At 34.1% G+C, this 44,233-nt stretch carries 37 protein-coding genes and 1 tRNA gene (1 of these 38 cut by a window edge); 25 read left to right on the top strand and 13 right to left on the bottom strand.

Annotation, left to right across the window (positions count from 1 at the left end; genetic code table 11):
- Nucleotides 1–190: 190 nt before the first annotated feature.
- The 20 genes from PGOND44_RS07175 (at nt 191) to PGOND44_RS07085 (ending at nt 24,984) form a co-directional block, all read left to right on the top strand.
- Nucleotides 191–676: a hypothetical protein gene (locus PGOND44_RS07175; RefSeq protein WP_040555858.1), complete on the top strand. Its 486-nt coding sequence runs from the start codon at nt 191–193 to the stop codon at nt 674–676.
- A gap of 419 nt (nt 677–1,095) precedes the next feature.
- Nucleotides 1,096–1,752 (top strand): outer membrane beta-barrel protein, encoded by a 657-nt coding sequence (locus PGOND44_RS07170; protein WP_003439039.1) that lies wholly within the window; start codon nt 1,096–1,098, stop codon nt 1,750–1,752.
- A gap of 623 nt (nt 1,753–2,375) precedes the next feature.
- A complete protein-coding gene (locus tag PGOND44_RS07165; protein ID WP_003439036.1) occupies nt 2,376–3,275 on the top strand; it encodes an oxidoreductase in 900 nt (299 codons plus the stop codon).
- Between the two features lie 127 nt (nt 3,276–3,402).
- Nucleotides 3,403–3,825, top strand: a complete 423-nt coding sequence (locus PGOND44_RS07160) for a hypothetical protein (protein ID WP_003439035.1) — start codon at nt 3,403–3,405, stop codon at nt 3,823–3,825.
- A 594-nt stretch (nt 3,826–4,419) separates the two neighbouring features.
- Nucleotides 4,420–5,568 (top strand): sensor histidine kinase, encoded by a 1,149-nt coding sequence (locus tag PGOND44_RS07155; RefSeq protein ID WP_003439033.1) that lies wholly within the window; start codon nt 4,420–4,422, stop codon nt 5,566–5,568.
- A 632-nt stretch (nt 5,569–6,200) separates the two neighbouring features.
- A complete protein-coding gene (locus PGOND44_RS15265; protein ID WP_003439031.1) occupies nt 6,201–6,398 on the top strand; it encodes a DUF4177 domain-containing protein in 198 nt (65 codons plus the stop codon).
- An 80-nt stretch (nt 6,399–6,478) separates the two neighbouring features.
- Nucleotides 6,479–8,089: a patatin-like phospholipase family protein gene (locus tag PGOND44_RS07150; RefSeq protein WP_003439029.1), complete on the top strand. Its 1,611-nt coding sequence runs from the start codon at nt 6,479–6,481 to the stop codon at nt 8,087–8,089.
- Nucleotides 8,090–8,745: 656 nt separating this feature from the next.
- Nucleotides 8,746–9,264: a GNAT family N-acetyltransferase gene (locus PGOND44_RS07145; protein ID WP_003439026.1), complete on the top strand. Its 519-nt coding sequence runs from the start codon at nt 8,746–8,748 to the stop codon at nt 9,262–9,264.
- Between the two features lie 251 nt (nt 9,265–9,515).
- Nucleotides 9,516–11,444: an ATP-dependent DNA helicase gene (locus PGOND44_RS07140; protein WP_003439016.1), complete on the top strand. Its 1,929-nt coding sequence runs from the start codon at nt 9,516–9,518 to the stop codon at nt 11,442–11,444.
- A 308-nt stretch (nt 11,445–11,752) separates the two neighbouring features.
- Nucleotides 11,753–13,348 (top strand): type I restriction-modification system subunit M, encoded by a 1,596-nt coding sequence (locus PGOND44_RS07135; RefSeq protein WP_003439014.1) that lies wholly within the window; start codon nt 11,753–11,755, stop codon nt 13,346–13,348.
- Nucleotides 13,332–14,495: a restriction endonuclease subunit S gene (locus PGOND44_RS07130; RefSeq protein ID WP_003439011.1), complete on the top strand. Its 1,164-nt coding sequence runs from the start codon at nt 13,332–13,334 to the stop codon at nt 14,493–14,495. Before PGOND44_RS07135 ends, PGOND44_RS07130 begins: the two co-directional genes overlap by 17 nt.
- Before the next feature lie 5 nt (nt 14,496–14,500).
- Entirely contained in the window at nt 14,501–15,664 is a 1,164-nt protein-coding gene (locus PGOND44_RS07125; protein ID WP_003439008.1) for a toll/interleukin-1 receptor domain-containing protein, read from the top strand.
- Nucleotides 15,665–15,668: 4 nt separating this feature from the next.
- Nucleotides 15,669–16,328 (top strand): SLOG domain-containing protein, encoded by a 660-nt coding sequence (locus PGOND44_RS07120; RefSeq protein ID WP_040555856.1) that lies wholly within the window; start codon nt 15,669–15,671, stop codon nt 16,326–16,328.
- Nucleotides 16,329–16,331: 3 nt separating this feature from the next.
- Nucleotides 16,332–17,027: a TIR domain-containing protein gene (locus PGOND44_RS07115; protein ID WP_003439004.1), complete on the top strand. Its 696-nt coding sequence runs from the start codon at nt 16,332–16,334 to the stop codon at nt 17,025–17,027.
- A 2-nt stretch (nt 17,028–17,029) separates the two neighbouring features.
- Nucleotides 17,030–17,611 carry a toll/interleukin-1 receptor domain-containing protein gene (locus tag PGOND44_RS07110; RefSeq protein WP_003439003.1) on the top strand — a complete coding sequence of 194 codons (582 nt, stop codon included), beginning with the start codon at nt 17,030–17,032 and terminating at the stop codon, nt 17,609–17,611.
- Nucleotides 17,612–17,621: 10 nt separating this feature from the next.
- Nucleotides 17,622–19,412, top strand: a complete 1,791-nt coding sequence (locus PGOND44_RS07105) for a GmrSD restriction endonuclease domain-containing protein (RefSeq protein ID WP_003439001.1) — start codon at nt 17,622–17,624, stop codon at nt 19,410–19,412.
- A gap of 68 nt (nt 19,413–19,480) precedes the next feature.
- Entirely contained in the window at nt 19,481–20,203 is a 723-nt protein-coding gene (locus PGOND44_RS07100; protein WP_040555855.1) for a DUF6088 family protein, read from the top strand.
- Entirely contained in the window at nt 20,200–21,186 is a 987-nt protein-coding gene (locus PGOND44_RS07095; protein ID WP_003438998.1) for a nucleotidyl transferase AbiEii/AbiGii toxin family protein, read from the top strand. The genes PGOND44_RS07100 and PGOND44_RS07095 overlap by 4 nt, the downstream gene beginning before the upstream one ends.
- The gene (locus PGOND44_RS07090; RefSeq protein WP_003438995.1) at nt 21,183–24,320 is read left to right on the top strand and encodes a type I restriction endonuclease subunit R; all 3,138 of its coding nucleotides are present in this window, start codon (nt 21,183–21,185) and stop codon (nt 24,318–24,320) included. Before PGOND44_RS07095 ends, PGOND44_RS07090 begins: the two co-directional genes overlap by 4 nt.
- A gap of 226 nt (nt 24,321–24,546) precedes the next feature.
- Nucleotides 24,547–24,984 (top strand): DUF3010 family protein, encoded by a 438-nt coding sequence (locus PGOND44_RS07085; protein WP_155943812.1) that lies wholly within the window; start codon nt 24,547–24,549, stop codon nt 24,982–24,984.
- Between the two features lie 797 nt (nt 24,985–25,781).
- Here the strand turns inward: PGOND44_RS07085 and PGOND44_RS07080 are convergent.
- The 4 genes from PGOND44_RS07080 to PGOND44_RS07065 form a co-directional block, all read right to left on the bottom strand.
- Nucleotides 25,782–25,855, bottom strand: a tRNA-Arg gene (locus PGOND44_RS07080).
- Nucleotides 25,856–25,969: 114 nt separating this feature from the next.
- Nucleotides 25,970–26,812: an OmpA/MotB family protein gene (locus tag PGOND44_RS07075; protein ID WP_003438987.1), complete on the bottom strand. Its 843-nt coding sequence runs from the start codon at nt 26,810–26,812 to the stop codon at nt 25,970–25,972.
- Nucleotides 26,813–26,878: 66 nt separating this feature from the next.
- On the bottom strand, nt 26,879–27,883 hold the full coding sequence (locus tag PGOND44_RS07070; RefSeq protein ID WP_003438985.1) for a glycosyltransferase family 2 protein: 1,005 nt from the start codon (nt 27,881–27,883) through the stop codon (nt 26,879–26,881).
- Nucleotides 27,884–27,891: 8 nt separating this feature from the next.
- Nucleotides 27,892–28,332 (bottom strand): type I restriction enzyme HsdR N-terminal domain-containing protein, encoded by a 441-nt coding sequence (locus tag PGOND44_RS07065; RefSeq protein WP_003438983.1) that lies wholly within the window; start codon nt 28,330–28,332, stop codon nt 27,892–27,894.
- 43 nt (nt 28,333–28,375) lie between these two features.
- Here PGOND44_RS07065 and holA point away from each other — a divergent pair, with 43 nt between their 5' ends.
- Nucleotides 28,376–29,383, top strand: coding sequence for a DNA polymerase III subunit delta (gene holA, locus PGOND44_RS07060; protein ID WP_003438980.1), 1,008 nt, complete (start codon nt 28,376–28,378; stop codon nt 29,381–29,383).
- Here the strand turns inward: holA and PGOND44_RS15545 are convergent.
- The 5 genes from PGOND44_RS15545 to PGOND44_RS07035 form a co-directional block, all read right to left on the bottom strand.
- Nucleotides 29,380–29,553 (bottom strand): Lacal_2735 family protein, encoded by a 174-nt coding sequence (locus PGOND44_RS15545; protein WP_003438978.1) that lies wholly within the window; start codon nt 29,551–29,553, stop codon nt 29,380–29,382. The two genes, holA and PGOND44_RS15545, sit on opposite strands and share 4 nt — an antisense overlap.
- 99 nt (nt 29,554–29,652) lie before the next feature.
- The gene (locus tag PGOND44_RS07050) at nt 29,653–30,477 is read right to left on the bottom strand and encodes an SDR family oxidoreductase (RefSeq protein ID WP_003438968.1); all 825 of its coding nucleotides are present in this window, start codon (nt 30,475–30,477) and stop codon (nt 29,653–29,655) included.
- An 18-nt stretch (nt 30,478–30,495) separates the two neighbouring features.
- Complete coding sequence (locus PGOND44_RS07045; RefSeq protein ID WP_003438966.1) at nt 30,496–31,467, bottom strand: beta-ketoacyl-ACP synthase III; 972 nt, start codon at nt 31,465–31,467, stop codon at nt 30,496–30,498.
- Between the two features lie 104 nt (nt 31,468–31,571).
- On the bottom strand, nt 31,572–32,459 hold the full coding sequence (cysM, locus tag PGOND44_RS07040) for a cysteine synthase CysM (protein WP_003438964.1): 888 nt from the start codon (nt 32,457–32,459) through the stop codon (nt 31,572–31,574).
- On the bottom strand, nt 32,456–33,256 hold the full coding sequence (locus PGOND44_RS07035; protein ID WP_003438962.1) for a serine O-acetyltransferase: 801 nt from the start codon (nt 33,254–33,256) through the stop codon (nt 32,456–32,458). Before PGOND44_RS07035 ends, cysM begins: the two co-directional genes overlap by 4 nt.
- 168 nt (nt 33,257–33,424) lie before the next feature.
- Between PGOND44_RS07035 and PGOND44_RS07030 the strand changes: the two genes are divergently transcribed.
- Nucleotides 33,425–34,474 (top strand): flavin monoamine oxidase family protein, encoded by a 1,050-nt coding sequence (locus PGOND44_RS07030; protein ID WP_003438960.1) that lies wholly within the window; start codon nt 33,425–33,427, stop codon nt 34,472–34,474.
- Here the strand turns inward: PGOND44_RS07030 and folK are convergent.
- The gene (gene folK, locus PGOND44_RS07025; RefSeq protein ID WP_003438957.1) at nt 34,463–35,608 is read right to left on the bottom strand and encodes a 2-amino-4-hydroxy-6-hydroxymethyldihydropteridine diphosphokinase; all 1,146 of its coding nucleotides are present in this window, start codon (nt 35,606–35,608) and stop codon (nt 34,463–34,465) included. The genes PGOND44_RS07030 and folK overlap by 12 nt on opposite strands.
- A 112-nt stretch (nt 35,609–35,720) precedes the next feature.
- Here folK and PGOND44_RS07020 point away from each other — a divergent pair, with 112 nt between their 5' ends.
- The 3 genes from PGOND44_RS07020 (at nt 35,721) to PGOND44_RS07010 (ending at nt 39,801) form a co-directional block, all read left to right on the top strand.
- Nucleotides 35,721–36,419, top strand: coding sequence for a queuosine precursor transporter (locus PGOND44_RS07020; RefSeq protein ID WP_003438956.1), 699 nt, complete (start codon nt 35,721–35,723; stop codon nt 36,417–36,419).
- Between the two features lie 82 nt (nt 36,420–36,501).
- Nucleotides 36,502–39,126, top strand: coding sequence for an AsmA-like C-terminal region-containing protein (locus tag PGOND44_RS07015; protein ID WP_003438953.1), 2,625 nt, complete (start codon nt 36,502–36,504; stop codon nt 39,124–39,126).
- Between the two features lie 105 nt (nt 39,127–39,231).
- Nucleotides 39,232–39,801 carry a hypothetical protein gene (locus PGOND44_RS07010; protein ID WP_003438951.1) on the top strand — a complete coding sequence of 190 codons (570 nt, stop codon included), beginning with the start codon at nt 39,232–39,234 and terminating at the stop codon, nt 39,799–39,801.
- A gap of 6 nt (nt 39,802–39,807) precedes the next feature.
- Here PGOND44_RS07010 and PGOND44_RS07005 read toward each other — a convergent pair whose 3' ends face one another.
- From PGOND44_RS07005 to PGOND44_RS06995, 3 genes are all read right to left on the bottom strand, one after another.
- Nucleotides 39,808–41,334 (bottom strand): GH3 family domain-containing protein, encoded by a 1,527-nt coding sequence (locus PGOND44_RS07005; protein ID WP_003438948.1) that lies wholly within the window; start codon nt 41,332–41,334, stop codon nt 39,808–39,810.
- A gap of 85 nt (nt 41,335–41,419) precedes the next feature.
- On the bottom strand, nt 41,420–43,546 hold the full coding sequence (gene scpA / locus PGOND44_RS07000; protein ID WP_003438940.1) for a methylmalonyl-CoA mutase: 2,127 nt from the start codon (nt 43,544–43,546) through the stop codon (nt 41,420–41,422).
- 1 nt (nt 43,547) lies between these two features.
- Nucleotides 43,548–44,233, bottom strand: the end of a protein-coding gene (locus PGOND44_RS06995; RefSeq protein WP_003438937.1) for a methylmalonyl-CoA mutase subunit beta. Its footprint extends 721 nt past the window's final position; the window shows 686 of its 1,407 coding nt (coding positions 722–1,407); its start codon lies off the right edge, out of view — the gene reads right to left on this strand; the stop codon is at nt 43,548–43,550.

The following is a 44,233-nucleotide window of genomic DNA, read 5'->3' as shown; positions in this document are numbered from 1 at the left end:
TAAGAATAATTAATTTTTACGAAGTAATATAAGAAATGGCTTGAAATTTCATATGTCATAGTCAAAGTAAAATATATTCTAATTCCTAAAATTAATACAACTAAGTTTCACTGTAAAATATTTAAAATTGGATAATGAAAAATTTGTCCAATTTTTTTATTATTTCTTTTAAAATTTAAAAAATTCAGCAATGATAAATAATTCTTTACAAGATAAAATTGAGAACGATATTTATAATTACATAATTTCATTTAATGAAAAGGTGATTATCAAATCCATTCAAGATATTAAATTATGTAAAAAAAAAATTAATCTGACTCGTTTATATCAAAATTTGCCTAACTTAAAATATGATATTCTACTCGAAAACTATCCTATAGCTAAAGAAAACATTATAAAACAAGAGAATGATATTAGAATATTATTTTCTTCTATTATTGAATATTTTGAAAACGTACACGTAACAGACATCCAAAAAGGTTTTGTAAAAGCTGGAAAGGATAAAGCTCAAATAATACAAATTAGAGATTTTGAGCATTGTCAGGATGTTTTTATTTCTACTGTGTCTTGCTTGATTGAATGCTATAATGAATATTTGACAAAAAGAATTCCTGAAAAGCGGAATGAATTGACTGGTACAAAGAGTTTAAAGAACCATATGATAAAATTATTTTAAAGTCAGTGATTAATTATAAGAAGTAAAGCAAGTCTCCAAAAAAGAACTGAGATAAAAACAACACTTTTCTCTATTAATTTTGAGATGCTAGTAATCAAGACTCAAAGAATCACATTTGTGATTCTTTGAGTTTTTTTTTGTCTTTTAGCATTTTTAATAGAGTGTACTTTAATAGTGTGAATTCAGATGTAAAGTAATTGTCTCCGAGATTTCAGCATTTATTAAAGTATGTTTTAATTTCGAGATTTTCAGGATAAAAGAATCACTAAATTTATACCATTAATAAAATGGGAATAACATAATTTGTGGTGTTATCCAAAGGTTACTTTTAATTTAAAAAACAAAAATTAAGCTCCAACATCTTTTGGTACAAATATTAAAGTACCTTTTCGAAATAATAATTTTTAAAACTAATCAACATGAAAACATCAATTACATTATTACTAATTCTATTTACAAGTATTATTTCTGGTCAAGATGACAAAGAGCAATTTTCAATCGAAAAGGGAACTTGGAGTATAGAGGCAGATTTTTCAATAAATTCAAGAAATAACGATTTTTTCAATCCAACCTTTTCTTCAGACAGTAAGTTTTTTAACTTCAGTGTTTCACCAAAAATTGGATATGCCATTAGTAAAAACTTGATTCTTGGTTTAGGATTAGGTTATGGTTACTCTAAGTCAGAAGATGAGAATGAGAATCAACAAATTCTAAGAACAACTACTTCAACCTCCAATTCTTTTGGGATTTCTCCATTTGTAAAGAAATTTTTTCCAATTAGTGAAAAAGTAGCGTTTCATTTACAAGGTGAGACTAGATTCGCCTTCGGTAAAAATACTTTTGAGAATAGCGATAATAGTGAAAGAGAATCTAGAAATGAATCATTTTTCGTTGGAATTAGACCAGGGATTAATCTTAGTTTGACCAAAAATATATTACTTCAAGCCAACTTTGGTAGCTTTGGTTATAATTATATTTCAGGAGAAGTTGATGATATACAAAGTCAAGAAACAAATTCCCTTTCATTTAATCTTGGTTCTTCAAGTTTTATATTTGGAATGATTATACTTCTATAATTAGCTACAAATGAAAGAGCTGAGGTAAAAAACAACTCTTTTCTCTATTAATTTTGAGGCTTATTATTTTAGACTCATAGATTCACATTTGTGAGTCTATGAGTCTTTGTTGTTGCGTTTTCCTTCTAACTATTTAGGTAAAACTGAAACTTTCAACGTCCTAATCAACGGTGAGATCAATGGGTTTAAAAAAGCTGTTGGTGAACCGTTGGCCTCCCGATCCCAAGTGACTATAATGCCGTAGGATGCCATTAATTAGCTATTGAGTTGCCCATAAGTAGCTATAAAACAGAATTTTAATATGTGTTTTGAGGTTATTCTTAAAGCATTTATAATAGAGCATACTTAATAGTATAATTTGAGATGTATATTAATTACCTCCGAGATTTCACCGTTTATTAAAGCCTATTTATAAGGTTAATATCTTTAGGATAAAAAAATCACTAAATTTATACTATCAATAAAATGGGGATAACACAACTTGTTGTATTACCTATAGCTTGTGCACAAATTAAAGACCTAAACTTTTGCAAAATGTATCCATTCTTCTAAGAAATAGTTAAACACAAAAACAAACTTTTAAGTAAATTCATGATATGACATAATTATAACAAGCGCAAAAAATGACAAATTCAAATTGGACCAACGAAGATATTCCGGATCAAAACAATAAAGTTATAGTAATTACTGGGGCTACAAGTGGTTTAGGTAAACAAGCCACTAAAGTGTTAGCTAGTAAAAACGCCAAAGTAATACTGGCTGTTAGAAACACTCAAAAAGCAGAAGGTGTAGTTATGGAAATTCGTGAATATTTTCCAAATGCACAATTAGAAATTAGACATCTTGATTTGGGCAGCTTAAAGTCTGTTCGAACCTTCGCTAAAGAATTTACTAATGATTACAATCAGTTAGATGTTTTAATCAACAATGCGGGGATTATGATGTGTCCTTATTCTAAAACAGAAGATGGTTTCGAAATTCAGATGGGAACAAATCACTTTGGTCATTTTGCACTTACAGGTCTATTAATACCGCTATTATTGGACACTAAAGATTCACGAGTAGTAGCAACTAGCAGCTTGGCACACAAATCTGGAGACATAAATTTTGATGACATCAATTGGGAATCTAGAAAGTACAGCACCACTAAAGCATACTCAGACAGTAAATTGGCTAATTTATATTTCACATATGAACTCGCAAGGAAGTATAGAGGCAATAGGAATGCACCCATGTTTACTGTTGCACATCCTGGAGGGACAAATACGGACTTGGGTAGGCATTTAAGCATAGCGAAACTCTTGTCTCCCATAATAGGTCAAAAAGTAGAAATGGGAACATTGCCTTCACTCCGAGCAGCCACAGATTTAAATGCTACAACTGGCGACTACTTCGGACCAAAAAACTTTTTTGAAGTTAGAGGATATCCTGTAATTGTGAAACCCAGCAAAATGGCTCAAAACGAAGCGAATGCAAAAAAACTTTGGGATATATCAGAACACATGACGGGGGTTAAATACTGAAATAAACAATAATATAATGAAAAACTAAACAGAGTAACCAAAATATTTATCTTATTATTAGCGCTAAAGGCTATGGTTGCATTAAGCTTTTGAAGATCATTTTATTCAATTTACCTGTTATGCTAAAATGATTCTACGGGTAGCTAACCAAAAATTCATTGAACAAACAGGTTACAGTCTTTCTAATATCAAAGGTGTCACCACAATTGACACAGAAGGCTATAATGTTCGTTCAAAAGTAATGGAGGGCAGTCAAATATATATTAATGCATTTGGAACTGTCGAACAAGAAAATATCGATGCATCACCATTATTCAATGTTTCAACAAGTACGGATAATCCCATGTTCTTTATTGCGAAACGTGGCTCAGCATCAAGAATTGAAATTGCAGATATGTTTATACAGGAATTGCACAACAATAATATTGAAACATATCAAATCAACGGTAGCGAATATGACCCCAATGGTATTAATAACGCCATCGGAAATTTAGGGGAAACGACTATAACATCACCTTTAATAGCATTTTTTGAAAGGTGCTTCGAATAAAGGTCTACTGGGCACAACAAAGAACTAAGATAAAAAACAACTCTTTTCTTCATTAATTTAGGGGCACTATTATTTTAGGCTCACGGATTCATAAAACCGATTCTTTGAGTTTTTTTAATTGATTTCACTTCTACCTATCTAGGTAAAACAGAAATTTTCAACCTTATAACAAAGGGTGAGACCAACGGGTTTTTGTAAACCCGTTGGTCTCACCCTTTGTTTTCCAATTTAAGGTGACTGTAAAACCAGTGGAGGCAGTTAATCGGCTATTGATTTGCCTATTAGCAGCTATAAAACAAAATTTATAATAGAGTGTACTTTAATAGTGTGATTTGAGAGGTAGATTAATTACCCCCAGATTTCAGCGTTTATAAAGCATGTTATTAGTGTTAAGCCTTTTAAGACGATAAAAAGTTTTTATACTGGTTATTTGATAAAATGGATTACACAAATTGTTTTGTTACCCGTATGTTCTTCAACATTTGAAAAAAACTTGATCATAAAATTAATAATTCAACTTTTTATATAAAAAACTGACTAACAGATTATTATATCGATTTAAAAGGTAAATTTGTTAAAAAATTTTTCAGAATTATGGAAAAGACAGCAAAAATCCTTCAAGAAAATAATGCAGAAATTATGAAAATTTGGCAGAACCAAGTTGTGCAAGAAGTACTTGCCAGCAAGGAATCTGACTCTATTGCTTTATATAACCAGCTACCTGATCTTATAAACGATATCGCCAGATTAATGATACGATACGATAAAATGGAGGGTTTTAATAAGGATGAAAAATATGTGGAAATCCTTAAAACCAGCGAAGAACACGGCAAGCAACGATCAACTAAAGTCTATTATACTGCTGAACAGATTGTACACGAATATATAATCTTTCACCGCACATTGAGTGAATTCCTCATATCCCACGATGGCTATAGTGAAAAGGTTTCGGATTTGCTCAAATATGTTATCGAAACCTCGATACTAAAATCTGTAGGTTCATTTTCACGTTCCATACAGGATATGCAGGAAAAATTAATTGGTACGCTCGCTCACGATATAAGAAACCCACTTGCCGCCGCCCAGTTGTCGCTAGAAATGATGAAGCAGGACAAAACAGGTGAATGGACTGATAAATCGAGAATAGCAGCCCAGCGGAGCGTGAAAAAAGCGATTAACCTTATCGAAGGGCTTATGAACGGAATTACAGTTAAATCTGGCGAAGGAATGTTGCTAACCTTTGAGAGTTCAGACCTTTTAAAAGAAATGAAATTTGTTCATGCCGAGAGTAAAGAGGTTTACACTCGCGAAATAAATTTGGAATATAATGCAAAAAATATCATAGGTATTTTTGACAAAACCGCAGTTAAAAGGTTGGTTGAAAATCTAATCGGTAATGCCGTCAAGTATGGTTCTATCAATAAACCAATTACGATTTCAATAGAAGATGAAAAAGATGCGGTTGCAATTAAAGTCCATAATTGGGGTAATCCTATTCCTCCCTCCAAACAAGAGCAGATATTCAAGTTTATGGGAAGTGCAAAAAGGAATAAAAAACCGGCTTCAGCTAGTTGGGGAATGGGCTTGACGTTAACACAAATTGTTGCTGAGGCTCACGGTGGGAATATTAATCTCGTAAGTGACGAAAAAACTGGTACTACTTTTACAGTAAATCTGATTAAACAATTTAATGAAGTAGGAAAGAGACGTGCGAAATTGACTTTTGTTTTGGAAAATATTTAACCGATAAAAGGCTCATTCGGGCACAAAAAACGGTGAAGAATAACTAAGCATATGGCTCGCCAACAGGCCAAAGTTATATACTTAATTGACTAATTCGGTATTTTTAAATAAGGGGGAATACGAGGAGTTGGCAAGAATCTTACAAGAGTAAAAGGGTGTTTTTAGAGTGTTTTGCATCCCTTTTTATTCAGTTGGTTATCTGAAGTAGATCTTTTTTAGGGTGATTGCCTTTTGTTAATGTTAGAATCTGTTGTTTTTTATCATTTTCCTTTAGTTGGGGTTTTATGCCAATTTAAACCTATAATCTCGTAATTAATCGTTTGACCGTAACGAATTCGGCACAGGCTTTTTTCGCTTGTTTTTTATCAAAAATAATTACCGTAACTAAGGCTATGCTATTTTTTTTTAACTTCAATCAATTAAAAAACCTCTGCTGAGCAAGATCGTAGTATAATTCAATTTACTCATACGGCATTATAAATTTAATTTGAAATAATGAAATTTACAGTTAAATTGAACTTCTCATCTTGATAGGATATTTGAGATAAAAAAGGAAATTCACGTTTTCAAAAACCCGTACAACGCATATACATGGGGCATCAGTAAGCATATAAAACGAAAAAAATACTTTTATGAAACAATTTGAATACAAAACAACAGAATTTGAGCCAAGGGGAAAATGGCTAAAAATTATTAGAATGGAGACCTCTGAGCTTGAGGATAAGTTGAATGAAATGGGAAAAGATGCATGGGAGCTAATAGATTCGATAGATTATGCTGTCGAAGGATTTACTCAAAAAGTCATTCTTTTTTTTAAGCGTGAAAAATAAAATATTGAAAAATTGTTCAAATTACCGCGCAATCTTGAGAAACTTGACAATGAGCAGTATAAATTAAAACCCGTATAATTATGAGAAATGAACCATTTGAATTAGGAATTTGTATGGCTGGAGCCGTTTCCGCTGGAGCTTATACCGCAGGTGTAATGGACTTTCTCATTGAAGCTCTAGATACTTGGGAACAGAAAAGAGGTGAAAAAGATGTGCCTACACATCAAGTTGTCGTTAAAGCCATTGGTGGTGCTTCAGCTGGTGGAATGACAGGAATTATTGCAGCGTCGGCACTAAATAATCCTATTGAACATGTGAAAGAAGCAGACCCAAAGAATGTTTTAAAAGAACAGACAAAAAATAAGTTTTATAATTCTTGGGTAGATTTACTTCAAGAAGATATGTTTTCATTATTACTTAAAACAGATGATATAGAAAAGGCTAAAGTGTATTCTCTTTTAAATTCAAAATTTATAGAACAAGTCGGAAAAAAATCTCTTAAGGTGAATTCCTCAGAATTTATAGAAAGAAAATATATAGAAAAGCATATCAAGGTTTTTACAACTCTGACCAATGTAGAGGGGTTTAAATATAATTCTGACTTTCAAGGAACGCTTACTGATAACAATTTTCATTTATCACATCATGCAGATTATGCTACTTTTATATTAAATAAAATAGAGACTCAATATGATAATGATGGCTGGATACCACTTGACTTTTTCGAAAATGTAAATACAAATATGGCATTAGACGCTGCGATGGCAACTGGAGCATTTCCTGTAGGCTTAAGATCTAGAAAAATTACAAGAAAGAAAAAATATGTTGAACAGCTGTCTTGGAACAAAGCTCTGCTAGAGAGGTTTGAACTTGATAAAGACCCTTATGAAGCTCTAATACTAGATGGTGGGATTATTAATAACGAACCCTTTGAACGTTTAAAAAATTTAATTAATGGGATTGATGCAGAGGAAGACAAATTTAAGGGAACAGTCTTGATGATAGACCCTTTTCCAAGTTATATGACTAGTTTTAATATCGAAGCCGATGATATAACATCTAGTCTAACAGGAATGTTGTCTGCAATGCTAGGTCATTTGAGGTCTAAGCCTGAAGTGATTAAAAAAATATTTAAAGATGGAGATGTGAGTCAATATCAAATTGCACCTGTTCGTTACGATAAAAACGATAAAAAGATTGAAGGCAAAAAAGCTATAGCATGTGGTTTTATGGGTGGATTTGGAGGTTTTATTCATAAAGAATTTAGAGTACACGATTTCTTTTTGGGCAGAGCTAATTGCGAGCGGTTCTTAAGAGAATATTTTACTGTTGATGTTAATACAACAAATTCAATATTTAAAAACGGCTATAAAGATATTGACCCACAAAAACACACTTCCTCTAATGGGAAAAGACAAATTATTCCAATTTTGACCACTAAAAGAGATAAAATGTACATGCCTATTTTTGAAAATAGAGATATTTGGCCCAAACGTAAAGAAAAGGATGTTGACAGATTTAATAGAGATTTAAGAAAAAGAGTAGGAAAAATAATAATGAATTTTTCAGATTACAATTGGAGTACACGCCTTTTTTTAGGAATTGGAAATAAACTTATTTTAAGAAGAAAACTAGCTAAAGCTGTCATGAACACCATCAAAGATGATATGAAAAGCTATGATTTACTTTAAAATTAGAGTAAGATAGAGCCTTTACAATTCATCTCTATACATGGTTATATTGCAAGTGAATAAATTATTTTCAGACTTATTGTAGAGCCAATTTTTTAATGAAATACGGGAGTGTAAATTAAACTCTGTCTGGTATTTTGAAAAATAAAATATTAACAAACTTCTACTTTTTATCATTCACTTTTATATCGTTGATCTGAAACTTAAATTTTTTAAATAAAAAATCAAAATACATTTTAAAGTCTTGCTAGCGTGTTCTCTGGCATTTATAATAGAGTGTACTCCTGAACTAAAAACCTTCAATTTTATAACCAACGGTGAGACCAGCGTTTACGAAAAACCGTTGGCTCACTGTTGGTTTTCCAATCCAAGTTGATTGTAAAGCCATTGGAGAACATTAATTAGCCTTTGATTTGCGGATTAATAGGTATAAAACAAAATTTATAATAGAGTGTAGTCTAATAGTGTGATTTGAGAGGTAGATTAATTACCTCCGAGATTTTAGCGTTTATTAAAGCATGTTCTTAGTGTTAAGACTTTTAAGACGATAAAAAGTTCTTATATTGGTTACTTGGTAAAATGGATAACACAACTAGTCTTGTTATCCCCATGTTCTGTGTAATGCAAAAAAAACGGCTGAATTGAAAATATAGTTAATGAAAAACAAATTTCCAACCATAAAAACTGACCGAATTCTATTGCGTGAAATAACGGATTTAGACGTTAAAAATATTTTTAAAGGACTTTCAAATCCAAACGTAATTAAGCATTATGGAATTAATTTTGACAGTTTGGAGGCTACAAAAGAACAAATGATTTGGTTTGCGGAAAAGAAACAAATGTGGTGGGCGATTTGCTCGCTTGATAATCAAACTTTTTACGGAGCAGGGGGACTAAATGATATTAACCACAAAGAAAACAAGGCAGAAATTGGACTGTGGCTGCTTCCAAATTTTTGGGGCAAGGGAATTATGAAAGAAGTTTTACCTTTAATCTCTTATTACGGATTTAACAACCTTAAACTAAATCGAATTGAAGGATTTGTTGAGACCGATAATTTGAACTGTAAAAATGCAATGTCTAAACTTGATTTCAAAAACGAAGGGACAATGAAAGACTGCGAAATAAAAAATGGAAAATCAATAAGCGTTGATGTTTATGCGAAAACGAATTAATTGCGGAAACCACTACACACAACAACTTATATAGCTCATAGCTCGATAGTTGATTAGTCGAAGTAAAGGTATATTTGCCAGTCAGCCAAATTTTTATCCCGACCATTCGGGAGGCTTATTGATAAAAAAGATAATAAGAAAAATTTAATCCCGAAGCTTCGGGACTGCTAGTGCTTAATCCGAAAGTAATTTTATAATTTGCACGTTACGAGCCATATATAGAGACGTTAGGCATAAGCTGAAAAAATGAAATGACAGAAACAGTAGATAATATAGAACTTGACAAGGAAAACGTTGAATTTTACAACGCTTCTGAATTTGTTCGACATACTGACAAATTAGTTTATCTAACAGGAAAAGCAGGAACGGGTAAAACAACTTTTTTAAAATACATTAAAGACACTACAAATAAGAACACTGTAATTCTTGCACCAACAGGAGTTGCAGCAATAAATGCAGGTGGAGTTACAATTAATTCCTTTTTTCAAATTCCTTTTGGACCTTTCGTTCCTGATGATTCAAGATTAAGAACAACAGCAACGGGAACAGAAAACAGTGAGACAATTTATACAACTTTTAGATACAGAGATGATAAGAAGGAAATAATTGAAAATTTGGAACTGCTTATCATTGACGAGATTTCAATGGTAAGAGCAGATATGTTGGATGTAATTGACAGAATTTTAAAAGTTTTTCGCAAGAAACCCTATTTGCCTTTTGGTGGTGTTCAGGTCATATTAATTGGAGATACTTTTCAATTACCACCAATTGCGGACAATGAACAATGGTCTATTCTATCCCAGTTCTACAAAACTCCTTTTTTCTTTAGTTCAAAAATCATAGAACAGAACACGCCTCTTTATATTGAGTTGAAGAAAATCTATAGGCAGAACGAACAGGAATTTATTGACTTATTGAATAGGGTTCGAATTAGTCAAGTAAATGCAAATGATTTTAGTGTTCTTAATGCAAAATACAATCCGACATTTTCAGGAAATGGAAGTGATTATATAATTCTTGCAACACACAATAATATAGTAAACGAAACAAATCTTACAAAACTAAATCAACTCACAACTGAATTATTTACTTATGAAGCAAATGTAACGGGCACTTTCCCAGAAAAACATAAGCCAACAGATCATTATTTAAAATTAAAAATTGGTGCTCAAATAATGTTTCTCAAAAATGATACTGGCGAGTACAAACGCTATTACAATGGCAAAATTGGGAAAATAAAAGAACTTGAAGAAGCTTCTATTACAGTAGTATTTGATGATGAATCCGAAGTTGAAGTTGAAAGAGCAGTTTGGAATAATATTCAGTATTCATACAATAAAGAACAAAAAAAGATTATTGAAGAAATTGCAGGAACATTTGAACAGTTCCCTATTCGTTTGGCTTGGGCAATTACAGTTCATAAAAGCCAAGGTTTAACATTTGAAAAAGTTATTGCCGATTTAGGAAGAGCATTTGCACCAGGACAAGTTTATGTTGCTTTAAGTCGTTGTACTTCCTTTAGTGGTTTAATGCTTAAAACACAACTTAACAGTTATGCTATAAAAACCGACCCTAGAGTTATTGAATTCGCTCAAAATGAAACACCTGGAACATTAATAACTGAACAACTTAATACAGGCAAAGCGGATTTCTATTACAAAAAATCAAGAGAAGATTTTGGAAAAGGTAAAATCAAATCTGCATTTGAGATTTTCAAAAGAGCCTTAAAGTTTCGTAATGATATTGACACGGATATTTTCAAGAAATTCATTGAAGTACAGGGAAAACGTCTTTTAAACTTTAAACAAAAGGATTCTTTACTTATGGAGCAACTTGAATTGACGAACAATGAACTTTCAGAAGCAAAAGAAAACATTGAATTGCAAACGAAAGAGCTAAACATCAAGTCAACTAAAATATCAGAACAGAACTCTTCTCTTGGACTGCTTTTAGAAAAAACTGCCGAGTTTGAAAACGAATCTGAACGACTAAAAAAGTCATTGAAAAAAGTTGAGAAAAAACTATCTGATTCGCTCATCAAAACAAACGGACTTGAAACCAAACTAAAGAAAAGCGAATCTGATTTAAATAAAAAAAACAAGGAAAACCAACTTAATAAAGAGGAAATTGAAAGATTCAAAAATCTAAAATGGTACGACAAACTAATTGGAAAAAAATAGAATGCCATTGCCAAACAAAAAACTGTGGTAAAAAACAACTCTTTTTTCCATTAATTTGAAACACTAGTATTCTAGGCCCAAAGATTCACATTTGTGATTCTTTGAGTTTTTTATTGTTTACCTATCCAGGCAAAACAGAAACTTTCAACTTCATAACCAAAGGTGAGACTAAAGGCCTTACAAAAAGCCGCTAGAGAACCTTTTGATTTTAAAAATTAGCAATGAGCACTATCCAGAACCTCTTATATTACTATAATATATTTATATTCATGCTTAAATTTTAATTCCCTAAAAAGTACCTTAAATAAATGGCCGAAAAAGCAACCACCAAAAAAGAAAAATCAATAGAAGAATCACTTTGGGATTCTGCCAACAAACTAAGAGGTTCTGTAGAGCCATCAGAATACAAGCACGTGGTCTTAGGTTTAATATTCCTAAAGTTTGCCAGTGATAAGTTTGAAGCTCGTAAAGAAGAACTCATCGCAGAAGGCAAAGAAAAGTATCTAGAAATGAAAGAGTTCTACAATATGAAGAACGTCTTTTTCTTACCACCCTTAGCACGTTGGTCTTATATCATACAAAATGCAAAGCAAGACGATATTGCCTTAAAGATAGATACGGCGCTACACACTATTGAAAAAAACAACCCATCGCTTAAAGGCGCATTGCCCGACAATTATTTTTCACGATTACAACTTGATATTAGCAAGCTTGCAGCACTTTTAGATACCATTAATAATATAGATACCCAAAAAGACAAAGCGACGGATATTGTAGGCCGTGTTTACGAATACTTCTTATCCAAGTTTGCCATTGCAGAAGGAAAAGGGAAAGGAGAGTTCTACACGCCAAAAAGTATCGTCAACCTTATTGCCGAAATGATAGAGCCTTATGAGGGCATCATCTATGATCCTGCCTGTGGTTCTGGCGGTATGTTTGTACAGTCTATTAAGTTTATAGAAAGCCATCATGGTGATAAACGCAATATCTCTATCTACGGACAAGAATATACTAATACCACTTATAAACTGGCTAAAATGAACCTTGCCATACGTGGTATCTCTGGTAATCTAGGTGAAAAAGCAGCCAATACCTTTGCAGACGACCAGCACAAAGATTTAAAGGCCGATTATATTATGGCCAACCCACCATTTAACCAAAAAGACTGGCGAGCCGATAATGAACTCATAGACGACCCACGTTGGATGGGTTATGAAGTGCCACCAACAAGCAATGCCAATTACGGTTGGATACTCACCATGGCATCTAAATTATCAGACAAAGGTGTCGCTGGTTTTTTACTAGCCAACGGAGCACTTTCTGGTGGAGGTGAGGAATATAAAATTCGTAAAAAATTGATTGATAATGGATTGGTAGAAGCTATTGTTATTTTGCCACAAAACATGTTTTACACAACAAATATAAGTGTGACCTTATGGATTTTAAATAAAAATAAAGCAGAAAATACAAGACGTATTGGTGATGTTTCTAGAAATTACCGTAATCGGAAAGACGAAATCTTGTTTATGGATTTAAGGCAGATTGGTGTACCCTTTGAAAAAAAGTATATTCAATTTAGCCAAGAGCAAGTAGATACTGTTTCTGAAACCTATCACAGCTGGCAACAAAATGAAAGCGCCATTGCGAACGAAGTGAAGAAATCTGTTTATAAAAACATCCCAGAATATTGCTACAGTGCCCATTTAGATGAAGTTAAGAAGAAAGACTATTCTTTGGTGCCAAGTAAGTATATCGAGTTTGTAAATAGAGATGAAAACATCAACTTCGATGAGAAAATGGAAAGTCTAAAAGAAGAATTTTCAGATTTACTGAAAGAAGAACAACAATCAAAACAAGAGCTATTAAAAGTATTTAAAAACTTAGGATTTGAAATCGAGTTATAAAAGAATAGGCGATTATATAGAACTTGTTGATGAGCGCAATAAAGAACTCAATGTTGATCTGCTTTTAGGGTTAAGTATTTCTAAGCAGTTTATTCCTTCTGTGGCAAATACCGTTGGTGCAGACATGAGTAATTATAAAATTATCAAAAAAGGTCAATTTGCGTGCAGTATTATGCAGGTAAGACGAGATGGCAAAATGCCAATAGCCTTGTTGCAAGATTTTGATGAAGCAATAATTTCACAAGCCTATCCAGTTTTTAGAGTGATTGATGAAAACAAACTACTTCCAGAATATTTAATGATGTGGTTTTCTAGAAGCGAATTTGATCGACAGGCAACTTTTCATGCTGTTGGTGGTGTACGAGGTAGTTTAGAATGGGACGATTTTTTAGATTTTGAACTACCAATCCCATCAATTGAAAAGCAACAGAAAATCGTCAACGAATACAATACCATTACCAAGCGTATAGCACTTAACGAACAGCTCAATCAAAAACTAGAAGAAACAGCACAAACTTTATACAAACATTGGTTTGTAGATTTTGAATTTCCTAATGAAGAAGGGAAACCTTATAAATCTTCTGGTGGGAAAATGGTGTATAATGAGGAATTGGATAAGGAGATTCCTGAGGGGTGGGAAGATGCCAAATTAAGTGAATTATTAGAGGTTAAATATGGTAAAGATTATAAACATTTAAAGAGTGGAGATATTCCGTTATATGGTTCTGGTGGAATTATGGGATATTATGATAAAGCTCTTTACGAAAAACCTTCAATTTTGATTCCAAGAAAAGGCTCTCTAGATAATATTCTTTTTGTTGACGAACCATTTTGGTCTGTCGATACTATGTTTTATACAATTATAAATAATGAAAGTTATACAAACTATCTTTTTCACTTTTTGAAAAAAATTGATTATTACTCGTTAAATGTGGGTTTAGCAGTTCCAAGTATGACAACTAAGGTGCTTAATGATATAACGATATTACTGCCTTCATCAAATACTTTGGGAAACTTTGAAGCCTTAACTTCAAAAATGTTGAGAATTGTTAAACAGAATGACAGGCAACAATTCTCTTTAATAGAGCTAGCAAGCACGATTCTTTCCAAAATGTCAAAAGAAGAAACTAAAACAGTAGTAGTTTAAAAATTATGAAATATAAATATCAATTAATCTTACTTGGTGAAAATGAGGATTTATTTAATCGTTTAAAAATTGAATTGATAAATAAATTTGATGAATTAAAATTAATCCAAGATTTACTTAAAATTATTACAAAAGATAATATAGAAGAATATACAGGTGCTGAACCAGCCTATGTTATTTATTCTGGGCATAAAGATAATTTAGATGCTAAGACCTCGCAAATATTAGAAAATCAAAAACTTGATTGCAATGTTATTTTGCCAATTTTTTTGCAATCTTTTTCAGATGAAATGCCAGAAACACTTTCAAATCAAAATGGATTAATATTTGAAGAAAATCTATCGAAAATATGTAATCTAATACTTGAGGGGTTTGAATTGCTCAGAAGTGAGAGAAAAGTATTTATTTCATATAAGAGGAACGAATCAAGCAACATTGCTATTCAATTATATGAAATTCTAGAGCAAAATAATTTTGATGTTTTTCTAGATACGCATTCAGTGGATAAGGGAGTTAAATTTCAAGAAGAATTATGGCATAGGATGACCGATTGTGATGTTATACTTATGTTGAACACTAATGGCTTTCTTAAAAGTGAATGGTGTAGTCAAGAATTAGATAAAGCTCATTTAAAAAGAATAGGTATAGTTCATTTACTATGGCCTGATTGTGACTTTGAAAGATTTGCACAATTGGCTCATTCGATGAAATTAAAAAATAACGATTTTGATAAACCTCTTTTTTCAGACATATCAAAAGGTAGACTAAGAAGTGAAGTAGTTAAAGAAGTGGTTTCTCTTGTTGAGAGTACTAGAGCTAGAAATCTTGCAGCTAGACAAGATTCATTAATAACTGAGTTTACTCAAGCAGCCCATAATAACAATCTAGATGTTAATCTTCAATATAGTAGATACATTACTCAAGAAACTTTTGTAGGAAAACGAATTGTATATATTCCAACAATTGGCATCCCTCAGTCTATAAACTGTCATAAGTCACAAAAACTAATAAAGAAAATTGAATCTAACGAAATTGATTCTATACATTTAATTTACGATGAGATGTCTATTAGAGATTACTGGTTGGAACATCTAGATTGGCTAAATGATTATTTAGAAGTTAGAACTATAAAAAAACAAAACTTTAACCACTGGTTTTCAATATTTTAATAAGATGAAAAACATTTTCTTGTCCGCAAGTATACCATTGCCAGAAAGACATCCAAAATATTATGATACAGCTGATATAATTGCTATTAGGGATGCTGTGATTGCTTTAGCTTCAGTTGTTTTACCACATCATAGAATAATTTGGGGAGGACATCCTTCAATTACACCATTAATTTATTATGTAATGGAACGTTTTATCATAAATGATTTGCAAAGAGAAGATAGGGAATCACAATTCTCAGAAGAGGAACGAGATATAATTGATTCAAAATTAAAGTTTAATATTCAAAATCACGTTACTTTATATCAATCCTTATTTTTTGAAGATAATTTTCCACCAGAGAATGAAAAGTTTAAAAACGTTGTACTTACAGAAAATGGTGGCGATATTCATTCGAGCATTCAATTAATGAGACAAAAAATGCTAAGAGAAAACACATTTTCAGCAGCTATTTTTATAGGAGGTATGGATGGTATTGAGGTTGAATATAACTTGTTTAAGGAATTGCATCCAGACGCATTGGTTTTACCAATTGCAAGTACAGGAGCAGCAACAAAAATAGTTTACGATAATCTTCTGCAAGAAGAGTTCAAAAATGAAAGATTTTTAAAGGACTATGGTTATATGTCTTTATTTCAAAAATTATTAATGGATAAAATATAAGTTATGGGAAGAAAAATATTTGTGTCTTATAAATATAAAGACACACAAGTGTCATCAATGAATAAAAAAGATTTACTTACTCTAGGTGGTAAATTGTTTTTTCAAGATAGACTTACAAGGGTAAGGGACTATGTAGATAAATTACAAGAAATTATAGGCAAGGATAATATTAATTTAGGAGAAAAGGAAGGAGAGAGTCTTGAGGAATTTAAGCAGGAAACAATTAGAACCTCATTAAAGGATAAAATATTTAATAGTAGTGTTACGATTGTTATGCTTTCTAAAGGAATGAAAGATAATTCTAAAACAGAAAGAGAACAATGGATACCTTGGGAAGTGTCATATTCATTAAGGGAAACAACTAGGTCAGACAGAACGAGCAGGATGAATGCTGTTTTGGGAGTTGTACTGCCAGATGAGACAGGTAGTTATGATTGGTATTATACACATAATACAGTTTGTAATAGTATTACTCATACTACAGGGCAATTATTTGGTGTCTTAAAAGAAAACATGTTTAATATAAAGGAACCAACAACTAGAGCATGTAATGGGTCTTTCATTAGTGAAGGTGAGTGCTCATTTATTAAAACTGAAACATGGGAAAATTTTAAAGGGAATCATAAATTTTATATCGATAAGGCGATTGAGATTCGAGAAAATAATGAAGCGTATACCATTGTAAAAACAATAAAATAATTATGAGTTTTATTTCAGAATCACAACTTTCAGAATATAGGTCTAGTACAAAACTTTTTTCAAGTCAAGATTTCGTTAATCTCAATGAAAGTAATCTAAAAGATAAAACCAGACCAATGGTTTTTTTGTCACATAAGCACGAAGAAGTTAAGGTTCTACATGATGTTATTGCGTTTTTAAAAAAAAAAGAAGGTGTTGATGCTTATGTGGATTGGATGGATAAAAGTTTGCCTTCTTATACAAATGCCAAAACAGCTCAAAAATTAAAAGAGAAGATAAAAACGTCTAACAAATTCATTTTAATTGCTACAGCAAAAGCTATTAATTCAAAATGGTGCAACTGGGAATTAGGATTGGGAGATGCAGAAAAGTATATAGAGGATATAGCATTATTACCAGTAATAAAATCTAATCAATCTTATGAAGGATCTGAATATTCAAAAATTTATCCTTATATCGACTATAAGAACGGTAAACAAAAATATACTAACAGTTTAACTATTAGTAAAGGTTATTATGTAAAAACACCTTTAAATAATGGTAATTTAAAATTAACGTCTTTAAAAAACTGGTTAAAAAAATAAGAAAAATATCATGGCAAAATATAGCGTACACCAACAACCAGTAGAAACTTTATTAAGTTGGATAAAGTCTGGCGATATTGCCATACCAGAAATACAAAGGCCTTTTGTATGGAAAGCTGCTAAAGTAAGAGATTTAATAGATTCCTTATATCAAGGCTATCCTGTTGGCTATATTATTACGTGGCGTAATCCAGATGTCAAACTTAAAAACGGTGAGCTATCGGCTGGTAAAAAAGTACTAATAGATGGCCAACAACGTATTACAGCATTAACGGCTGCTATAGTTGGTCAACGCGTACTCAATAAGAATTATAAAGAGATTAATATTCGCGTAGCTTTTAATCCGCTAACAGAACGTTTTGAAGTATTAAATAAAGCGCTTGAAAAAAGTAGTGAATGGATTAATAATATTAATCCTATTGTTAATGACGAGATTTCAATCACTAAAGCCATTAGAAACTACATGCAGTTAAACCCTGATGCAGATGAGGACTTGATTGAGGATAAAATAGAAAACCTTAAACGCATCAAAAACAAACAGGTTGGTATTATTGAATTAGATCATTCATTAGATATTGATACGGTTACCGAAATATTTATTCGTATTAATCAAAAAGGAGTGGTGTTAAGTAATGCCGATTTTGTGATGTCAAAAATTGCTGCAGACGAGCAGCATGGCGGCAACAGAATGCGAAAATTAGTAGATTACTTCTGTAGGCTTATTGTGGATAAAGGGTGTAATAAACATATTGTAGATAACGACAAGGAATTTGCTAATCATGAGTATTACAAGGCCTTAAAATGGATGGCAACAGGTAGTGATGATTTGTACGTTCCAAACTATATTGATGTTTTACGTGTGTCTTATACCTATAAATTTAGTAGAGGTAAGTTTAGTGATTTGGTAGCCTTATTGTCTGGTAGAAACTTTGAAACCAGAACCTATCAAGAAGATATTGCTGAAAGAAGTTATGCGCTACTATCTGAAGGTTTAATGGATTTTGTGAACCAAACAAACTATCAGCGTTTTATTATGTTGGTACAATCTACAGGGTTAATAAATAGCAAGCTCATTTCATCAAAGAATAGCCTTAATTTTTCATATGCCTTATATTTAAAATTACGAAAAGAAGGTATGGCAGAAAGCGAAGTTCAGCATTATGTAAAGCGTTGGTTAATTATGTCATTATTGATTGGGAGATATTCTGGTTCATCAGAATCAATGATAGATGAAGATATTAAACAAATCAATGAAAAGGGAATAGCCGCTTATTTAGCGCAAATGGAACAAAACAATCTTGGAGAAGGATTCTGGGATTTTAGTTTGGTTTCAGATTTAGAAAGTTCCAGCGTCAATAATAATGCCTATAATGTGTATTTAGCTGCGCAGTGTAATGCAAATTCGACAGCCTTTCTATCAAAAAGCATGAAGATTAGTAGCTTAATCGAGCAGCGAGGAGATATTCATCATATTTTTCCGAAGAAGTATTTAAGTGATAATGGATTCATCCAACGCCAATATAATCAAGTAGCAAATTTTGTGTACACAGAACAAGCCACAAATATTAAAGTAGGTAAGATGCCACCAAAAGAGTATTTAGCAAAAACAATGGAAGAAATACAGGCAGGCACTTTTAACATAAGTACAATAGATTCAAGACAGGCTTTAGAAAGCAATTTGCGGTTTAATGATATTCCAGCAGTTTTATATACAGCAACCCATAATGATTATGATGATTTTTTAAAAACCAGAAGAAGGCTAATGGCAGATAAGATTAAAGAGTATTATGAGCTATTGTAAGTTATGAAATGTCAAGTTTTTTGCTCAAAATACTTGACATTTATTATTAATTTATATCTTTGTTGTAAATGAATATAGCAGGTAACATAGCACGTCAAATAAAACGCTTTCCTTTGGGTAAAACGTTTGGTTATAAAGATTTAAATATAACCAAAGCCCAATATGTAACCGCAGCAAAAGCATTGGAGCGTTTACAGAGAAAAGGGACTATAAAAAAAGTAGCAAATGGCAAGTTTTATAAGCCAGAAGAGACGGTATTTGGAGAGCTTAAACCTAGTGAATACCAATTATTAAAACCCTACCTTTTTGAAGGGAAAAAGCGTATAGCCTATATTACAGGAGCATTCTTATACAATAAAATGGGTTTAACCAGGCAAGTAGCTTCTAAAATTAAAATAGCGAGTAGAGGAAGACGCATTTATGTGCAAACAGGAACTATTAGCGCAACGCCTGTAAAGAGCTACATAGAAGTTAACACTACAAATTATCAAAAATTAGAGTTTTTAGATGCGCTTAAGGATATTAATAAGGTTTCAGATTTAAACCCAAAATCAGGGGTTGTTATATTAAGTAGTATGCTCAAAAATATGACAGATAAAGAGTTGGAAGACACTATAAAATATGCATTAGCTTATCCGCCAAGGGCAAGAGCAGTATTAGGCGCATTACTCGAAAATATACAGATGTACGCCTTCATAGAGAAGCTTAAAGAAAGTTTAAACCCTTTTTCTGAGTATAAAACAGTTATTAGTAAGGAACTGCCAACAGCTAAAAAGTGGAATTTAGTATGAGACTGCACGAGGACATGAACCTTTTTGAAGATGCTGTTAAAATTACTGCACAACAGTTGGGTATAGCAGAAATACATATAGAAAAAGATTATTGGATAACGCTTGCATTACATACTATATTTAGTGATGTTATAGGTAAGGAAACGGTTTTTAAAGGCGGTACGGCATTATCAAAATGTTTTGGTTTTATAGAGCGCTTTTCAGAAGATATTGATTTGGTAGTTTTGAAGCATGAAAATGAGGCTGGAAATAAATTAAAAAATAAGCTCAAAAAAATTACGGAAATAGTTGCTCATAAAATTGAAGAAATAGAAGTTGAAGGCATTACCAACAAATTGGGAATGATTAGAAAAGTAGCTTTTAACTACCCAAAGTTATTTAAAGGAAACTTTGGTCAAGTAAGAGATGTAATTATTGTTGAAGCCACATGGTTAGGCCGTTTTGAACCCTACCATAAATGGACAATTAGTTCTTATATTTATCAGATGATGACCACTAATAATCAGCTCGAATTAGCAAAAAAGTATAACATGCAGCCTTTTGAAGTACATGTATTGGATGTAAAAAGAACCCTTTGTGAAAAAATAATGAGTTTGGTTAGGTTTTCTTATGGTAATGATGTTTTTAATGATTTAAGAAATAAAATTCGTCACACCTACGATATTCACCAACTTTTGAAGCAATCTCATATTGATGCGTTTTTGCATTCACCAGCGTTTGATAATATGCTGTTAACAGTTGGTAATGATGATGTGATAAGCTTCAAATCTGGTAATGAATGGTTGGAAAATCATCCAAAGGATGCTTTAGTGTTTAAACATGCAGAGACCATCTGGAATGAAGAATTAAAAAGAACTTACAATAGCGTTTTTAAAGACTTGGTTTACGGTGAATTACCTTTAGAAAGTGATGTTTTAAAAACCTTATTAACCGTAAGAGACCGATTAAAAGAAGTAGAATGGAATTTAAAAATTAATAAATGAAATTCACCGAAGCACAATTGGAACAAGCATTTATAGAACTTTTAGGACAAAAGGATATTCCTCATATTTTTGGCAGTGCCATTGAAAGAGCACCAGAAGACGTTTTAATAAAAGAAGACTTGCAATCGTTTTTGCTCAATCACTATCAAAAAGAACAGCTCACTATTAATGAGGTAAAACAAATTATAAGAGAATTACAAATCTTACCTGCTTCAGATTTATATGAAACTAACAAAGCGGTGATGACCAAACTGTCTAACGGTTTTAAATTTAAACGTGAAGATCGCAGCCAAAAAGACATTTGGATATACCTCATAGACTACAGCAAAAAAAATAACAACACCTATAAGATCGTCAATCAATTAGAAATTGAAGGGACCCATAAACGGATTCCAGATGGTATTTTATATATCAATGGATTACCAGTGGTGGTATTTGAATTTAAAACTTCTATTAAAGAAAATGTAACTATATGGAATGCATTTGAGCAATTAACAGTGCGATATAAAAGAGACATTCCAGAGTTATTTAAGTACAATGCATTTTGTGTTATTAGTGATGGTGTTAATACTAAAGCAGGTTCTTTTTTTGCTTCGTATGAGTTTTTTTATGCTTGGCGTAAAATAGAAAACTCAACAACTGAGGTGGATGGAATAGATTCAATGTTTACTTTAATCAATGGCATGTTTCATCAGGATCGTTTAAGAGACATTATTAAAAACTTTATTTACGTTCCAGATTCCTCTAAAAAGGATGAGAAGATTTTGGCACGCTATCCACAGTATTATGCAGCTAATAAACTTTATAAAAATATTATAGCCCATCAAAAGCCAGAGGGAGATGGTAAGGGTGGAACCTATTTTGGAGCTACAGGTTGTGGTAAGAGTTTTACCATGTTGTTTTTAACGCGTTTGTTGATGAAGTCGATTCATTTTTCAAGTCCAACCATTGTATTAATAACAGACAGAACAGATTTAGATGACCAGCTATCAGGTCAGTTTACCAATGCCAAAGGTTTTATAGGTGATAATTTTATAAAGAGTGTAGAAAGCCGTTCAGAGTTAAGAACTTTTCTACAAGACCGCCAAAGTGGTGGTGTATTTTTAACCACCATACATAAATTTACAGAGGATACCCAGTTGCTAACCGATAGGACTAATGTGGTTTGTATTTCTGATGAAGCGCATAGGAGTCAAGTTAATTTAGATCAAAAAATAAGAGTTACAGAAAAAGGTGTAGTAAAATCATATGGATTTGCAAAATACCTGCACGATTCGTTACCAAATGCAACCTACGTTGGATTTACTGGAACACCAATAGATGCTACTTTAGATGTGTTTGGTGATATTGTAGACGCCTATACCATGACGGAATCTGTAAGAGATGAAATAACTGTTCGTATTGTATACGAAGGTCGAGCTGCTAAAGTGCTTCTTAAAAATGAAAAACTGTATGAGATAGAAGAATATTATAATCAAGTAGCCGAAGAAGGTGCTAGTGACTATCAAATAGAAGAAAGTAAAAAGGCGACAACAAACATGAACAGTATTTTAGGCGATCCTGATCGTTTAAAAGCCACGGCAGAAGACTTTGTGAATCATTATGAAAGTAGAGTGAGTGAGGGAGCTACGGTGAAAGGAAAAGCCATGTTTGTGTGTAGTAGTCGACAAATTGCTTACGAGTTTTATCAAAATGTGATTGCTTTACGTCCAGAATGGGCAGAAATTAAAATAGCAGAGGAAGGAGCTGAATTAACAGATAAGGAGAAGCGTGAGATAAAACCAATAGAACGAATTAAGATGATCATGACCAGGGGCAAAGATGATCCTAAAGACATGTATGAGGCGCTAGGGACTAAAGACTACCGAAAGGAACTGGATAGGCAATTTAAAAGTGAAAAGTCTAACTTCAAAATCGCCATTCTTGTCGATATGTGGTTAACAGGATTTGATGTTCCATTTTTAGATACTATTTACATCGATAAGCCTATTCAACAACATAATCTTATACAAACTATATCACGTGTTAATAGAACATTTAAAGGCAAAAATAAGGGGCTAGTTGTCGATTATATTGGTATTAAAAAGCAAATGAATTTAGCTTTAGCTCAATATAATAAAGCAGATGGTCAAAACTTCGAGGATATAGAACAGTCCATTATCGTGGTGAAAGATAATCTCGATTTATTACATAAGACATTTCATACGTTTGATGCTAAAGGCTACTTCATTGGTAATGCTTTGGAGCAACTCAATACTTTAAATAAAGCAGCAGAGTTTGTCCAACTCACAGAAGATTTAGAGAAGCGTTTTATGTTTATTGTAAAGCGATTAAAGGCGGCTTATGATATTTGCTCGGGTAGTGGTGAAATTTCTGAAGACGAAAAAGATTACATCCATTTTTATTTAGCGGTAAGATCCATTGTTTTTAAACTTACTAAGGGCGATGCACCAGATACAGCACAGATGAATGCTAAAGTAAAAGAAATGATTAAGAACGCACTAACTAGTGATGGCGTTGAAGAAATTTTCAAACTTGGAGAAGAAGATGGTAAGGAATATGACATTTTTGATGATTCTTACTTAGCAAAACTCGAAAAAATTAAACTACCTAACACAAAAATTAAGCTCTTGCAACAACTTCTTGCTAAAGCTATTGGCGATTTAAAAAAAGTGAATAAAGTTAAGGGTACAGATTTTTCAAAAAAAATGCAGGCACTTGTCGAACGCTATAATGAACGTAATGAAGATGATGTGTTAAGGAGCGAAGTTTTAGAAGACTTTACCGATGAGATTATAGATTTATATCATGCTATAAAAAAAGAACGAGGCTCTTTTAAGGATCTAGGTATTGATTTTGAAGAAAAAGCATTTTATGATATTTTAAAAGAACTTTGCACTAAATATGACTTTACTTATCCAGAGGATAAACTCATTCTTCTAGCGCAAAAAGTAAAAGCTGTGGTTGATGATAAGGCCAAATTTACTGATTGGAGTAAACGCTCAGACATCAAAGCAGAACTGAAAGTTGACCTCATTATTCTATTAGCTGAAAATGGTTACCCACCTGTAGATAGAGATGAAGTTTATAAAGAGATTTTTGAACAGGCGGAGAATTTTAAGAAGTATAATTGAATGTTCAAAATAAATTGAGACGGAATTGAAAGAAAAACTTGTTAAAAAGTTTGAATCTACTTATAACTACTATCATGAAAATAATTGTATTTATACTGAAATTGCCTACATAGAATCTCCGAAAGATAGCCTTAAACGATTATGTGCTATTTTAAATGTAAATGCTAATTATCAACGGAAATAGATATTTTCGTTTCAACTAATACACAACCTGACACCACAAAACATGAAAGTATTATCAATAGAAATAATGAGTAATTCAGCAGGGATGTTGATTATAGATGGAGATCAAAGCACCTATTCTGTGATAAACCTTGGAAAACTATTATCAATTCCAAAAGCAGACAGCTCCATAAAAGACATCATTGAATTTCAAACTAATTTCTCTATACATCTCCAAAATCAAGATATTGATAGAGTTGTTTTATGCGAAGGGGGGAATGACTCAAAAAAAATGAGAGTCAGAATGGAATTTGCAGTGCTTAGTGAATGTGAAAAGCAATCTATTGACTATAAAACCTATCCTACAGGCTCTTGCACAAGATTAATTAACTCGACTTACAAAAAAGAGACTGGACGAGAATTTTCAGATGATTTAGTTAAAAATGCTTTACCTAAATACATGGGGAAAGCACTTGTTGCAGGCTGGAGATTTTTAGAATAAAGGAAAGCAGAATAATAGAAAATAAGAATTCTATCTTTTAAAATGGAGAGCCTTCTTGATAGGGGTTAATCTTATTCCTTTACCTCATTTGACTCCACACTCAACAGAAATGTTTTTGTTTAGGGGTATGGGTTCTCCCAAAAATAGTGTAACACTCTATTAGCTCAACCAATAAGGCTGTCTATATCATTTAATTCAAATCCAAGAGGAAAAGAATAAGGGATAGGTCATTTAAATAGGGGATTGTTTTTGTAGAAATAGTTATCGATGGAATAGAGATCAAATCTGCTCGTTCTTGGGGTTTATTTGAAAGTCAACTAAATCCAAGGGCTACACGTGGGGCTACACGTATGAGAATAAAAAAATCCCAAAACCTTCGATTAAGATAGGCTTAGGATTGTTAAAAGTGATCGCGACAGCCCCGAAGCCTCGGGGGAACGTGTGGACAAACGAAGGTAAAAAAATCCTAAACCTTCAATTAAGATAGGCTTAGGATTGTTAGAAGTGATCGCGACAGCCCCGAAGCCTCGGGGGAACCTGTGGACAAACGAAGGTAAAAAAATCCAAAAACCTTGTGTATAAAGGGATTGGGATTTAGGAAGTGATCGCGACAGCCCCGAAGCCTCGGGGGAACCTGTGGACAAACGAAGATAAAAAAATCCAAAAACCTTATGTATAAAGGGATTGGGATTTAGGAAGTGATCGCGACAGCCCCGAAGCCTCGAGGGAACATGTGGACAAACGAAGGTAAAAAAAATCCCAAAACCTTATGTATAAAGGGATTGGGATTTAGGAAGTGATCGCGACAGGATTCGAACCTGTGACCGTCTGCTTAGAAGGCAGATGCTCTATCCAACTGAGCTACGCGACCTTATTTTTGCGAGTGCAAATATAGAAATTATCTTCTTTTACGCAACTATACTTTCCTTTTTTTAAAATAAAAAAGCCCCACGTCTGTGAGGCTTTAAAATAGGTTAAAAGAAACTTATTTTGCAGTTTTCATTCCATCTTCAATCATTCCGAAGAATTGATCTAGTTTAGGAAGAATAACAATACGTGTTCTTCTGTTTTTAGCTTGTCCAGCTTCAGTATCATTATTAGCGACTGGAATATACTCTCCGCGACCAGCTGCCGTCATTCTCTTAGGATCTACGTTGTATTCGTCTTGTAAGATTCTTACAACTGCAGTAGCACGTTTTGTACTTAAGTCCCAGTTGTCCTCGATATTGGTTCTTGAGATAGGATCATCATCAGTATGACCTTCTACCATAAACTCAAAGTCTTTTTTATCGTTAACAACAGTGGCCACTTTACCCAAAACTCTCTTAGCTTCGTTGGTCACTTTAAATTGTCCACTTCCAAACAATAACTTGTCAGAAATTGAAACAAAAACAACACCTTTTTCTACATTGATTTGGATATCCTCATCATTGATGTTACCCAAAGCTCCTTTAAGACTAGTCACTAAGGCTAAGGTTACGCTATCTTTTTTATTGATAGCATCTCTCATTGTTTTAATTTGAAGATCTTTTTCCTTCATACTTTCTAAAGAACGTTCTAGATTTTCTGCTCCTTTTTTAGAAATAGTAGCAAAATCTCCAGTGGTGTTCAATAAAGCTGAATTTGTATTCTCCAGTGTTTTAATTTGACTTTGATATGAACTCATCATATTTTTTTTCTCGTCTTCACAAGCGGAAAGCTTCATTTCGGCAGTTTTCAACTCATCTTGAGTGGTCTCAAACATACCTTCCATTTCTGCAAATTTCTTGTTAGAAACACAAGATGTCATTAAGACTCCTGCAAATGCGATAGCAAATAATTTTTTCATGGGTTTAATTTTAATTAAGTTATTCAAATTTAATGTCTGTTAAGTAGTAAATAGTAGGCTTAACAATTATTTATTAATCATTTTTAACCTGCTAAACTGTTTGATGTTTAATACAAAACTATGCCAAACTATGCTCCTAACAAGAAAATTTTGTTTCTTTTTTGGGAGCTGTTGGCGCTTTTCTATCAAATCTCTAAATTTCGAATAGAAACTTAGATGTGCTCTAAAGATAGCAAAAAAATGTGAAAATTTTCCTTGTGTTAAAAAACGAAGTCCTGCGATCCCATCTAAGAGCATTCTAACAAATAAAATAGGGTAGGGGTTTCTATCTGAATTTTTTAAGATGGAACTTAAAGAGTTTCTGAAATTTAAAAAGGTTTTGTAAGAACTAGAGCTCGAAAGCGTGCCTCCACCTTGATGAAAAACTTCACTTTTATAGGTATACATAATGGAGAACCCCAAGTTTTTAAGTCTCCAGCACAAATCGATTTCTTCTTGGTGTGCAAAATAGCTTTCATCAAATCCATCCGCAAGTTCAAAACACTCTTTTCTTATCGCTAAACAAGCTCCACTAGCCCAGAATACCTCAATCTCAGTATCATACTGACCCGTGTCTTCTTCAATGGAATCAAAAATTCTTCCTCTGCAAAAGGGATAACCCAACGCATCAATAAACCCACCGGCAGCTCCTGCATAATCAAAATTCTTTGGATGTTGTATGGATTTTATTTTGGGCTGTATTGCAGCAATAGATGGATTGGAGGCAAACAATTCTAAAAACGGGCTCAGCCAACCTTTAGTCACCTTGACGTCGTTGTTTAATAAGACATAAATATCTTCTTCTACATAATTTAAAGCCTGGTTATATCCTCCTGCAAAGCCTAAATTGGTCGTGTTTTTTAAAACCACAACTTCGGGAAACTGCTGAGTTAAAAGCTCTAGTGATCCATCTGTAGACGCATTATCGGCCACGTAGACTTTGGCTTCTGCAGAATGGGTGAGCACCGAAGCTAAATACGTTTCGAGAAGTGCCTTTCCATTCCAATTCAAAACAACAACAGCAATATCCATATATGAAGTTATAACGAAGGAAGATCCTTCAAGAAAATATAAGTTTGACGTTCGTAGTCCATCTTGCAAAAATAATGATTCATACCATTGGTAATCATCAATAAGTCGGCTTTAAGGGCTAGATTATACCTTGCAATTTGATCAAAAGTGTCTTGATCAATTTTAATATGTGGGGCTTTGCATTCTACAATAAGCTTTATGTCTCCATCGGTTTTAAAGGCAACGATATCATAGCGTTTGGAGATCCCATTTAGGTTGATTTTTCGCTCTTCATTGAGGAGAGAGGTAGAGTAATTTTTTTCTGAAATCAAAAACTGAACGCAGTGTTGTCTTACCCATTCCTCTGGAGTTAAGATCAAATATCTTTTCCTCAATATCGAAAATATAGAAGGTTTATTTTCTTTACTTTTGATTTTGAATGAATAGTCTGGAAAGTTCAATCTTTGCATAGACCAAAGAAACAAAATTGAATTAAATTGAAGTCAACCAAGCATGAAGGATTTTAAATCTATTATTTCTGATATCGATCAACGTAAGTTTGCACCCATTTATTTCTTAGTGGGAGAAAAGGAAACTTTTTTTGTGGACCTTATTGCTGAGAAAATTGAAGCCACAGTCCTTACTGAGGACGAAAAGGCCTTTAACCAAAGCATTCTTTACGGAAAAGATGTGACCATCAACGATGTTGTAGGCCAAGCCAAACAATACCCTATGATGGCCGATCATCGAGTTATTATTGTTAGAGAGGCTCAATCTCTGTTGAAAAATATCGACACTTTGTCGTCTTATGTAGAGCATCCACAGCAAAACACAATTTTGGTCTTTTGTGTGAAGTATAAAAAAATGGATGGGAGACAAAAGATTACCAAATTGCTTAAAAAGTCTGCGGTCTATTTTGAGACTAAACCCATGTATGACGATAAGGTCCCTCAATGGATTTCCGAAACACTTTCCACTTCTGGATATACTATTGCTCCTAAAGCTTCTGAAATGCTGGTTGAGTTTTTAGGAAATAATTTGTCTCATATTTATAAAGAACTCGAAAAGCTCCAGGATATACTCCCAAAAGGCGCAAAAATAACACCAGAGCTAATCGAAGAAAATATAGGAATAAGTAAAGATTTCAATAATTTTGAATTGACCAAGGCTATAGGTATAAAAGATGAAGTGAAAGCACAACGTATAGTGGCTTACTTTTCTCAAAGTCCTAAAAACCACCCAATCATATTAACGACAGCTCAACTTAATTCCTTTTTTAGTAAATTATTGAGATACCATGCCCTTAAAGATAAATCGCAATATGCCGCGAGTTCTGCTCTAGGCGTCAATCCTTATTTTGTAAAAGATTATAGTTTTGCGGCCCAAAAGTATTCTATGAAAAAGGCGAGTCAGGCGATAGCCTTAATACGGGAAGTCGATATGAAAAGTAAAGGAGTTAATTCCAACCAGATCCCACCTGGGGACCTGTTGAAGGAATTACTCGTTAAGTTGATGCGCTAAGACTTTGCTTTTAACGCGTCTATTTTTTTACCCACATCATCTGCTTCTTTTAATTTAGCATCCGATTTTTGGCGATTGCTCTTAGATAAATCGAAAGCCTCTTTTTGAAGCTTTTTATACTGATCTTGAAGTTTTTCTAAATCGGTTTTCTTTTTAAATAATCCAAACATAAAATTCTTTTTTTGAAATATAACATCCTTTGTTTAATCGTGAAGAGATCTTGATTAAGACTTAACTAAAGATTATGGGCTGATAAGTATTAAGTTTATTTAACCCATAATATTATAGCCACCATCGACATGTCTTATTTCGCCAGTAGTTCGCCCTTTCGGTCTTAGTAAATTTAAAACTTCAAAAGCAAGATCTTCAGGCAAAGCATTTCCCAGTGGGCTTTTGCGATGAGCAAATTCTACATCTTTTTCATTTAGGGTAGCATTTCCTGCTTTGCTTCCCATATAGGGTGAAAACCTTATGCAATTGACACGAGTGCCATTTTTTCTACCCATTTCATCGGCTAGTTCCACAGTGATGCGTTCTAAAGCAGCTTTAGCGATACTGATATTTCGATAGGGGTGGAAAGTCACTTTGGAAGCTGCGATATAACTTAACGAACAGATTGAAGCGTCGGCATTCAGTAAATTATTTTTAAACAAATGACTGGTTAGGCTTATTAACGAGTAGGCCGAGACTTCCATAGCATCACAAAACTCTTGAAAAGTGACATCTAGCAAAGGCTTGACGACTTTGTTTCTGATGGTTTTATCCATAGCGATGGCATGAAGGAACCCGTCGAGTTTAATGTTTTTTGATTTTAGTTTATCGCAAAACTCTTGGATGCTCGCTTCTAAGGAAACGTCCAAAATTTCCGTCATGGTGTCTTTTCCCAATTCTTGGTGGACACTATCTTGAAAATCTTTAAAAGTATGATCAAGAAAAGATTTAGCCTTGTCGGATAGGTTGTTGTGAAATTGACTTACGCCTAGTCCAGTGCAAATAACTTGTCCACCGTTTTCTTTTATCTTTTTAGCCACGTACATGGCTAAGGAATGTTCGTCTGCGATTCCTGTGATGAGATAGGTTTTACCTGTAAGCATTTTATTTTTTTTTTTAAATTACCATTTGTATAATGCAGTTCCCCAAGTCCAACCAGCTCCAACGGCTGCAAAAAGAAGTAAATCATCTTTTTTGAAGCGATTAGCCTTGTGCACTTCATCTAGAACTAGGGGAATAGTTGCTCCAGAGGTATTAGCATACCTATCCATGTTGGTCATGACTTTCTCGAAAGGCATATCGATTTTTTTAGCAATCGTTTTTAAAATACCAATACTAGGTTGGTGGGGGATCATAAAACTAACGTCGTCAATAGAGGTATTGGTTTTTTGAAGAAGCTCTTGGATAGATTCTGGAACTACCTTAGTTGCCGTATCGAAAACCTCTTTACCGTTCATATGAAAATAATGCATACCCTTTTCTAGTGTTTCTTTAGAGGCAGGAGTTTCTGAGCCACCACCAAGAACCGTAAAGTGTTCTTTTCCACGACCATCAGAATGTAAGTTGAAGTCGATAAACCCTTTATCTTCATCGGTTTTGCTTAATACTAAAGCACCAGCGCCATCTCCAAAAAATACGGAATCTCGACGATCCCAATCGATGATATTAGAAAAGGTATCTGCGCCTATAACTAGGACGTTGTTATAAACGTTATTTTTTACAAATTGATAGCCTACAGAAATAGTAAACAAAGCTCCAGAACATACCGCAGCAACATCAAAAGCAACTGCCTTATAGGCTTTCATTTTTTCCTGAACAAAACAAGCGCAAGACGGTGCTTGACGGTCTGGGGTGGTAGTGGCAACGATAATTAAATCGATATCCTTTACTTCAAGATTGGCATTTTTAACAGCCTCCAGCCCAGCTTTATAAGCTAGGTCGCTCGTGGCCTCACCATCTACAATTCGTCTTTCTTTTATTCCTAATTTTGAATAAATCCACTCATCTGAAGATCCGACCTTTTCAAAAAAGGAATTGGGAACTACTTTCTCAGGAACATAAGCCCCAGTTCCGCTTATAAATACGTTTGGCATATAATTGATTTTATTCTTAAACGATGAAATTAAGTTTTTTAATCACTTTTTAAAATAAAAACAAAAGAAGTCTTATTATTTTAACATTTATTAATCTGTAAGTCTTAGGATTCGAACAGGTCTGAAGATAGGTAGCGATCTCCTCTATCGCAAATGATGCTAACCACAACCCCAGTATCTAAACTTTCGCAGAGTTTAACAGCCGCAGCAGTTGCTCCTCCCGAACTCATTCCTGAGAAAATGCCTTCTTTTTCGGCAAGATACCTCGCCATTTTTTTGGCCTCCTCTTCACTGACTTCATAAATATGATCTACCCGATTAGGATCATAGATTTTTGGCAGGTATTCATCTGGCCATTTTCGAATTCCAGAAATCTTTGCGCCTTCAGCAGGGTGGACACCAATGAGTTGTATGTCTTTATTTTTTTCTTTTAGAAATCTTGAAGTCCCCATAATGGTTCCTGTGGTTCCCATGGAAGACACAAAGTGAGTTACTTTATGGTTGGTATCTTCCCAAACTTCTGGTCCTGTTGACTTGTAGTGAGCTTTCCAGTTATCTTCGTTAGCGAACTGGTTGAACATATAGTAATTACCAGTTTTCATCTTTTCTTCGGCATAATCTCTAGAATACATTATGCCTTTCTCACCATCTGTAAGGGTAACTTTCGCCCCATAAGCTTTCATGGTTTGCACACGTTCTATTGTTGCATTTTCGGGCATGACCAATTCTATATCCAACCCAAAAATACTAGCAACCATCGCCAATGCAATACCCGTATTTCCACTAGTGGGTTCAATAAGTTTCGTAGTCTTGTCGATATCTCCGCGTTCTAAAGCAGATTTTATCATGTTGTAGGCCGCTCTATCCTTCACACTCCCTCCAGGATTTTGTCCTTCGAGTTTAAGGTATAGTTTAACGTTTGGGTTTTTGACCAAGGTTTTGGCTTCCACTAGTGGGGTATTCCCAATTAACTCTAATATACTTCGACTCATGCTTTTTTATTTTCGTTGATTTTATCCATAGACTTATGAGTTACTCTAGAATTTTCGGCAACCGATTTGGTTAACCATACGTTACCGCCTATCGTAGACCCTTCACCTACAACGGTATCTCCTCCTAAAATGGTGGCATTGGCATATATGGTTACATCGCTTTTAATAGTTGGGTGTCTCTTTTTATTTTTCATCTCTTTACTTACCAATAAAGCCCCTAGGGTAACCCCTTGATAAACTTTTACGCGATCTTCAATCACACAGGTTTCACCAATCACTACTCCTGTGGCATGGTCTATAAAAAAAGGATTCCCAATTTTAGCTCCAGGATTGATATCGGTACCGGTTTGGGTATGGGCACATTCAGACATTAATCTAGGAACCAAGGGTAGCCCAAATTCCAATAGTGCATTACTTAACCTATAAATCGCTATGGCGTAAAATCCAGGGTAAGCCAAGTAGACTTCTTCAAGTGAATTGGCTGCTGGATCATTTTCCTTAATAAAGCAAGCATCTTTATTCAACTTTTTTAGAATAGCCGGGAGCTTACTCATAAAGTCGGTCCAGATTTCCCGGCACGGGTCTTCTTCCTTGAAGCAAACTAAATCTGCTAAGGTTTTAAATTGCTCCTCCAATTCGTCCATACCTGAAGCAACATCAGTATTTTTATCGAATAAGGTCAGAAACAATTGTTTTGTGAATTCTCCAGTTTTACTTTTTATCATGTAGATATTACAGACCTTAGCTTTCTCAGCTTTTATCTCTTCAATAATATCCTGTTTTAATACTAATGGCATAGCGATGTTATATTTCCACAAAATTAGACTTTTATGTATGCCTTTATGTTTTAAAAATGTGAAATTAATAGAGAACCTCCCAAGGCTTAATCCTTCAAATTTAATTTTACTTTATAAGTCCTTGATCTATTAAAATGATTTAAATCCTGACCTTTGCCAAAAAAATAAATGCCTAAAGTATTAATCATAGGTGCAGGCTTAAGTGGTTTATCGACTGCTTATGCCTTGAGAAATTCCAACTTTGACGTCGAAATTCTTGAGGCCAGACCAAGACTTGGCGGTCGTATTTTTACTCTTGAAAAAGAAAATAGCCAACTAGAAATGGGAGCAACCTGGTTTGGTCCCCAGCATACAAGTTTAATTCAATTGATAAAAGAATTGAACATTCCTTTTAAAACGCAAGATAATGGTGCCGAAGCAGTTTATGATTTTAGGCCAAAGGGAAATATAGAACGTTTTCAAATCCCCTCCCAAGGTACAGCCACCTATAAGTTTAATCATGGAACCTCTCATCTTATAGAGACTTTGGCAGAAGCTTCAGGAGCTAAAATTCATTTTGATGAAGTTGTTGATTCAATTTCTGTAGATGAGTCTATAAAAGTTTCCACTAGCACTAGTGTTTTTGAGGCAGATTACCTCGTGTTAAGTATTCCCACTCAGGTGATTTCAGATAGCATAGAGTTTAAGCCTAAACTTTCAGAGACTTTCAACCAGCTTCTACAAAATACTCATACCTGGATGTCAGACTCCATTAAATTCAGCATGGCTTATGAAGATGCTTTTTGGAAAAGTCAACAGTTTATTGGCACTTTAATGAGCCCCCATCAAATTATCCAAGAAATGTACGATCACAGCACTATCGAAGGGGATCAAAACGCTTTGGTTGGCTTTTTAAATTCTAACTATTCCAATTTAAATTCGGAAGAAAGAAAAGAAAAGGTGACTCGTCTATTAGAAAGCTATTTTCCAGAAAAGGAAAGGCGACTAAAAGCTTATGCAGATGTAAACTGGCGTAATGAACCTTATACTATACCGAAAAATGCGAAAAGCTTAGTGCCACATCAAAATAATGGAAACCCTCAACTCAGAGACTCTTTATTTGATAATCGATTGTTTTTTTCAGCTTCAGAAACCGCACAACAAACCTCAGGATATATGGATGGAGCTGTGCATCGAGGAACAGAAGTCGCAGATTCTCTGCTGAACCTATCGGTTTGAAAGTTTTGAATTGATTTCCGAGATTTTTTCTAAAAGAAATAAATAATCTTCTCGACGAGCGACGAAATCTAAGTCCGAAATATCAATGATTTTTACATCGATCTTATTTTGAGAGTTGAAGAAATTCAAATAGCCTTCATGGATACGTCTCAAATAATCTGGAGTTATATTTTGCTCATAATCTCTCCCTCTCTTTTGAATATTTTTAAGCAATCGCTCGGTATTTTGATAGAGATATACGTATACATCGGGTTTCGGGACATCGCTATACATAATTGTAAAGATTTTCTTGTAGAGTGCGTATTCGTCCTCTTGTAAGGTAACCTTTGAGAAAATAAGTGATTTATTGGGGTTGTAATCTGAAATGGCGAAATCTGAAAATAAATCCAACTGAGATATATCATCCATCAGTTGTTGATGGCGATCTGCTAAAAATGACATTTCCAAAGGAAAAGCAAATCGAGCCTGATCCTCATAGAACTTTGGTAAAAAGGGATTGTCTTTAAAACGTTCCAAAATCAATTTTCCATTGAAGTCTTCAGCAATCATTTCTGCTAAGCTCGTCTTTCCTGAACCAATGTTTCCTTCTATGGTTAGATAGCTAACTTGCCTGAATTTAGATATTTTGGTATCTAATTGACCTGTTATCAATTCTACAGAAGTAGTATCTGATGTAGATTTAACCAAATCTGTGATGTTTCGACCTAATTTGGGATGTATTATCTCGGGGGCAATATCCGCCAAAGGATAAAGTACAAATTTTCGTTCAGCTAGTCTGGGATGTGGAATTATTAAGCTTTCTGTTTCGATAGTTGTGTCGTCATAAAAAATAATGTCTAAGTCTATAGTTCTAGCTTGGTAACCTTTATCTTTTATGCGTATTCTGCCAAGTTCTACTTCTATGTTGAGTAATTCTTCTAAAGTATCTTCTGCAGAATATCTGGTTTCAACTTCTATAACAGCATTCAAAAAATCATCTCCCTCAAAACCTAGGGCTGGTGTTTTGTAGACTTTAGAAACTTTTGTGACGTCGCCGATGCGATCATATATACGATCTATCGCTTTGCGGAGCCAATGTAGTTTATCGCCTCGGTTGCTTCCTAAAGCAATATATGTGGTGGTTTTAAGATTCAATTTTTAAGAAAATTTTAATACTTATTAATTAACAATCTACTGCTTGTTTTGTGCTTTAGCATCTATTTGCAGCTTAAATTTGTCGCAAAGGTAAATATCAAATCCAATATATTTGACAGCATTACAAAAACTTTCAGCAGGACGCATTTATCTTATTCTTGCGGCTCTTTTCATTACATCTTTAGTGGTTTCCAATCTTATCTTCCAGAAGTTTTTTTACTGGGATTTTTTCGGAATTTATAGATTTGAAATATCGGTAGGAGTACTTCCTTATCCTATTACTTTCCTTATTACGGATACTATAAGTGAGATTTATGGAAAAAAGAAAGCCAATCAAGTGGTGACCCTAGGAATTTTCGCTTCGGTGTTTTCTCTATTGATTATTCTACTAGCTAATGCCGTTCCCTCAGTGCCTTGGTCACCAATTGGAGATGAAGTGTTTAGTAATGTTTTTGGCGCTACCGCTATAGCTGTAGGTGCATCTATGATGGCTTATTTGCTTGCTCAATATGTTGATATTTATGTCTATCACTTTTGGAAAAAGGTGACTAAAGGAAAGCATCTGTGGTTGAGAAATAATTTTTCCACCTTCTGTTCTCAATTTGTAGATACCTTCGCCGTGATTTTTCTTTTAAGTGTTTTTGGTGAATTGGATTGGTCCTTATTCGGTGGACTGCTCCTCAGTGGTTTCTTGTTCAAAGCGCTTATTGCTTTGCTAGATACTCCACTCTTATATCTGTCTGTCTATCTTTTTAGAAAGAAATTCAATCTAAAACAAGGTGAGGAATTACCTGATTCTGAAAGTCTTTGAAAGATTAAACACTTCTAAATTTTAATTCTTTTTTTAGGATATCTTAGAATGCAATGTTTAATTTTAGCTTCAAATTCATATAATGAAAAAAGCATTCAAAATTATAGGCATTGTAATTCTAATCCTGGTTATTGGTTTATTTCTGACTCCCATTTTATTCAAAGGAAGTCTTGAAAAAATGGTAAAGAAAGCAGCCAATGATAATGTTAATGCTCAAGTGGAATGGTCATCTCTCAATTTGAGTCTCTTTAGAAATTTTCCTAATGCCAGTCTAAGCTTCGAAGATTTGAGTCTTATTAATCAAGCTCCTTTTGAAGGAGATACTTTAGTGTATGCCAAGGATTTCAATATATCAATGGGCGTTATGCAACTTTTTAAAGACGAAGGCTTAAGCATAGATGAAATCTATCTGAATGAAGCTTTTATCAATGTAAAAGTAGATTCCTTGGGGAATGCCAATTACGATATCGCCAAATCGACCGATGCTAAACAAGAAACCACAGCTACTAAAACGGAGAGTAAACCCTTTCAATTGAATCTAAGTCACTACGAAATCAATTCATCTCGAATAAATTATCTAGACGAAAGTGGTAATATATTTTTGAGACTAAATGAGTTTAGCCATAGCGGTGATGGTAATTTTGAAGCTTCAGTTTTTACGTTAAAAACACAGACAGATTCCAAAGTTTCTTTTGATTTTGACGGAACCAACTATTTGAATAATAATTCTCTAGTTCTGGATGCCGACTTGAATATTGATTTGGAAAACATGAAATTTTCATTTTTAGAAAATGAAGCTATTGTGAATCAATTACCGCTCAAATTTGAAGGCTACGTCCAAACCTTCGATGATTATAATGATATCGACATACAATTCTCTACGCCATCCTCAGATTTCAAAAATTTTCTAGCACTAATTCCTGAAACCTATGCTTCAAATCTTGATGGAGTCACAACTACTGGTGATTTCCAATTGAATGGGATTATTAAGGGTAAAGTAGATGAAACGTATATCCCTACTTTGGATATCTCTGCTTCTAGTGATAATGCCTCTTTCCAATATCCAGATTTAGCTAAAAAAGTTGAGGATATTTCTTTGGACATCAGAATTCAAAACGAAACAGGACTTGTTGAAGATACCTTTATCAATTTCAACACTGTTGACTTCAGAATAGATCAAGACCGGTTTGCAGGAAGTGGATCGGTTAAAAACCTCACCACAAATATGTTGGTAGATCTCAAAATGAAAGGGAGATTGAATCTAGCAAATCTTAAAAAAGCCTATCCTGTAGATATCGAGCAAGATCTAAGTGGGATTTTAGATGCGGATCTAACGACTAATTTTGATATGAACTCCATAGAACGAGAAGCTTACGAAAATGTAAAGGCACAGGGTTCTATGAAGCTATCTAAGTTTGATTATGAGTCTCCAGACTTAGCTGAAGTGATTCATGTTGAGGTCGCCACCGTCAACTTTACAACGAATGATATCCAATTGAATAGTTTTGAAATGACAGCAGGCTCTACAGACCTTCAGATGAAAGGAGATTTGAGTAATCTTATGGGATTTGCATTTTCAGATAAACCCCTTCAAGGAACTTTTAATGCGACTTCTACCAACTTTAATATTGCTGATTTTATGGTAGACAGTGAAGTTGGTGATAAGACATCAGATTCTGAAAATTCGGCTACCGAAACAGCCAGTACTGGATCTGAAGGCAGAGTAGAAGCTATAAAAATTCCAGATTTTTTGGATATTGTCTTAAACTTCAATGCTAAAACTGTCATTTATGACAACTTAACTTTAAAAAATGCTAAAGGGAGTCTAGCCTTAAAAAACGAAAGTGCCATCCTTAAGAATGTAAATGCCGATATTTTTGGAGGAAGCATAAATCTTGATGGGAAAGTGACGACTTCAGGCGTTCCTAATTTCGATATGAAATTGGGCTTAAACACCATCAAAATTATAGAAGCTTTTCAGCAAATGGAATTGATTAAAGGTTTAGCACCTATTGCACAAGCCCTAAATGGGGTAGCGAGTACAACAATTAATCTAAATGGAAATCTCACAAAAGATTTGATGCCCATTTATACTTCATTAGCAGGAAGTGCTCTCGCGAATATCTTAAGTGCAGAGGTAGAAGAAGGTAAGATGCCTTTAATCTCTAAGTTGAACAGTCAGTTTGAGGTGTTAAACTTCGATAAACTGAAAGTAAAGGATCTAGTCGCTAAACTAAATTTCAAAAATGGAGCAATTAATGCAGATGATTTTGATTTCAACTTAGACGATGTAAAGGTCGATGTTTCAGGAAGTCACTCGTTTGATAACACGATGAATTACAATCTTAGTTTCAATGTTCCTGCAAAATATTTTGGAAAGGAAGTAGGAGGTCAGCTTGCTCAATTGAGCAATACAGATCTTAGCCAATTGAATGTTGATGTTCCAGTTGGATTAACGGGAACTTTTTCCAATCCAAAGATCCAGTTAAATATGCAAAATGCTATTAAAGATCTAACCTCTAAGATTGTGGATGCTCAAAAAGAAAAAGCAACTAACGCCATTAAAGATAAAATTGGCGATGAAATTAATAATTTGTTAGGTGGCGATGAAAATCAAAAGGACTCCACAAAAACCCAACAAGAGGATGTAAAGGATGTAGTGAAAGATATCTTGGGCGGTATTCTTAAAAAGAAAAAAGATAATTAAAAATGAAACTTATTGAATTATCAGTGAACTACTTAGCTTTTATAAGTGCTTAATTTTGAAGTGAATTTGATAAAAAATAAAACGCAATTTCTAATCATCTTTTTAATGTTCAACTCTATTTGTTCTATGAAGGCTAATCAGTATCATACCTATCCAGACTCTATTAAAAAAGAAATAGAGCTTGCTCTAGACTATTTTCCTCAATTGGAAAATGTAACTATTACTTTTAAATTTAAGTCGGATATTAAAAAATCCACGATGCAAGCTCAGCCTGATTTTAAAAGTCTGCTTACCCCAATGAAAAAGCGTAAATACTATATATTTATTAGTGAAAAGTTTAAAATATCTGGTAAAGAATTTAAGACAGTCAATATACCTTCAGAGATCATTACGGGATGGATTGGCCATGAATTGGGTCATATTTTGGACTATCAAGAAAGAGGGACGTTCAATCTAGTTTGGTTTGGAATAAAATACTTGTATCTGGAGAATCATATCATAGATGCTGAGCGATCGGCAGATACTTTTGCAGTCAATCAAGGGATGGAAGATTATATTTTGAAAACCAAAAATTTCATCTTAAATCATGCAGATATTGATCCAGATTATAAAAAGAGGATAAAGCAATACTATTTATCCCCAGAAGAAATTATGCAAATAGTTCAAGATCGCTAATTGGAATTAGTGGTTTTTTACAAAATTCTCCCATTCAGAGAATTTTTCTTCATTCATGACACGTTCCATTTTTACTTGTCCACCTTTCTTTTTGTTTCTTGCACTCCAGTCATGAAAAATAGTGGGATCAATGAGATGAACTTTAACGCCGTTAAGGGCTTTAGTTCTTGCAACTTCATAATTCTTATTGGCAGATTTTAAACTATCATCAAGTGCTTTAGCTATAGTTGACGTATCAAGATCTTTATGGTTAGCCCCTAAATACCAAAAGTGATAAAATTCTCCATCCTCTGCACGCTTGGCGCAGATAGTATACTCTAAAATATCGATGTCGAATTGGTCCTCCAATTCTCTCATGGCGGTGTCCATTTTGTTGACCGATAGTTGAGATCCTACGGTGTTTAAAAAGAATTTGGTTCGCCCTGTAATCTGTATTTCTGCTTTCTTAACATCCGTAAATTGAATAGTATCTCCAATGGTGTATCTCCAAGTTCCACTCACTGTACTGATGATAAGAACATAATCTTGTTCGAGCTCTACATCCTCAAGACTTATACATGGTGAATCTGGTTTTAAGGATCCATCTGGTCTGATGTACTCTGGGTGAAAGGGAACGAACTCAAAAAAGATTCCATTATCTGTGAGTAGCTGCATTGAGTTAGTCTCAGGTCGAGTTTGTAAAGCTATAAAGCCTTCTGAAGCTAAATAGGTATCAATAACATGAACAGGTTCTCCAGTTAAGCGTTTAAAACTCTTTTGATAAGGTCCAAAAGCAACCCCTCCAGAGGTATATACCTTTAAGTTTGGCCATATATCGTGAATATTTTCGACTTGATGATACTCTATCACCTTCTCCATCATTAACTCCATCCAAGAGGGAATGCCGCTTAATGCACCGATATCCCAAGATTTAGCATTCTCTGCAATTTTCTGAACTCGGTCATCCCAGTCATCAATTTTGGAAATATCTTCACCAGGCTTATAAAATCCACGAAACCAAAAAGGAATTCTGCTAGCGCTTATTCCACTTATTTCGCCTTCAATATGATCATTATTCAGATCTAAGTTCGTTGAACTTCCAAGCATCATGATTTCTTTTTCAAAAAAATCAGCGGGTAAGTCAAAGTTTTCAATGGCTAGTATTTGTTTTATCCCTGCATTTCTTATGGCTTCAATCATATCTTCAGTGACGGGAATACGCTTGCTTGTTTTTCCCGTAGTGCCAGAACTCAAGGCAAAATAATCGGGATGTCCAGGCCAAGTAATATCCTTTTCCCCTTTATGAAGCTTATACCACCATTCGTTGTGGATTTTATCATAATCAAAATAGGGGATGGTTGCCTTGAAATTTTCATAGGGATCTTTAGAAGCGAGTAGCTCTTCAAATTCATAGTGTTTCCCAAACTCTGTAGACTTCGCTTTTTCTAATAAAAACTCAAGTATTTCTTTCTGATTCTGAACGTGATCCGCTTCCGAAGAAATAGAATTTCTCAAATTGATCACTCCTTTAATGATATTTCCTAAAATGGCCATGAATAATGTATTGTTTGTGTGACTAATCTAAAACTTTACTAAGCTGTTTATCTGAATTGTATTTTAAAAAAACTTAAGTCTACTTTTAAAAGCTATCGTTCAATATGTCTAGGATTTGAATGGCAGCATCACTAATTCGACTTCCAGGTCCAAAAACAGCTACGGCTCCAGCATCAAATAAAAACTTGTAATCTGCAGAAGGTATCACTCCACCAACGATCACCATAATATCCTCACGTCCCAATTTCTTTAATTCTTCAATGACTTCAGGAACCAAGGTTTTATGACCTGCGGCTAGGGAAGATACTCCTAAGATATGAACGTCATTTTCCACTGCTTGTCTTGCTGCTTCTTGAGGAGTTTGGAATAATGGACCAATATCAACATCGAAGCCTACATCAGCATAGCCAGTAGCGACCACTTTTGCCCCTCTATCGTGACCATCTTGTCCCATTTTTGCAATCATAATTCTAGGTCGGCGACCTTCCTTTTCTGCAAACTCATCAGCCAAAGCTTTGGCCTTGTGAAAGGATTTATCTGTTTTCATTTCTTTGCTATAAACACCACTAAAGGATTGTATTTTGGCTTTATGTCTTCCATAAACTACTTCCAAAGCATCACTTATCTCTCCTAAGGTAGCTCTTTCTTTTGCTGCGGTAACGGCGGCTTCTAAAAGATTTCCATTTTCCTCTTTTGCAATACGAGTCAACTCTTCTAGACATTTTTTGACTTTATCGTTATCCCGTGAAGCTTTAATTTTTACTAATTTTTCTAACTGCTGTTTTCTCACCGTCTGGTTATCCACCTCAAGAGTCACAATAGGATCTTCTTGCTTTAGGCGATACGCATTTATTCCAATAATTTTATCGGTACCACTATCAATTCTAGCTTGTTTTTTTGCAGCAGCTTGCTCTATTCTCAACTTGGGTATACCTTCTTCTATAGCCTTGGTCATCCCGCCGAGCTCTTCTACTTCTTCTATAAGTTTCCAAGCCCGTTGAGCCACATCATGCGTTAGTTTTTCGACATAATAGCTCCCTGCCCATGGATCTACCGTGTTGGTAATTCCTGTTTCTTCTTGAAGGTATATTTGAGTATTTCTAGCGATTCTAGCAGAAAAGTCTGTAGGTAAGGCAATAGCTTCATCCAATGCATTGGTATGCAAACTTTGTGTTCCCCCAAAGGCAGCAGCAGTAGCTTCAATGCATGTTCTAGCAACATTATTGAAAGGATCTTGCTCCGTTAACGTCCATCCGCTGGTTTGTGAGTGAGTTCTCAAGGCCAACGATTTTGGATTTTTAGGGTTAAAACGCTTTACCAATTTAGCCCAGAGCATTCTCGCCGCTCGCATTTTTGCAATTTCCATAAAATGGTTCATCCCAACTCCCCAAAAAAAAGAAAGTCGGGGTGCAAAGGTGTCGATATCCATCCCTGCATCTAAGCCTTTTTTGATATATTCCACCCCATCTGCTAAGGTGTAAGCTAGCTCGATATCTGCCGTAGCTCCTGCTTCTTGCATGTGATAGCCAGAAATGCTAATGCTGTTGAATTTGGGCATATTCTTGGAGGTGAACTCAAATATGTCAGAAATAATTTTCATAGAAGGAGTGGGAGGGTAGATGTAGGTGTTTCTTACCATAAACTCCTTTAGAATGTCATTTTGTATGGTACCAGAGAGTTGTTCTTGTTTGACACCCGTTTCTTCAGCTGCTGCAATATAAAAGGCCATCACAGGTAAAACCGCTCCGTTCATCGTCATTGACACAGACATCTTATCTAAAGGTATTTGGTCGAATAAGACTTTCATATCTTCTATGGTATCTATTGCTACACCCGCTTTGCCAACATCACCAACTACTCGCTCGTGATCGCTATCATAACCTCTGTGTGTGGGCAAATCGAAAGCTACAGACAGTCCTTTTTGTCCTGCTGCCAAATTCCTTCTATAAAAAGCATTGCTTTCTTCTGCGGTTGAAAATCCCGCATATTGACGGATAGTCCAAGGTCTGCGAACATACATCGTAGAGTAAGGTCCACGCAAATAAGGAGGAATCCCTGCCACAAAATTTAGATGTTCTACTTTATCAAGGTCTTTTTCTGTATACGTAGACTTCAAGTTGATTTGCTCTGCAGTTTCAAATTTAGATTCCTTTTTCGATATAGGATCTTTTGCAGAGGATAAGCTCATTTGCTGTATATCTTTACGTTCCATACTACTTATTTTCTTTTGAAGGTTGAACGTTTTTTTTCTCGTCGTCTAATCTTTCTTTCTCTATAGATTCCGATAGGCGTTTTTCTAAAATTGGCTCAATAAGTGTTTTCCGCTGATGGTATTTCAAAAATGGAAACAATTCTAAATCCTGAGCCATCTTATTTTCTGGGTTCTGATATTTATTTAATCCCACTAAAGTAAAATCACCAGATATGAGCTTTTCTTCTTCCTTAGTTGCACTTTCTTTAATTTTCTTCTGAATTTTGCCTTCAAAAAGTTGTTGAATAAAACCTTTTCCTGCTTCAATGATTTTGAAAATGGCTAGGGCTTTTTCTGCTAATTCTTTGGTTAAACTCTCAATATAATAAGTTCCATCAACTGGGTTGGACACCTTATCGAAGTAACTTTCCTTTTTCAAAATCAATAATTGGTTTCTGGAAATACGTTCTCCAAACTCATTGCGTTTGTGAAATATCTCGTCATAAGCCAAGTTGTTGACCCAATCGGCACCACCCAAAATGGCACTCATGCATTCTGTGGTAGAGCGAAGCATGTTCATATTGTAGTCGTATAGTGTTTGATTGCGTTTTGTTGGCTCGGCGATAATATGAAGCTCTATGCTTATATCTAATTCCTGAGCAAGACTCTCTACCAATAAGCGTAAAGCTTTCAATTTGGCAATTTCAA

It is taken from the genome of Psychroflexus gondwanensis ACAM 44 (genome assembly GCF_000355905.1).
In the GTDB taxonomy this organism is placed as follows: Bacteria; Bacteroidota; Bacteroidia; order Flavobacteriales; family Flavobacteriaceae; genus Psychroflexus; species Psychroflexus gondwanensis.
Note: the sequence above shows the minus strand (reverse complement) of the source record. Positions and strands in the feature narration are given on the sequence as shown.

Bases quoted from the DNA above. Each gene is read 5' to 3' on its own strand.
- PGOND44_RS07165 (WP_003439036.1), top strand. From the start codon at position 2,376: ATGACAAATTCAAATTGGACCAACGAAGATATTCCGGATCAAAACAAT.
- PGOND44_RS07175 (WP_040555858.1), top strand. From the start codon at position 191: ATGATAAATAATTCTTTACAAGATAAAATTGAGAACGATATTTATAAT.
- PGOND44_RS07120 (WP_040555856.1), top strand. From the start codon at position 15,669: ATGAAAAACATTTTCTTGTCCGCAAGTATACCATTGCCAGAAAGACAT.
- PGOND44_RS07160 (WP_003439035.1), top strand. From the start codon at position 3,403: ATGATTCTACGGGTAGCTAACCAAAAATTCATTGAACAAACAGGTTAC.
- PGOND44_RS07065 (WP_003438983.1), bottom strand. From the start codon at position 28,332: ATGCAAAGATTGAACTTTCCAGACTATTCATTCAAAATCAAAAGTAAA.
- PGOND44_RS07135 (WP_003439014.1), top strand. From the start codon at position 11,753: ATGGCCGAAAAAGCAACCACCAAAAAAGAAAAATCAATAGAAGAATCA.
- holA (WP_003438980.1), top strand. From the start codon at position 28,376: ATGAAGGATTTTAAATCTATTATTTCTGATATCGATCAACGTAAGTTT.
- PGOND44_RS07030 (WP_003438960.1), top strand. From the start codon at position 33,425: ATGCCTAAAGTATTAATCATAGGTGCAGGCTTAAGTGGTTTATCGACT.
- scpA (WP_003438940.1), bottom strand. From the start codon at position 43,546: ATGGAACGTAAAGATATACAGCAAATGAGCTTATCCTCTGCAAAAGAT.
- PGOND44_RS15265 (WP_003439031.1), top strand. From the start codon at position 6,201: ATGAAACAATTTGAATACAAAACAACAGAATTTGAGCCAAGGGGAAAA.
- PGOND44_RS15545 (WP_003438978.1), bottom strand. From the start codon at position 29,553: ATGTTTGGATTATTTAAAAAGAAAACCGATTTAGAAAAACTTCAAGAT.
- PGOND44_RS07085 (WP_155943812.1), top strand. From the start codon at position 24,547: ATGAAAGTATTATCAATAGAAATAATGAGTAATTCAGCAGGGATGTTG.
- PGOND44_RS07075 (WP_003438987.1), bottom strand. From the start codon at position 26,812: ATGAAAAAATTATTTGCTATCGCATTTGCAGGAGTCTTAATGACATCT.
- PGOND44_RS07115 (WP_003439004.1), top strand. From the start codon at position 16,332: ATGGGAAGAAAAATATTTGTGTCTTATAAATATAAAGACACACAAGTG.
- PGOND44_RS07015 (WP_003438953.1), top strand. From the start codon at position 36,502: ATGAAAAAAGCATTCAAAATTATAGGCATTGTAATTCTAATCCTGGTT.
- PGOND44_RS07100 (WP_040555855.1), top strand. From the start codon at position 19,481: ATGAATATAGCAGGTAACATAGCACGTCAAATAAAACGCTTTCCTTTG.
- PGOND44_RS07125 (WP_003439008.1), top strand. From the start codon at position 14,501: ATGAAATATAAATATCAATTAATCTTACTTGGTGAAAATGAGGATTTA.
- PGOND44_RS07035 (WP_003438962.1), bottom strand. From the start codon at position 33,256: ATGCCATTAGTATTAAAACAGGATATTATTGAAGAGATAAAAGCTGAG.
- PGOND44_RS07005 (WP_003438948.1), bottom strand. From the start codon at position 41,334: ATGGCCATTTTAGGAAATATCATTAAAGGAGTGATCAATTTGAGAAAT.
- PGOND44_RS07095 (WP_003438998.1), top strand. From the start codon at position 20,200: ATGAGACTGCACGAGGACATGAACCTTTTTGAAGATGCTGTTAAAATT.
- PGOND44_RS07010 (WP_003438951.1), top strand. From the start codon at position 39,232: ATGTTCAACTCTATTTGTTCTATGAAGGCTAATCAGTATCATACCTAT.
- PGOND44_RS07170 (WP_003439039.1), top strand. From the start codon at position 1,096: ATGAAAACATCAATTACATTATTACTAATTCTATTTACAAGTATTATT.
- PGOND44_RS07150 (WP_003439029.1), top strand. From the start codon at position 6,479: ATGAGAAATGAACCATTTGAATTAGGAATTTGTATGGCTGGAGCCGTT.
- PGOND44_RS07140 (WP_003439016.1), top strand. From the start codon at position 9,516: ATGACAGAAACAGTAGATAATATAGAACTTGACAAGGAAAACGTTGAA.
- cysM (WP_003438964.1), bottom strand. From the start codon at position 32,459: ATGAGTCGAAGTATATTAGAGTTAATTGGGAATACCCCACTAGTGGAA.
- PGOND44_RS07090 (WP_003438995.1), top strand. From the start codon at position 21,183: ATGAAATTCACCGAAGCACAATTGGAACAAGCATTTATAGAACTTTTA.
- PGOND44_RS07070 (WP_003438985.1), bottom strand. From the start codon at position 27,883: ATGGATATTGCTGTTGTTGTTTTGAATTGGAATGGAAAGGCACTTCTC.
- PGOND44_RS07105 (WP_003439001.1), top strand. From the start codon at position 17,622: ATGGCAAAATATAGCGTACACCAACAACCAGTAGAAACTTTATTAAGT.
- PGOND44_RS07050 (WP_003438968.1), bottom strand. From the start codon at position 30,477: ATGCTTACAGGTAAAACCTATCTCATCACAGGAATCGCAGACGAACAT.
- PGOND44_RS07110 (WP_003439003.1), top strand. From the start codon at position 17,030: ATGAGTTTTATTTCAGAATCACAACTTTCAGAATATAGGTCTAGTACA.
- PGOND44_RS07145 (WP_003439026.1), top strand. From the start codon at position 8,746: ATGAAAAACAAATTTCCAACCATAAAAACTGACCGAATTCTATTGCGT.
- PGOND44_RS07155 (WP_003439033.1), top strand. From the start codon at position 4,420: ATGGAAAAGACAGCAAAAATCCTTCAAGAAAATAATGCAGAAATTATG.
- PGOND44_RS07045 (WP_003438966.1), bottom strand. From the start codon at position 31,467: ATGCCAAACGTATTTATAAGCGGAACTGGGGCTTATGTTCCTGAGAAA.